This window comes from Serratia sp. NA_13 (assembly GCF_052691735.1).
Genome location: NZ_JBQZFV010000021.1, coordinates 1 through 57,671 on the forward strand (window position 1 = coordinate 1; position 57,671 = coordinate 57,671).

Sequence of the window (57,671 nt, forward strand, 5' to 3'; positions counted from 1 at the left end):
AAAATCAATAAATTGATTTTCCTGATTTTTATTTATCGGCCTCTACTCGCTCTGGGCAGGAATGAGATTTGTCATCAGTCTGAGGCGGCCCAAGTGGCCGCCTTTTCTTTATCTGTTGCAGGGCAAACAGGCCGGCATTAATACCAGATCATCAACGCCAGCAGGCTGATAACCACCAGCCCGCATAGGGCGGAAGTCAGCATAAACTGCCCGCGCACCCGTTCGCAGCGGCGGATAAACTCCGGATCGTGATGCTCGATATAGCGCTGCGAGAAGATATAGCGCACCAGTCGTATCTGCTTGCTCGGCTGGCCGTGGGCGGTAAAGAAGCCCCCACCGTCAACATACTGGTACAGCAGCGGGTCACAGCCGCGCAAAACCACTAACAGCGCGCGCAGAGAAGAGTAATACCGCACCATGTTTAACACACACACCACACAAAGAGCCCAAAACAGCGCGACGGTACTGATCATGATTGCCTCCTCAAGGCATTGTAATCCACGGCGCTCCGCCGGGTCCAACTGCCCTACCTCTATACCCATTACTGCGGGAGCCTACCGCTCCGATCCCCTTGGCACCGCACAGGCCGCGCATAACCCACCGCCACTGAAAGCCAACCCTCGCCACGCAGAAACTCAACGCAGGGTTTCACTCAGTGGAGTAATGATAAGGCCCATATTCATTATTGTAGGTTAATGAAACGCAAACTGGCCTGAGCAGTAGATAAAATTTACCGCACCCCACCGATTTGTCAGCTACTCATTAGTTATAACTGATTACCGAGCTCAATGGCCCACCGAGCCTTTTCTCCAGCCCTATGGGGCATTTGGGACTATACTCTGTTTAAGAATGCTTATATTTCAAGCGGTCAACACGCCAATAGCACCACGAGCGATAGGGTTTTCCAGCTGGCTGGTGTAAAACTGACCGGGTTGAAATAAAGAGATTTTTTGATGCGATGCAGTGTGATCGCCTCAACATATCATTGCGTTAACTGAATGATAAAATGAAACCTAAAGCCCCAGGCTGGTACGCTGAATGCCTGCTAAGCTTTTAATCGGCATTATATGGAAGGAGTATTCTCATGGCTTATAAACACATTCTGATCGCGGTAGACCTGTCCCCGGAAAGTAAAATCCTGGTGGAGAAAGCCGTATCTATGGCGCGTCCGTATAACGCCAAAGTTTCCCTGATCCACGTAGATGTTAACTATTCCGACCTGTATACCGGCCTGATCGACGTTAATCTCGGCGATATGCAAAAACGTATCTCGGAAGAAACCCACCATGCCCTGACCGAGCTGTCACAAAATGCCGGCTATCCGATTACCGAAACCCTGAGTGGCAGTGGCGATTTGGCGCAGGTACTGGTCGACGCTATCAAGAAATACGATATGGACCTGGTTCTGTGTGGCCACCATCAAGATTTCTGGAGCAAGTTGATGTCCTCCGCGCGTCAGTTGATCAACACCGTGCACATCGACATGCTGATTGTGCCACTGCGCGACGAAGATGAAAAAGCCGAAAAATAAGTAAGCACCCACCAACTAAATTCCCCAACGCCCGCTGCTGCGGGCGTTTTTCATTCTGCCGCCATCATTAATCGCTTGATAATCAACCGCCCTCCGGTGATATAGTCGCTAAAGACACAACATCATTCCCCACGCTTTACCTAAACCTATAGCTATAAAAATGGTGGGGGAAATTCAATGCTACAAGGAGTTAACCATGGAATCGGTAGAATCATTTTTGTCCTCATTACAACAGCAAAATCCTCATCAACCTGAGTTCTTGCAGGCGGTAAGAGAAGTTTTCTCCTCGCTGTGGCCGTTTATTGAACGTAATCCGCGCTACCGCGAATATGCCCTGCTGGAACGTCTGGTGGAACCGGAGCGAACCATCCAATTCCGCGTCAGTTGGGTAGACGATCGCGGCCAGGTGCAGGTCAACCGCGCCTGGCGTGTGCAATTCAACTCCGCGATTGGGCCTTATAAAGGCGGCATGCGTTTTCATCCGTCGGTCAATTTGTCGATTCTTAAATTCCTCGGCTTCGAGCAGACCTTCAAGAATGCACTGACTACGCTGCCAATGGGCGGCGGCAAAGGCGGTTCAGACTTTGATCCGAAGGGCAAAAGCCAGGCGGAGATCATGCGTTTCTGCCAGTCGCTGATGACCGAGCTGTACCGCCATCTGGGGCCAGACACCGACGTACCCGCCGGGGATATCGGCGTCGGCGGCCGTGAGGTCGGCTTTATGAGCGGCATGATGAAGAAGCTGTCCAACAACACAGCCTGTGTATTTACCGGCAAGGGCCTGTCATTCGGCGGCAGTCTGATCCGCCCTGAAGCCACCGGCTATGGCCTGGTGTACTTCACCGATGCCATGCTGCAACGTCACGGGTTGGGTTTTGAAGGCATGCGGGTGGCGGTTTCCGGATCCGGCAACGTAGCGCAGTACACCATTGAAAAGGCGCTGGAACTCGATGCACGGGTGATCACCGTCTCTGACTCAGGCGGTACGCTGGTCGATGAGGCCGGTTTCACTACCGAGAAACTGGCCCATTTGGCAGAGATCAAGAACCAGCATTATGGCCGGGTAGAGGACTATGCCCGTGAACGCGGCCTGACCTATCTGGCCGGCCAGCAGCCCTGGAGCGTCCCGGTAGATATCGCCCTGCCGTGCGCTACTCAAAACGAGCTGGATCTGGAAGCGGCACAAACGCTGATCCGCAACGGGGTCAAAGCCGTAGCCGAGGGCGCCAATATGCCGACCACCATTCAGGCGACTGATGCGTTCCTGGATGCCGGCGTTCTGTTCGCGCCGGGCAAAGCCGCCAACGCCGGTGGAGTGGCCACCTCCGGGCTGGAGATGGCGCAGAATGCTGCGCGCATCGGCTGGCGAGCGGAAAAAGTGGATGTACGTTTACAACATATCATGGCGGATATTCATCAAGCCTGCGTGGAATATGGCGGTGAGGGCAAGCAAACTCACTACGTGCAGGGTGCCAATATCGCTGGATTCGTCAAGGTTGCCGACGCCATGCTGGCACAGGGCGTGTTGTAAGCGCCGTATAGGGTGATCTTGTTCACACATCATTAAAATGCTTCCATGCCGGCGCTCAAGTCGGCATTTTTACCCCCAGAGATCTGCGTACCCCCAATTGAGTTGTTTAACTTATGTAAACATATTTGATTTATATTGTTAATTTATTGGTGTTTTTAGGTGGTAAAATTACTACCAAAAAATTAAAAAACATTTAATTAACATTAAAACCGTCATAATTTTACCTCAATGTGCACAGATCACAGTTTTCCAATTCGGGTTACGCCCCCTCTTCCTTTCCTTTGTAATCTGCCCAGGTGGAAAATCAACCACCCCTACAGATAAAAAGGTACAGCGAAATGAAATTTAACCTCGCATTATTAAATGCATGTGTGGTTTCTGCGTGCATGTTATCGACAACACCTGCCTTGGCTGCTGAAAAGTTCGAGATTGCCGTGGTCGCTAAAGTGACCGGCATTCCCTGGTTCAACCGTATGGAAATCGGTGTTAACGACGCAGCGAAAAAGCTCGACGTGAATGCCTATCAGACCGGACCTGCGACCCCAGATCCCGCCGCACAGGTCAAAGTGATTGAAGACCTGATCGCCAAGAACGTTAACGCCATCATCGTGGTGCCGAACGACGCCAAGGTGCTGGAGCCGGTGCTGAAGAAGGCACGTGAGAAAGGCATCGTGGTGCTGACCCATGAATCGCCGGACCAGCAGATTGGCCAGTGGGATATCGAAACCATCGACAGCGAGAAGTACGCGCAGGCCAACGTCGATGAACTGGCAAAAGACATGGGCGGCAAAGGTGGCTACGCCATTTACGTTGGCTCGCTGACCGTACCGTTGCACAACGCCTGGGCGGATTCCGCCATCAAATACCAGAAAGCCAAATATCCGGACATGTTCGAAGTGACGTCACGTCTGCCGGTAGCGGAAAGCATCGATAAATCCTACGCCACCACGCTGGATTTGATGAAAACTTACCCGCAGATGAAAGGCATTATCGGTTTTGGCTCCCTCGGCCCGATTGGTGCCGGTCAGGCGGTCGCCAAGAAACGCGCCAAGGACAAGATTGCCGTGGTCGGCATCGCCATGCCGGCGCAGGCCGCCCCTTATCTGATGCGCGGCGACATCAAGAAAGCGCTGCTGTGGGATCCGAAAGACGCTGGCTACGCGCTGGTGACAGTCGCCGACCAACTGCTACAGGGCAAGGAAGTGACCAAAGACTTGTCGATTGAGGGTTTGGGTAAAGCCGACGTCGATATGGATAAGAAAGTGATTCGGTTTAATAAAATTCTTGAAGTCACCAAAGATAATGCCAAATCACTGGGCTTCTAACCTTACCCGTCGCCTTTCAAGCTACAGCGTTGTTACCTGCACTCAATCACCCCAGTGACTTACTAAAGTAAGCGCCTGGGGATGAGTGAGCTAGGCGCCAGCTGCAGCTTGAAATTCATAGGGTAGGATTGATTACGCCACACCGGGAAATTAATTAAATAACGTCGGCGCGCAGCCCACCGCGCCCGACGATAATAAAAACCTGCACAGGTTACCGCTATGACCACATCCACCGCATTTATCAGTCTGGAAAATATCAGTAAAAAATTTCCAGGCGTGCTGGCACTGGACCAGATCAACCTGACGCTGAATATTGGCGAAGTGCACTGCCTGGCCGGACAAAATGGCTGTGGCAAAAGCACCATAATTAAAATTATTTCCGGTGTTTATCAGCCGGAAAAAGGTGCCAATATTTCGCTGGAAGGCAAACTCTTTCATTCCCTGACGCCGCAGCTATCGGGTTATTACGGCATTCAGGTGATTTATCAGGATCTGTCGTTATTCCCTAATCTGACGGTGGCGGAAAATATTGCCATTCACCGCTACCTGCCCGGCGGCCATTTCTGGGTACGCAAACGGGTGATGCGCCAGACCGCGCTGGATGCCATGGCGCGCGTCGGCGTGCATATCGATCCCGACAAGAAAGTTGAAAAGCTGTCGATTGCCGACCGCCAACTGGTGGCGATTTGCCGCGCCATCGCTGCCGAAGCGCGGCTAGTGGTTATGGATGAACCTACCGCCTCATTGACGCGTCAGGAGGTCGACGGCCTGCTGCGGGTAGTCAACGAGCTGAAAGCGGCGGGTATCTGCGTGGTGTTTGTCAGCCACCGGCTGGACGAGGTGATGGAGGTCGCTGACCGTATCAGCGTAATGCGCGACGGCAAGCTGGTCGGCACTTTCCCGGCCAGTGAACTCGATAGCCATGAACTGGCGTTCCTGATGACCGGCCAACGCTTCCACTACAGCCAGTTACCCCCACGACCCGCTACCGAGAGTGCGCCGCTGCTCGAAGTGCGTAATCTCAACCGACGCGGAAAATATCAGAATATCAATCTGTCACTGCACGGCGGCGAGATCGTCTCGATCGTCGGCTTGCTGGGTTCAGGCCGCACCGAGCTGTGCCTCAGCCTGTTCGGCATGACCCGCCCTGACAGCGGTGAAATCAGGATCGACGGCCAGCCAGTGCGGCTGCATAACAACCGTGAAGCGGTACGCCAGGGCATCGGCTATGTGTCGGAAGATCGTCTGACGCAGGGGTTGATCATGGAGCAGTCGATCTACGACAACACCATTGTCACCGTGTTTGATCAGCTGCATACCCCGCTCGGACTGTTGGATCATGCCAAAGCCAGCGAACTGGTTAACCGGCTAATCCGCGATCTGAACATTAAGGTTTCCGACAGCGCGCTACCGGTCAAAACCCTGTCCGGCGGCAACGCCCAGCGCATCGCTATCGCCAAGTGGGTCGCCACGCAGCCGAAGATCCTGATCCTCGACTCTCCGACCGTCGGGGTAGATATCGCCAACAAAGAGGGGATCTACCAGATCGCCAAAGATCTGGCGGCGCTCGGCATGGCGGTATTGATGATCTGCGACGAGATCCCGGAAGCCTATTACAACAGCCATCGGGTGTTGGTGATGCGCACGGGCGAGCTGATCGCCGAGTTTTCGCCGCACCAGAGTACCGAACAACAGATCGCCGAGGTGGTGAATGGATAAGTCTTTACTGGCCCGCCTGGCTGGGCGGCACGAGTTTTATCTTGGCCTGCTGGTGTTGCTGCTGGCCATCGGCCTGAGCGTTGGTACCAGCGAGTTTCTGACGTTGGGCAACCTGACCGACGTCGCCACCAGCTATGCCATTCTCGGCATTCTCGCCTGTGGTCTGTTCGTGGTACTGATTGCCGGTGGCATCGACATTTCGTTCCCGGCGATCACCGCTATCGCCCAGTACGTGATGGCCAGTTGGGTGATCCAGCACGGCGGCGGTTTCCCGCTGGCGTTCGTTCTGGCGATAGGCGTCGGCCTGCTGCTCGGGCTGGTGAACGGTTTTCTGGTCTACTGGCTGAAGGTGCCGGCAATCATCATCACCATCGCCACGCTGAACCTGTTCTACGGCCTGCTGGTATACGCCACCAACGGCACTTGGTTGTACGGTTTCCCCGACTGGTTTATGGATGGCATCAGTTGGTTCTCGTTCCAGGGTGCCGACGGCTATGACTATGGCCTGACGCTGCCGCTATTGTGCTTGCTGGCGGTGATTATCGTCACCGGCGTACTGATGAACTTCACCCGTCTTGGCCGCCAGATTTTCGCCATGGGCGGCAACCGCGATGCGGCATCGCGCCTGGGGTTGAATCTGCTGCGACTGCACTTCTACGTTTACGGCTACATGGGCATTCTGGCGGGCATTGCCGCCGTGGTGCAGGCGCAGATCACTCAATCGGTAGCGCCCAACTCCCTGCTCGGCTTCGAACTGACGGTGCTGGCGGCGGTGGTACTCGGTGGCACCAGCATGACCGGCGGCCGCGGCTCACTGACCGGTACGCTGCTGGGCGTGGTGCTGCTGGCCTTCCTGCAGAACGGTCTGACGCTGCTTAGCGTATCGGCCTATTGGCACCAGGTGTTCAGCGGCGCGATCATTTTAATCAGCATCAGCAGCACCGCCTGGAATGAAAAACGCAAGCTGGCCAAGGAGCTATGACATGACCCAGTTAACCCGTCTGATCCCAAGCGATCGGATCATCCGTCTGCAAAGCGCGATCATTATCGTCGTGGCACTGCTGTTCGCCGGACTGCTTGGATCGCGCTTCTTTAGCCTCGGTAATTTCCAGTCGATCGCCTCGCAGTTACCGATCCTCGGTATGCTGGCACTCGGCATGGGCATTACCATGCTCACCGGCGGCATCAACCTGTCGATTATCGCCGGGGCCAACGCCTGCTCGCTGGTGATGGCGGCAATTATCGTCAGCCATCCGGCTCAACCGCTGTTTCTGGTGCTGGCGCTACTAGCCGGGTTGCTGGTCGCCGTCGCCATTGGCGCACTTAATGGGGCGCTGGTCGCCTGGGTCGGGGTTTCGCCGATCCTCGCCTCACTCGGTACCATGACGCTGATCACCGGCCTGAACATTCTGTTGTCCAACGGCGCGGTGATCTCCGGCTTCCCGGCAGCGATTCAGTATCTCGGCAACGGCAGCCTACTCGGCATTCCGGTGGCGCTGCTGCTGTTCCTGTTGGTCGCGGTGGGGCTGTGGCTATTGCTGGAACACACCACGCTGGGGCGCAGCCTGTATTTAATCGGCTCCAACGAGCAGGCTACCCGTTTCAGCGGGGTAAACACCGCCCGGGTGCAAATCGCGGTGTATGTACTATCCGCCCTGCTCGGCTGGGGTGCGGCATTGCTGATGATGGCCAAATTCAACTCGGCCAAAGCCGGCTATGGCGAATCCTATTTGCTGGTGACCATTCTGGCCTCGGTGCTGGGTGGGATTAACCCGGACGGCGGATTTGGGCGGGTACTGGGTCTGGTGTTGGCACTGATTGTGCTGCAAATGCTGGAGAGCGGCCTCAACCTGCTGGGCGTCAGCAGCTATCTGACCATGGCCCTGTGGGGCGCGGTGTTGATCTTGTTTATCGCGTTACAGAATCGAAAAGTGTAGGTTGCGCCCCGGAATTGAACGTGGTGCCGACGCAGACCCAAAATCCCGCAATCAAGGCGGAAGGTGCAGGGCATAGCGGGCCTATGTCCAAGCCTGACAACGTAGGGGGCGGTTTTTTGGGGCGCGTCCCTTCGGGCTGGGGCCGTTTAAGCGCGCTGCATCGTTATTCACCGTTTATTTGGGTCCACCAAACTTCACGGTTCACGCCTTGCTTCGCGCTTAAATGACCGCCAGCAGCGCTCACGAACAATTGCGGGACACAACCTTTAGGAGAAAATAATGGCGAGCTATTTTATTGGCGTAGATGTCGGCACCGGAAGTGCGCGCGCTGGGGTATTCGATCTCAACGGCCATATGGTTGGGCAGGCCAGCCGGTCTATCGACCTATATCGGCCGAAGGCCGACTTTGTTGAACAGTCCTCGGACAATATTTGGCAGGCAGTGTGCAACGCGGTACGCGATGCGGTTAATCAGGCCGACATCAACCCTATTCAGGTCAAAGGGCTGGGCTTCGACGCTACCTGTTCGCTGGTGGTGCTGGACAAAGAGGGGAAGCCGCTGACCATCAGCCCTTCCGGCCGTACCGAACAGAACATTATCGTGTGGATGGATCACCGGGCCATCACCCAGGCCGAGCGCATTAACGCCACCAAACATCGGGTGCTGGATTTCGTCGGCGGCATCATCTCACCTGAAATGCAGACCCCCAAAATGCTGTGGCTGAAGCAGCATATGCCGACCACCTGGGCCAACGCCGGTTACCTGTTTGACCTGCCGGACTTCCTCACCTGGCGCGCCACTCAGGACGCCACCCGTTCGTTGTGTTCAACGGTGTGCAAATGGACTTATCTCGGCCATGAACAGCGCTGGGACAAAAGCTATTTCAAACAGATTGGGCTGGAAGACGTACTGGAACACGATGCCGCCAAAATTGGCAGCGACGTCAAAATGATGGGTGAGCCGCTGGGTCACGGCCTGACCCAGCGCGCCGCCAGTGAGATGGGGTTGATTGCCGGCACCGCGGTTAGCGTGTCGATCATTGATGCCCACGCCGGTACTCTCGGCACGCTGGGGGCTACCGGGGCTTCCGGTGAAGTGGCAGACTTTAATCGCCGCGTTGCCCTGATCGGCGGCACCTCGACCGGTCATATGGCGATGTCGCGCACCGCACGCTTTATCCCCGGCGTGTGGGGGCCGTATTACTCGGCCATTCTGCCGGAATACTGGCTGAACGAAGGCGGCCAGTCCGCCACCGGCGCGCTGATTGACCACATCATCCAGTCACATCCTTGTTATCAAGAGCTGCTGGCGCAGGCAAAAACCCAGGGGCTGACCATCTATGAGGTGCTGAACGCTCTGCTGCGCCGTATGGCCGGCGAGCCGGAGGATATTGCCTACCTGACCAAAGACATTCATATGCTGCCGTATTTCCACGGCAACCGCTCGCCGCGTGCCAATCCGACGCTGACCGGCACCCTGACCGGGCTGAAGCTGTCACGCACCCCGGAAGACATGGCGCTGCACTATCTGGCCACCATCCAGGCCATCGCGCTCGGTACCCGCCATATTATCGAAACCATGAATCAAAGCGGTTACAGCATCGATACCATCATGGCCAGCGGCGGTGGCACCAAGAACCCGATTTTCGTGCAGGAACATGCCAATGCCACCGGCTGTGCCATGCTGCTGCCGGAAGAGAGTGAGGCGATGCTGTTGGGCGGCGCGATGATGGGCACCGTGGCGGCCGGGGTGTTCGACAGCCTGCCGGAAGCGATGAGTGCCATGAGTCGTATCGGTAAAACCGTGACGCCGCAGACCAACAAGATTAAACGCTATTACGATCGTAAATACCGCGTGTTCCATGAGCTGTATAACGACCATATGAAATACCGCCAACTGATGCAGGAGGACGCCTGATGCAGCAGGACTGGCAACGGGCAACGCAGGCCTGGGAAATCTACAGCCGGGAGCTGGCACAATTGGGGCAACGCATCGACCCACAGACCTGGCAACGGCTGCTGACCCTGCTGGCGGAGTGTCGGGGTAAAATTGTGGTCACCGGCGTTGGCACTTCCGGCATCGCGGCACGCAAGGTTGCCCATATGCTGGCCTGCGTGGAACGACCGGCTATTTACCTGAATGCCACCGACGCGGCGCACGGCGATCTGGGCTTTTTGCGCGCTGATGATCTGATGATTTTGATTTCGCGCGGCGGCAATTCCGACGAATTGACCCGACTACTGCCGACGTTGCAGGCCAAGGGCGTGCCACTGATTGGCGTGACGGAGAATCCGGGCTCGGCGATCGCTCAAGCATCGCAATTGGTGATAAGAACAGGTGTAGAAAATGAGATAGACCCGCTGAACATGCTGGCAACTACGTCTATCGTGCTGGTTCTGGCAATTTTCGACGCGGCCTGTGCCTGCCTGATGGAGCGCAGTGGCTACAACAAGGAAACGCTGCTGGCGGTTCACCCGGGCGGTGATGTCGGCAAGCGTTTACTGCAGGGGCATTAACGTTAATCGGTGTAGTAAGGGCTCAGCATTCACATGCCGAGCCCGTAATCATTATCAAGCCTTGTTAATCGCCTCAATAATCACCAACTGATCACTCAAACGCTTTTTCACCAGCGGATCGCTGGCGGCACTCAACTGCGCCTGCAGCGCGGCCTGTTGCTTCTGACGTGCCTTCGGCTCGCTGAGCAGCAACCCTTTCACGTTGAATGACGCCACGTTGCCGTAACGCCCATCTTCGCTGGTGGGCACGCTGATTTTGCCGTCGTTCAGCAGTTTTTCGACGATTTTGCGCTCACGATCATAACCCTCCAAACCGACCAACTGCCAGCGCTGCACCGCCTGCCCCTGATACTGGCCTTTTTTCACTTCGGTCAGATAACGAATGGTCAGATTGCGGATGGTACCGGCCTCTTCACCATATTCCACCTTGCTGTCAGACAGCACCGGGAACTGCATGCCTTCCAGCGCGCCGCCTTTTTGCGTCAGGTGCCCCATACGATAGCTGTTCATCCCCAGGCGGATTGGCGTGCTGTCGGTCACCGGCGTGCCGTCGGCCATCTGCAGGTCACGGATGCGCTGCCCGGCCGGTTGGCGCAGGTCGATTTTGTAGGTCACGCCATCGAAGAAATCATTGGTCGAGTATTTCGATGCGCGGCGCTGCGGGTTAAAGCTGTAGGTCACGTCGCCGTCATGCAGCTGATTGAAGTAGCCCGCCGACCATTCCATGTACTTCTTCAGTTCTTTGCCGCTGAGCTGATAAACGGTGATTTCACCACCGGCATATTGGTAGTTGAAGGCAATGTCCTTGGCGGTGATGGTACCGACGTTCAGTTTCGGCCGGTCGTTATCAATCTGCAACGCGATCACCTGCGCCTGCGGCGCATAGTAATGCCCGGCTTCCTGATACAGCTTGCTGATGCCGGTATCCTGAACATGCACCTGCGGAATACCCTTCACCGCATCCGGCGGCACCAGATCCTGGCCGCTGAGCTGGGCAATCGGCCGATTGGCATTGGCCCGTAGGATCTTGTGGTACGGCTGGTAAATCTCTTCGAGTTTTTTATCCGAGGCGATGCCTTTGATCGGGTAGGTGTAACTGTCTTTGTTGATCAGCACGTACTTACCGTTGTGCTGCTCAAACTGAAGATCGATGCGTGACAGCGCGCGACCATATTTGTCCGGTTCGGTGACGATTACGCCGTTGATCACTTCTTTATCGACTTTTACGTGCATATGCCCGGCGACGATCGCCGCCAGTTCCGGGTTGGCCCTGGCAATATCGCCCACGCCGGTCCCCGGCCGCTGGTTCTCGTTGTCGATCCCCATGTGTGCCACCAGCACGATAGCGTCCACCTGCCCCTGGATCTGCTGGACAGCCTGCTTCACCGCCTGAACCGGATCGGTAAAGTTCAGCCCTTTCACCCGATCAGTGCCTTTGGCGAATTCAGCGGTCATCGGCGTATCCATGCCGATAATGCCGATTTTCACCCCCTGGCGTTCAATAATTTTATACGCCGGCAGGTAGGGCTTGCCGCTGTCCCACAGAATATTACCGGCCAGTGCCGTGCCCTTGAACTGGTTAAGTGAAGTGGAAAGGGGTTTGAGGCCGAAGTCGAATTCGTGATTGCCCATCACCCAGACGTCATAGTCCAGCGCGTTAAAACCGAGGATCATCGGGCTGGTTTTGTCATTTTTAAAGGTCTCGACAAAGTTGCCCTGAATGGTGTCACCGGCATCGACCAGGATCACGTTCGGCTGCTGGGCGCGCACCTGATGCACCTGAGTGGCAATTTGGCTAAGGCTACCGGCCAGATTGGCGGTGTCGGTAGAATAATCCCAGGGCACAAAGGTGCCGTGCAGATCAGAGGTGCCAAGAATGGTGATATTGACAGGTTCAGAGGCCATCGCAGAGGTACCCAGGCAAAGCAAAACAGCAAGGAGTGTTTTTTTCATTATTTATTTAATTATAGGAAGGGAAACGAACAGGAATCATGCGATCTGGAACACAAGCTTGCCAGTACCTTTGCAAGGTAAAAAATAAAATTGGGAGGTAGATCAATGAATACCTCCCTATTTAGCCCTCTATGCCCTAAATAATTGGCGTTGTATCAAGGCGGCAAGTTTGTAAGTCCCCAGGAGCTTACTCAAGTAAGTGAATGGGGCGCGCAACAAATCTGTCAGGAACAGATTTGAACAACGCTTGCGTTGGCCCCGTTAAGGGGAGAGGCCCATGGACGGGCCGAGTAATGCAGCCAACACAGATATAGCGTCAAGTATGAAGGGGATAGGGCATGTATATATCGAAACGGTGACTCTTGGTCGTCGATGCCGCATGCGCCTGTACGTTAGCCAACGGCGGGGCATAATCCGGGCGTTTCACCACCACGCGCTTGGTCGCCAGGCGGCGTGCTGGCTCCAGCAGGCCATCGGCGTCATCGTCGCTGCCCACCAGCGACTGGAACACCCGCATCTCCTTTTTCACCAACGCACTTTTCTGCTTATGTGGGTACATCGGATCGAGGTACACCACCTCCGGCCGGGGCTCAATATCACCCAACGCCGTCAGGCTGGAGGCATGCAACATCGTCATACGTTCGCGCAACCATGGGCCGATTTCCGCGTCCAGATAGCCGCGCTGCAGGCCGTCATCCAGCAATGCCGCCACCACCGGATTCCGCTCCAGCATCCGCACCCGGCAGCCCAGAGACGCCAGAACAAAAGCATCGCGCCCCAGACCGGCAGTAGCATCCACCACGTCAGGGCGGTAACTGCCCTTGATGCCGACCGCCTTCGCCACCGCTTCACCGCGCCCACCGCCAAATTTGCGCCGATGGGCCATAGTGCCGGAAACGAAATCGACGTAGATCGCCCCGAGTTTGGGTTCGTCACGCTTGCGCAGCTCCAGCCGTTCGGGCGTCAACACCAGCGCCATCAGCGCCTCGTCGTCCGAAGTTAACTGCCAGCGCTGCGCCAGAATAGACAAGGCGCCGGGGTCGGCGCCTTCTTCACACAATAAACACACGCTCACCGGTGGGGTTATCCTTTAATACCGTAATGGCGCAGCATAGCATCCAGTTGCGGCTCACGGCCACGGAAGCGTTTGAACAGTTCCATCGGCTCTTCCGAACCGCCGCGCGACAGGATGTTGTCGAGGAAGGATTTACCGGTTTCAGCGTTGAAAATCCCCTCTTCCTCAAAGCGTGAATAGGCATCGGCCGACAGCACTTCCGCCCACAGATAGCTGTAATAACCAGCCGCGTAGCCCCCGGCAAAGATATGGCTGAAAGCATGCGGGAAACGACCCCAGCTTGGTGAAGGCACTACCGCCACCATTTTTTTCACTTCCGCCAGCGTTGGCAGGACCTGTGCACCTTTTTCCGGGCTGTATTCGGCATGCATGCGGAAGTCGAACAGGCCGAATTCCAACTGACGCAGAATGAACAGCGCCGCCTGGTAGTTTTTGGCTGCCAGCAGCTTGTCGAGCATCTCTTTCGGCAATGGCTCGCCACTTTGATAGTGGCCGGAAATAAACGCCAGTGCTTCCGGCTCCCAGCACCAGTTTTCCATAAACTGGCTTGGCAGTTCGACCGCATCCCATGGCACACCGCTGATGCCGGAAACGCCGGCGGTGTCGATCTGGGTCAGCATATGGTGCAGACCATGGCCAAATTCGTGAAACAGCGTGGTCACTTCGTTATGGGTGAACAGTGCCGGTTTGTCGCCCAGCGGACGGTTAAAGTTACAGGTCAGGTAAGCGACCGGCTTTTGCAACTCGCCGTTGGCCTTGCGCAGGCTGCCGACGCAGTCGTCCATCCACGCCCCGCCGCGCTTGTTTTCACGTGCATACAGATCGAGGTAGAAACTGCCGCGCAGTTCGCCGTTGGCGTCGAACAGGTCAAAGAAGCGCACCTCTGGATGCCAGGTATCAACATCCTTGCGCTCTTTGGCGGTGATGCCGTAAATGCGTTTGACCACTTCGAACAAGCCTTCCACCACCCGCTGTTCCGGGAAGTACGGGCGCAGTTGCTCATCGCTGATCGAAAACAGGTGTTGTTTCTGTTTTTCGCCGTAATAGGTAATGTCCCAGGCTTCCAGCTCATCCACACCGTAATGCTGTTTGGCGAAGGCGCGCAGCTGTGCCAGCTCCTGCTCGGCCTGCGGACGGGCACGCTTGGCCAGATCGCTGAGGAAACCGAGCACCTGCTCCGGGTTTTCCGCCATTTTGGTCGCCAGCGATTTGTCGGCATAGCTGTCAAAGCCCAGCAGTTGGGCCAATTCGTGGCGCAGTGCCAGCGTTTCTGCCATCACTTCGCTGTTATCCCACTCGCCGGCATTCGGCCCCTGATCGGAGGCGCGGGTAGCGAAGGCGCGATACATCTCTTCACGCAGGGCACGGTTGTCGCCGTAGGTCAGTACCGGCAAATAGCTCGGCATATCCAGCGTCAGCAGCCAACCGTCCTGCTCTTTGGCCTGCGCCATCGCCTGCGCCTGGGCCAGCGCGCTTTCCGGCAGGCCGTTCAGCTCGGCTTGATCGGTAATCAGCTTGCTCCAGCCCATGGTGGCATCGAGCACGTTGTTGCTGTAAGTAGAACCCAGTTCGGACAGACGCGCGACGATTTCGCCGTAGCGACGCTGTTTTTCCGGCGACAGGCCGATACCTGACAGCTCAAAATCACGCAGCGCATTTTCTACCGATTTGCGCTGTGGTGCAGTCAGCTTTTCGAACCCGGCCCCTTCTTTCAGGCTGCGATAAGCCTGGTACAAGCCTTCATGTTGCCCTACCCAGGTGCCGTATTCAGACAGCAACGGCAGCGCCTGCTCATAGGCGGCGCGCAGTTCCGGGCTGTTTTTTACCGAGTTCAAATGCCCCACCGGCGACCAGATGCGCGACAGGCGATCGTCAGACTCCGCCAGCGGCTGACACAGGTTATCCCAGGTGAACGGTCCCGGCTGCGCGATAACGCGCTCTACCGCAGCGCGGCAATCGGCCAACGCGGATTGCACCGCAGGCACGATATCTTCTGGGCGAATGGCGGAAAACGGTGGCAGGGAAAACGGGGTCAGCAACGGATTTGTCATAGGGCAGTCCTGATTAGCGTTGGGGCCCGCCGCAGCGGGCAGGCCTTAAAATACGTATGAATATCTAACATGGAGCCAAGCAGCAGGAAAATCAATGGGTGAGAACCCACATTTAACCGCTTGATGACAGCTGACTGTGGACATTACCCCTTATTTGTTACCACTTTCCCCGAAGAATAACCTGCTCAAGCTCTCTCAAAAAAAGTAAAAATGTGACGTAACACAATAAACCTGGTGATGTACTGTGCTAAAAAAAATGAAACTGATTTATTCAATAAGTTAAATTAAATTTAATGATATAAATTTGAAAAACAAAAAGGAATTAACATGGCATGGATTTATGAGGTTAGGACAAGAAAATTTTCTTTAAATGGAGAATTAAAATTTTATGCACAATATGCTGGTGCTGTGGGTTATCAAAACAACCCTGAATTTGAATGTTTGAAAAACAAAGGCCCGTTGCCGAGAGGGCGGTATAAAATTGGAGCACCTTACACTTCAATAAACACTGGGAAATATACGCTTCCCTTAACCCCAACCAGCACCAGCAATATGTGCAATCGCGATGCCTTTAAAATCCACGGTGATAGCCTGAAAAACCCAGGCAAAGCCTCACAAGGATGTATCGTCGCCAATCCAAAATACAGAAGTGAAATATGGAATAGTGGCGACAGAGAGTTGATTGTAAAATGAAAAATTTATTAACCTCTTCACTCCTTTTACTTTCTCTCTCATCAGCGGCCATGGAGAAACACCCATGCGTCGTTGTTGGCTCAGCAGTAGAACGCCCTGTTTACGATGCAATGATTGATGAAATGGGGGTTAAACAGGAATCAATAGTTGCCAAAAAAACCAAGTTAGAACTTCTCGACAACAAACCAGTCAATATATTACTGGCTATGCAGCTAGCTAAAAAAGACGCACAAGAAACCACCTTCGTTAAATATAAAGAGCTTATTTCCATTTACCAAAACGATAACCCACGGAATCTCATCATTAAGTACACTTACGAAAACACAGCAGGGAAACATAATACTTTTATTGGTTCCGCTATAGTTAACAACAATGAATGTTCCGTTGGCTTTAACGGATATATTGTCGTTATGCGTGAATTTTAAGAGAGGATTTAAAGCTCCATCCGGGTTCGTTGGTGGAGTGTCAACCTGAGTTAGTCTGGCCACAGACGAAGGTATTAAAACGGTTCTCTCACCGATTTAGCGCCGGTAATGTCAGAGTAAAACGTGACTGAAAGGGGAACCGGCTCACCTTCTTACATCAATGGCCGGGCGTTGATAGATAGTGCCTTAAGCTGTGCGCTGGCGGATTTACGCCGCCAGCGCGGCCAGATGCCCATAGTCGGCGCGCGCGGCATCGTGAGAAGAAAGATCCCCCTCGTAACGATCGAAAAATTTGCTCGATTTGGACTCTATCGGCTGCCAGTGCTCCAGCCCGGCGGTGCCGTACATCGGGATCAGCTTGGCATGCACGGGATCGACGCCATATCGCGAAATAGGCAGCTCATTTTCTCTCCTTGTGATTCAAAGCGTTTCAACCAGCTCAAACTCTTCAAACACCAGCCACATGTCCGGCGCAAAGCTGCCTTCACGGACGAAAAACGCCTGATGCTCCTGCCGCCAGAATGCCAGGCTTTTATCTCCTTCCCCCTCGTTGGCAGCCATCTCGGCGGTAACATCACAGAAACGAACCAGCTTCAGTGACAGCGTTCTGATGACACAGGCGGGCTCACCTCAGCCATTAAGGATCACGTTATAATCCCCAACCAGCGGTGATTTCTCTTGTTGATAGGCGACATAGGAACCACAGGTTGCGGTTTTGTCGCCGTCGAGCACCCGTTGCAGCAGCTCATCCGCCAGCGCCGGGCTGTCGCCGAATTGCCAGCGCGACGCGCCGGGATAGTTAGCCAGAATAGCCGACTCGGTCATTGTCCTGCTCCTTGATAGAGGACCTGTGGTAACGCATTCCGGTTTTTCCCGCCCAGACAGTTTATACTGTGCAGAATATAAGCCTTTATTCTGTTCAGCCCGCTCCGTCGGGAGCACAAGGAATTACCACAAGCCATGTTAAGTTACCGCCACAGTTTCCACGCCGGCAACCACGCCGACGTGCTCAAGCACACCGTTCAAAGCCTGATCATTGAGTCGCTGAAAGAAAAAGACAAGCCGTTCCTGTACCTGGATACCCACTCCGGCGCAGGGCGCTATCAGCTGAGCGGTGAACACGCCGAACGCACCGGGGAGTACCTGGAAGGCATAGGCCTGCTGTGGCAACGTGACGATCTGCCAGAAGAACTGGCGGCCTACATGAATGTAGTGCACCACTTTAACCGCACCGAAAAGCTGCGCTACTACCCCGGCTCACCGCTGATTGCCCGCCAGCTGCTGCGTCCGCAGGATAAAATCCACCTGACCGAACTGCACCCGAGCGACTTCCCACTGCTGCGCAGCGAGTTCCAGAAGGACGATCGCGCCAAAGTGCAACGCGCCGATGGCTACCAGCAGTTGAAATCCCAGTTGCCACCACTGTCACGCCGTGGGCTGATCCTGATGGACCCGCCGTACGAGATGAAAACCGATTACCAGGACGTGATCAAAGGCCTGCAAGAAGGCTACAAGCGCTTTGCCACCGGCACTTACGCGCTGTGGTATCCGGTGGTCATGCGCCAGCAGATCAAACGTATGCTGAAAGAGCTGGAAGCCACCGGCATCCGCAATATTCTGCAGATCGAACTGGCGGTAAAACCCGACAGCGACCAACGCGGCATGACGGCCTCCGGCATGATCGTGATTAATCCGCCGTGGAAGCTGGAACAACAGATGAAAAACGTGCTGCCATGGCTGCACAAAATATTGGTGCCGTCGGGCCATGGTCACCATTTGGTGAACTGGGTGGTGCCGGAATAAGCTTCCGGGGCGCGGCCTGCCGCGCCTTTATACCCGTTATCTATCACAACTATCGGCGCAATCTTTGCGACAAACCTGCATCAGGCGTTAAACTCTTACGTTCTTCGATTCACACAATTCATGGAAATCCCAGATGACCAAACATTACGATTATCTAGCAATTGGCGGCGGCAGCGGCGGCATCGCATCAGTCAACCGGGCAGCCATGTACGGCCAGAAATGCGCGCTGATTGAAGCCAAGGAACTGGGCGGCACCTGCGTTAACGTGGGTTGTGTACCGAAAAAAGTGATGTGGCATGCGGCGCAAATCGCCGAGGCTATTCACATGTATGGCCCGGATTACGGTTTCGATACCACCGTTAACGCCTTTGACTGGAAAAAGCTGGTGGCTAACCGCACCGCTTATATCGACCGCATCCATAATTCCTACGACAACGTGCTGGGCAAAAACAAAGTTGACGTGATCAAAGGCTTTGCGCGCTTTATCGACGCCCACACGGTTGAAGTAAACGGTGAGAAAATCACCGCCGACCATATTCTGATCGCCACCGGCGGGCGCCCAAGCCATCCGGACATTCCGGGCGCAGAATATGGCATCGACTCAGACGGCTTTTTCGATTTGGACGCGATGCCAAAACGCGTTGCCATTGTGGGCGCGGGTTATATCGCGGTGGAAATCGCCGGTGTGCTGAACGCGCTGGGTGCCGAAACGCACCTGTTCGTGCGTAAACACGCGCCGCTGCGCAGCTTCGATCCGATGATTGTCGAAACCCTGGTCGAAGTGATGAACACCGAAGGGCCAAGCCTGCACACCGAGTCGGTGCCAAAGGCCATCGTTAAAAACGCCGACGGCAGCCTGACACTGCAGTTGGAAAACGGCAAGGAATTCACCGTCGACAGCCTAGTGTGGGCGATCGGCCGTGAACCGGCGACCGATAACCTGAACCTGGCCGTTACCGGGGTGAAAACCAACGAAAATGGCTATATCGACGTCGATAAATACCAGAACACCAACGTAGCGGGCATTTATGCCGTAGGTGACAACACCGGTGCCGTTGAACTGACCCCGGTTGCCGTGGCTGCCGGTCGCCGCCTGTCCGAACGCCTGTTCAACAACAAGCCGGAAGAACACCTGGATTACAGCAACATCGCTACCGTGGTATTCAGCCACCCGCCAATCGGCACTATCGGCCTGACCGAGCCGGAAGCTATCGAGAAATTCGGTGCGGACAGCGTGAAAGTGTATAAATCTTCCTTCACCGCCATGTACAGCGCCGTGACGCAGCACCGTCAGCCGTGCCGCATGAAGCTAGTGTGCGTGGGTCAGGAAGAGAAGATTGTTGGCCTGCACGGTATCGGCTTCGGCATGGACGAAATCCTACAGGGCTTCGCTGTGGCAATTAAGATGGGCGCCACCAAGAAAGACTTCGACAACACCGTCGCGATCCACCCGACCGCCGCGGAAGAATTTGTCACCATGCGCTAAGCGCAAAAATCAGAACAAACCAAGGCCAGGGTAACCCTGGCCTTAAGTTGCTGACAAAGCAGGAAAAAGTGTGGTTTTCCTGCTTTGTGGTGAGCAGCCGAAAATCAATAAATTGATTTTCCTGATTTTTATTTATCGGCCTCTACTCGCTCTGGGCAGGAATGAAGTTTGTCATCAGTCTAAGGCCAGGGTACCCCTGGCCTTTTCTTTTCGTGCTCTTTACCATTCCCTTCAACACAAACTGTTATTTTCTGCCATTATTTTGCCTGATCAATAGGCGGAGCTCATGTAAGCATCCGCGACACTGGAGAACCCCGATGCTGTTCAAGCTATTTAAAAACATCACGTTGGCATTTTTTGCTTTGATGGTCGTCCAATCCAGCGCGCTGAGTTTTACTCTGGAAGTTTCGGGCAACATCCAAAACACCACCGACCCAGTAAAGAAAAGCTATCTGTTTACCGATAAACAACTGCTGGCGATGCCGGTGAGCAGCATCACCACCTCGACCTCCTGGACGCCGCAAAGAAAGTTCGAAGGGGTTGCCGTGGCGGACATTCTGGCGCGTGTCGGAGCCAAAGGCAGCACGCTTACATTTTATGCACTGAATGATTACTACATCGACGTGCCGCTGTCCGACGTCAAGAAATACAATATGATTTTGGCCTACAAGATGGATGGCGAAATGCTGAAGATCCGAAACTTCGGCCCGCTGTTTTTGGTTTATCCCAGGGATGCCGCAGGGCCTGAGTTGAATTCCCCGCTCTACAACTCACGCTTTATCTGGCAAGTGGACAGGATAGTGATCAAATGAAGCTCACAGGGTTTAAAAGCAACAGCAGGCTGGCGATCCCGGCTATTTTTGCCGCACTGTTTTTGGTTGCCTCTGCGGTGACGCTGTATTACTACAGCGCAACCCTGTCAAAGAAGGGGCTGTATGCTATCGCCGGTACCCAAGAGAATTACTCCTGGTCGATCGCCAAGTTCTCCATCAAGCTGGCTGAGTTTGAGACGCTGGTCGAACAGCAGAAAAACGCACCGAAGGTGGATAGCGAAGATCTGCGGCTTAAATTTGAAATCCTTTATTCTCGCTTTTATGTGCTGGAAACGGTGTCCGAATCCACCCAGCCACTGTACGCCGAACCGGGTTATCCCGAGGTGGTGACGCACATGCGCGAGAAAATGGATCAGATAGATCATTTGCTCAGCAGCCCAAAGATTGATTTCTCGCTTATTTCGCAGGCCATGAGGCAAATCAAGCCCTATGCGATTGAGATGGCCAACCTGACCGATCACGCAGAAGTGAAGCAGCGCACCGCTGCCTACGAAGACTATATCGAAAAACGACACATCATTTTTTATGGTCTGGTGATCGTGATGTTCTCGGTGATCGCGCTGATCGCCATCACCCTGATTGTGCTGCGCCAGCAGCGCCTGACCATCCGGCAGCAAGCCAAAGCGATTGAGGCAGAGAAAGCCACTCGCACCAAAAATGCCTTCCTGGGGGCCATTGGTCACGAACTGCGCACCTCGCTGCAGAGCATTATGTCTGCCATTGATGTGCTGGTGAATACCAAGGTGTCGGCCGAACATGCGGACACCTTCCAACGACTGGAAATCGCCGCGCAGCAAATTGAAAGCCAGATGAAAGATCTGACCGATTATGCCCATCTGGACAGCGGAATGATGGAGCTGCGCATCGCTCCCTTCGAGGTTCAGCGACTGATCGAGGAAACGGCGAATGAAATCAATACGCTGAGTCAGAAAGAACAGGTGACGCTGTTGTGCGAAGTGGAGTGCGGCCATCTGCAGATACATTCCGACCCACTGCGCATCAGACAGATTATCGTCAACCTGCTGACCAACGCATTCAAATATACCGAAAGCGGTACCATCACGCTGTATAGCAGCCTACGGCACCAGACTAGCGGCAATTCACTGATTATTGAGGTCACTGATACCGGCATTGGCATCGAAAAGGAAATGATCGACCAGATATTCCAGCCCTTCACCCAGCTTGATCAGTCGCATACCCGGCAGTATGGCGGCGTCGGTATGGGACTGGCGATTGTCCACGGGCTGGTCACGCTGCTCGACGGCAGCATTACCGTCTACAGTGAGCCCAAAAAAGGCAGCACCTTTATCGTCAGTATTCCGGTTGAAGTCAGCAATCAAGAACAGCGGGACGAAAGACCTCACCACCACCAGAGCCTGCTGCAAAAACAGCAACATATTTTGGTAGTTGATGACAACAAATCGGTAAGTGATGCCTTTGCGGCGCTGCTGGACAAGCTCGGCTATCAACATGAACTGTGCAATTCGTCAGAACGGGCGCTGCAAAAGCTGCTCAGGCGGCCTTATGACGCGTTACTGCTGGATCTGCAAATGCCCGGCATTGATGGTGCCGCGCTGGCTAAACAATTACGCAGCCAACGTGGTCCCAATCGCGGTATTCCTATCGTGGGCATCAGCGCTTATACCCCGGAACAACTGTCTGCCGAACAGCGGGCGCTGTTCGACAATTACTTGATGAAGCCGGTCAGGCTGGACGCGTTGTCTTCCGCTCTGGCTTCACTGCTGGCCGCTAGAGATTAAAACAGCGCAACAGTGCGGCTTCAATCACATGGAGCCGCACTGGCTTTTCATAAGGGCCCAGTACGTCATAGTCACGCATCGCTCTGGCGATTTCAGATTCGCGCTGATCGGTCCCTAACTGGCCGGTGAGAACCAAAACCGGCGCATCCGGGTTATCCGAGGCACGGATGGCTGCAATACATTGGTCTGCCGTTTCCTGACCAATCAACCAGTCGACCACATAACCATCGAACAGGCTCTGCTGCAACGCCAGGTTAAAACTGCTGACATCATAAAATGCCACCGCATGAAAACCGCGGCTGTTCAGGTATTTGGTCAGCTCATCGGCCGCCTGGTGTGAATCATCGAGTACCGCAATGCTCAGGCGCTCATCCTCGACGGCAGCTGAGCGAAGCTCTATCAACTCCACGCAAAAACGCTGCCCCTGCGGCGCATCATCCGCGCGATAAACACACCATTGCCCCGCCTGCTGCAACGCGACATATTCCGACGAACGTCCGCCAACCAGCTCATGACCGATATAAGCCACACAGGCCAGCTCCACGCCACCCACGTAAAAGATGGCATCTCGCACCATAGTTTGCGCAGATATGTCATTTTCAGTGCCGGTGTCCACGATCGCGGCAGGCGTTTCCCCCAATGCCGCAGCAACGTTGTTAATTTGCTCCAGAGTCCAGGGACTTTGCCCCTTTAGCTTACGATGCGCATGCGAAAAACTCAGATCCAGAATGCGGCTGAGCTCTTTGGCATGCTGACGCTTACCAATCCCATATTGTACAAACAGTTCCCTGACCCGGTTTGCTATCGACTGTGAATCGAATTTCTGGTGATTGTTATCCATTTTTTCCTTCGATTTTTTTTGCTGTTTTTTCAGTCGTTTTCATACTTGCCGTGCAAAAAAGCGCTCCAAAACTGGTATATGGTACAATGTATAACCTAAACATTGCTTGACATACCACATCATATAGTCAAACATGGTATCAGAAGAGACACACAGCAACACCACAATAAAAATATAACAATAGTAAGATCGCATCACCAATAATCATAATGACACCAGGGAAAGCTCGTTTCAGTTACGACGTAAGAGAATGTATGCACTAGATCCTCGTCGTAATTTGGGCCGTAGCGCTAATATGTTTTACCCCACTTTGAACCGGGAGCCGCAAGGGTCCCGGTTTTTTTATTGCCGCTTTAACCCCCACCGCGTGCTGCATCATAGGTGATCCCTGCCGTTAAAAACGCAAAAAATAGGGCCAGCAAGCTGGCCCCAGTGTTTCGGTAACAGGATTAAGATGGGTAGATCAGAACTTCCAGGTGAAGCCAGCGTTGACGCTGTTGTCCTGGTAGTTTTGCGACAGCAGCCCGCCGTAGCCCAACGACAGCGTGGCGTTGTTGTTCACCGCCACTTCCGCACTGGCTTTCAGCACCGCACCATCACGTGAGGCCGACACGCTGTTCACCACGAACGGCGAGTTGCCGCCGTTGAAGCGCAGCCCGGTAGCGCGATCCAAATCGCCGTACTGATGCTGCCAACCCAGTTCGCTGCGCAGCGCCACGCTGGTGGTTTTGCTCGCCTGCCACTCGGTATCCGCACGCAGACCCAGCGTCGATACCGTAGCATCGGTGTGCTGTTTGTCGCCGTGCAACGCCGCCGCCCCGCCGTCCTCCGAGATACCATTGTTTTGGAAGTTGATGTACGCCAGGTTGGCGAACGGCTCCAGGTTCACCCAGTCGGCCTTCACGCTGTAACCCGCCTCGGCAAACACCTGCTCGGTACGGGCGCTGTACTTCGCGGTTTCGCGATCTGACTGCATGCCGTAATTAACCGAGCGCGAGGTATCGAAGCGGTGCCAGGTGTAGCCACCGCCGGCACGCAGCGCCAGTTCACCGAACTGTTTGCCGCCGTACACCGCCAGGTGGTAGTTGTCGCTGTCAGCATTCGAGCCGTAGCCACCGTCCAGCGAGGTCCGGGTGTAACCGGTCGCCACGCCCAAGCGCCAGTCATCCGCCAACGCCGAGTCCATCCCCACCAGCACGCCGTAGGTCGAGGCCTGATAGCCGGTGGCATTAGCATCGCCCGACGCATGGTCCCAGGCCCCCAGTAACTGCGCCCAGGCACCGCCCTCGTCGTCAGCCTTGATATCCGGCGAGGTCGCCAACCCTTCCGCCTGCCGCAGGCGACCGTTCAACGCATCACGCAGGTAACGGCTGTCGTTAACCTGTGCCGAGGCGATATCCGCGTGGATCTGCCCGGACAGCTGACGGAACGCCTGACGCGCTTCTCCTGCCGAACCGGCGTTGAGGATGCTCTCGTACACCGGGTTTCCCGCCGCCAGGGCATCCGCCGCTGCCGCCACCGCACGTTCGTTTTGGGTGACTGCCACGCTGGCAAAGGAGGTGTCGTTACGGCCCACGTTCAGCGTCACCTGATTGGGTTGATAGGTCAGCCCGGTATCGAGGAACAGGTAGTTCAGTGCTACCGAATCAAACCGCCCGCTGATGCCCTGCTGGGCGGTCAGAATGTTGTACTGCTGGCCCAGCAGGCTGCGAACTTCGCTTTGCGACAGCAGATTGGTGCTGTTCTCCAGCGAGACGGCCACTTCACCGCCGCCGATCGTTGCCGATCCACTGCTTTGGATCCGATCGCTCTGGCCATTGGGCGCCACTTCCACCGCATAGCGGGAACCCGGCTCGAAGCTGACGTTGCGCGCCACGTTCAGCGTACCGATCGAGTTGCCCGGCGCCACGGTACCGCCGCTGCGGGCGGTCAGTGACCCCACAGTGCCGGAGCCGCCCAGCACGCCAGCGTTTTGCACTGTGACGTCCGACGTCACCGAACCGTTAACCGCCAGCAGGCCCTGATTGATCAGCGTCGGCCCCGCGTAGCTGTTGTTGCCGGTCAGCACCAGGGTGCCGATACCCTGTTTGGTCAGGCCACCGTGACCGAAAATGTTGTTGCTCCAGACATCCAACCCGCAATGAGTATCGTCACACACACGTTCGGTCGGTTTGCCCTTGTCCAGCACCCCACCAACGCCCGGCAAATTCACCACGAACTGTTCCGGGCCGTAAGCGCCGCTAACCCGAAACTCTTCAGGAATATCCTGCTCGGTAACAAACATGCCTGGGCCGTTAATCGCCTTGCCCAGATCGATCATCCCCCAACCGTACAGTGCATCAATACCCGGCGCCCCCATATCGGTGGTGGTGGTCTTCAGCACCGAGGCAACCTGCGCGCCGGTCATGTACGGGAAACGCTCCATCAGCACCGCAATACTGCCGGCCACGTGTGGCGCCGCCATTGAGGTCCCGCTGTATTTGGCGTAACCGGTGGTCAGGTTATCGACGCTGTTGCCTTCGATGATTGAGCTGTATACCTTGCTACCCGGCGCGGCAACGCAGAAGCTGGCGGTATAGCCACAGCGGGAGGAGAAGGTGCTGATGCTGTAATCGCCGGTGTTGTTCGGATCCTGCAGACTGGCGACCGACAGCCAGTTGGGGGCTATCTCCGGCACAAAATAGGCCAGACCCGCCATGGCGTCCGGATTGTTGAGGTTGGAGTCGTTACCGGCGGCAAAAATGGTAACGATGCCGCTGCGTGCCGCATCGATCGCGCCCTGATAAGCGCCACCGGCTTTTGTGCCGAGGATCTGTTTGATTTGATCGAATTGCTTTTGCGCGTCGGCGAGCGTGAAGTGAGGATAGGCCGGATCCTTGCCACCCTGATCAAACTTCTCAGTGATGCCAATGCCCCAACTGTTGTTGATAATGCGCGCGCCGCTGGCAATCAATACATCCCAGCCGGCCTGGTACACCACCCCATCGTTACCGAGAATAATGCCGTCTTCCGGGCCGGGATCGCCGTTTTCCGCGCTAATGATTTGCGCGTTGAACGCCACGCCGTGCATCTCACCACCATCGCGATTGCCGGCAGCGATGCCGCCCACATGAGTGCCGTGTGAACCCAGTGTGCCGTCGGAATCCACGCTCGGCGTGCCGTCATAGCGGAATACGTCGCCTTTTTTCACCGGAATGTAGGGGTCGGTGTATTCGCGGATGCCGGTCGTCACCAGATTGATCACTTTGCCCTGGCTGGCAAACTCCGGATGTTTGGCATACACCGGCTGATCGAAAATACCGAGTTTTACGCCTTTCCCGCTATAACCGGCGGCGTAAGCCTGATCGGCGTGGATCGCCCCCAGGCCCCATTCGGCGTTGAATTCATTACTGCGCCAACTGGCAGGATCGCCCGGCTTACCGCTCTCTACATAAGGTGCAGCCTGCGCTCCACCGATCGCCGCCAGACAAAAAAGCACAGCACTCCGCCGTGCGCGATTAACACCAATTTCAGGCCAGCCGAAGGCCGCCTGAACAGGCTTGACTCCTCTACGTCTATTTTCCATCCCAGATACCGTCCGCTATTGTTTGCAAATGTCTTATTGATTTTTTGTGTAACAGTTTCGTAACACCAAATAAATAAAGCACAACAATCTCAAGCGCGCCTAATGGGTCAAGGCGCTGGATGATCTAAACGGCAAACCTGAGGATCGAGTAAAAAGGGGGAAAGACATAAGGATCTTCGATGAATATCATCAGCGAGAAACGTGAATTTATCGCGCTGTGGATGAAATTTAATTCAATGAAAAATATGGATAATATAAAAAAAAAGCCACATAGACATCTCCAGGCGACCGGTTAAAAAATGCTTAAGACGCTCTTTTTATCAGTTTTAATTATAACTATTGCCAAGACTCACTCAGTGAAATGTGCTGGTTTTCGCCGAGAATAACCATAAAAATTGAACTATCATGCTAGCGGTTTTCTGCTGTTCATCGCATCTTCTTCGGCCTGGCGAATAATGGCTTTCGCCATCCATTGCGTCACATCCTGAATGCCACCGAGATCCAGACCCCAAATATCTTTCAGTACCAGGAAAACTTCTGAGCCATAGATCAGCGAAAAAGAATGAATCACCCGCTGTAATGCCTCCGGCGGCAGTTTATCCTGCAGTGGCTCTACCGCCAGGTTCAGCAGGCGTTTGCGGTTGCCACGGACGAACTTTTCCACAGGTTTAACGGTGCTGGATTGTGCCTCGGCCCATTGCTGGAGGGACAATAGCAATGCCGCGCGCAAAGCGCCCTCATGTTGCTCCATTTGTGGATAAGCAAAACTCAGTAATTGTTGGATCCGCGCCCCAGCATCATTGTCTATCGGCTGCCATTCAAGAATAGGTCCCAAACTCTCTGCAACCACCGCCGTGATCAATGCACTCTGAGTAGGAAAGTAACGATAGGCCGTCGCGCGGGAAACCTGCGCGTGCTGGGCCAATTCAGTAATGGAGGGAAAGGCCCCACCATCGAACAATACCATCGCGCTGGCGAGCAACAGCTTGCGGGTTCTGGCTCGTGTATGAGTCAAATTTTCGGGTAGATTTAATGGCACGACGACCCCTTTCTCACCAATCTAACGCAGGCCAGAACAAGAGCTCAGGCAAATATGGGCCACTGTAACAAACTTGCCTGACTCTGCGCTATCCAAGAGAAGAGGCTATTCCGCCCTTTCACTCATCTAATGAGACATTAATCTCATTTTCCCATCAAACCCACTTGCTTAAATGATACTACAGTCTCATTATGATGATGAATTCACCGACTACGCTCAGCAACCTTAGTCAGCACCAGGGATTCAATTTAGTTAACCAATTAAATTATAATAAAATTATAAAACAGCGTGGCGGCCATCCGAACCTACAATTCAGGAACAGGCTAATGAACAATAATCAGGCAATCATCTATATTGCGACAACGGCGGATACTAAAGGACGAGAACTGGCTTATGTTCGCAGCCTGATCGCCGAAACCGGATTACCCACGCTCACCGTCGATTTATCTACTCATCATATCCCGGCCAGCTACCCTGCCGATGTTTCCGCCGCCACCGTCGCCAGCTATCATCCTGAAGGCGAGAAGGCCGTATTTTGTGACGACCGTGGTAAAGCCATTGCCGCCATGGCTATTGCTTTCGAGCGATTCATGCTCTCACGCCAGGATGTTGCAGCCCTGCTTGGCCTGGGCGGTTCCGGCGGCACCGCATTGATTACACCTGCTATGCAACAATTACCCATTGGCCTGCCAAAGCTGATGGTGTCGACCATGGCTTCCGGTGACACTTCCGGTTATGTCGGTGCCAGCGATATTGGCATGTTGTACTCGGTTACCGACGTCGCCGGGCTGAATCGTATTTCCCGCCTCGTTTTGGGCAATGCCGCACACCAAATTGCCGGCGCCGTTCGCTTTGCCACACCGATTGATACAGACAGTAAACCTGCCGTTGGGCTTACCATGTTCGGCGTCACGACTCCCTGCATTCAGGCAGTAACTGCAGCAATTGAGAATGGGTGGGATTGCCTGGTATTTCATGCGACAGGCAGCGGTGGTCAGGCAATGGAAAAACTGGTCGACAACCATCTGCTGAACGGGGTATTCGATTTAACCACCACCGAAGTCTGTGACCATCTGTTTGGTGGCGTGTTGGCCTGTACTGAAGATCGCTTCGACGCGATAGCCCGTACCGGCATTCCCTGCATCATGTCCTGCGGTGCGCTGGATATGATCAACTTTGGTCATCCCGGTACCATCCCTGCTCGCTACGCCGAACGCCAGTTTTATAACCATAATGCCCAAGTGACGCTGATGCGGACTACACCAGAAGAAAATACCCAAATGGGTCACTGGATCGGTAAAAAGTTGAACGCATGCGCAGGGGAAATTCGCTTCCTGATCCCTGAAGGAGGTGTTTCAGCACTTGATTCACCCGGGCAGGCATTTTGGGATCCTGAGGCGTTGGCCGCTTTCGTCAATGCGCTGGAAGCGACGTGGCAACCCAAAGGAAAACAGCGCCTGATCAAGATCCCTTACAACATCAATGATCCCCGCTTTGCCGACGCTGCCGTGCAACAGTTCCGGGAGATCTCTCATTCTTATTGATTGGAGTTACACATGGCCAAACACACTCGACAGGCATTACTGACCAAATTTAGGGAAATGATTGCTCGCCGCGAACCTATCATCGGTGGCGGTGCCGGCACCGGGCTCTCGGCCAAGTGTGAAGAGGCCGGCGGTATCGATCTGATCGTCATTTACAACTCGGGTCGCTACCGCATGGCGGGCCGAGGTTCCCTGGCCGGCCTGCTGGCGTATGGCAACGCCAACGAAATCGTGATGAACATGGCCAAAGAAGTCCTGCCGGTGGTCAAGCAGACCCCGGTTCTGGCTGGGGTCAACGGTACGGATCCTTTTTGCCACTTTGATAAATTTCTCGATGAGATTAAGAACACGGGTTTCGCTGGCGTACAAAACTTCCCAACGGTCGGCCTGATTGATGGCAATTTCCGCGCCAACCTAGAAGAAACCGGGATGGGTTATGCGTTAGAGGTGGATATGATTCGGCTGGCTCATGAGAAAGATCTGCTGACCACCCCTTACGTTTTTAATGCGCAAGACGCAATCGCGATGACCGAAGCAGGGGCAGATATCATCGTCCCACACATGGGGCTGACAACCGGCGGCAGCATTGGCGCAGAAACTTCGCTGACACTGGCAGATTGCATCCCTCTGATTAACGAATGGGCCCAGGCCGCCAAACAGGTTCGCGAAGACGTGATCGTCTTGTGTCACGGTGGCCCCATAGCCACGCCTGAGGATGCTGCGTATATCATGCAGCACTGTCCGTTAGTCGATGGTTTCTACGGCGCCAGTTCGATGGAACGCTTACCTACGGAACTGGCGTTAACTGAAACCACGCGCCAATTTAAAAAAATTAACAGAGATTGATTGGAAAATAGCTTACTCGCGCACAACACCAGGGGAAACCCGTTGTTTAACGGGAAGTGAAGTAGCAGTGAGATAAGCAAAAGGGCCAGAAATTATTCTGGCCCTTTTTATTTACCGCATGGAATTATTACTGTGCAGTCGTCATTTTCGACTTCATATTATTCATGTGTTCCATCATTTTCTGTTCGCGTTTCTGATAATTCTCATTGTATTGTTTTTTCTGCTCAGGGGTCAGCAGGTTATACATTTTATTTTCAGCTTTGGCGCGCTCCAGCATATGTTCGGACTGTGCTTTGCTGATGGCATCAATTTGGGTTTTCGCTTTGGCCTCATCGAAGCTGTCGGAAGCGACTATGCTATGCAATGCTTGGCGTTCCTCTTTGGTCCCTTCGCCGCGTTTCTGGTGCGATTCTTTCATAATATCGCGCATTTGCTGGCGCTGCTGCTCGGTCAGGTTCAGGCCGGCAAACGGCCCACCTTTGCCTTCACCTTTGTGATGCATCATTTTCATGTTCATCGGGGTGGCTTCAGTCGTGGTCGGTGCTGCCGTGGTATCTGCAGCAAACGCTATGGAAGCAGAACCCAGTGCCAGAGTAGAGGCGACAAATAAAGCGGTCAGTTTACGCATAATCATTTCCTTAAAAATTATTCTTCATCAGGAGAGCTGTACGTGAACAGGCTCATCTTTCGTCGGAGATAATAATAGGCCGATAAATATATAGTAATGCGATGGAATGTAAATTTATTAAAGCCCGAAACACTTTTATTCATCAATAGTGAATGAATTATGAAGATAATGCGTATTATTTGGAAATTTTGGTTTCTCAGCGAGAAAAATCACCACAACATGGCGTCTGTTTCTATAGGATTATTCCTGCCGGCGGCCCACTTTATTATAATTAAGCCCCTTCTGCTACAACCGCCCTGCAACAAAATGATCGCGGTGCCGACACGCTAAAATCGCCCCAACCTCTCGAAATCTCAGGTTCTCACTTACACTTTAAAGCGTGCGGCAATCTGACGATTACAGGGCAAAACTAATTATTGCTTATATAATAGTTTCATCCCCCGCCGGTGAAAAACGTGTTATATGATGGAGATACGCGCACTACGGCCACTCCCCGGGCCAGAAACCTGCGGCTGCGCTCATCGCACAGGCCTGGCTGTCGTGCCCTTTTGAGGAATCATCATGTTCGCAGACCAAGGCCCTATGCTTCTTAACGCCCACTTCGGCACCAACAGCCCTTATTGGCGGTTGACGTTTGACAGCAATGCGTTGGCGTTGTCGGCAGTCAAAGGCAAAACTCATGTGGCCGTGGCGCTCAGCGCCATGCAGGCAGCTAAAATTCGTCGCCTGAGCGGCATTACCGCCAGCCTTGATATCACCATCACGCTCGGCGGCGAACCAATACATCTGCATCTGGTTGGGCGGCGAGTCAACAATCTGGAATGGGCAGGCACCGCCTCCGCCTTTAGCGATACCCAATCGGTCGCCCGTGATTTGGTACACGGCCTTTCCTTTGCCGAGCAGGTAGTGTCCGAAGCCAACTCCGTGATTGTGATTGTCGATCAACACGGCCGCATTCAGCGCTTCAACCGCCTGAGCGAAGAGTACACCGGCCTGCACGAACATGATGTTATTGGTAAAAACGTCTTTCAATTATTTATGAGCCCGGAGGAAGCCTCGGCATCACGGCGCAACATCGCCGGTTTTTTCCGTAATGGTTCCTCCTATGAGGTGGAACGCTGGATTAAAACGGTTAAAGGCGAGCGGCTGTTTTTGTTCCGCAACAAGTTCGTCCACAGCGGCAGCGGCAAGAATGAAGTTTTCTTGATTTGCTCCGGTACCGATATCACCGAAGAACGCCGTGCCCAGGAACGTCTGCGGGTGCTGGCCAATACCGACATCATTACCGGCCTGCCCAATCGCAACGCCATTCAGGACAAAATCACCCAGTCGATCGCCACTCGCGATGGCCACAGTGTTGGGCTGGTGTATCTCGATCTCGACAACTTTAAAAAGGTTAACGACGCCTACGGCCATATGTTCGGCGACCGTTTATTGGTAGAGGTGTCGCTGGCGGTGCTCGGCTGTCTGGATAACGACCAAACTCTGGCCCGGTTGGGCGGCGATGAATTCTTGGTGCTGGCCCAGCAGGCCGACCGCGAAATGCTGCAACGCCTGGCCCAGCACATTATCGACCGGCTGAAAACGCCGTTCCGCATAGGGCTTATCGAAGTTTATACCGGCTGTTCAATTGGCATCGCCCTGTGTCCCGAACACGGCAACGACCTCGACAGCCTGATCCGCAGTGCCGATACCGCCATGTATGTCGCCAAAGAGCACGGCAAACGGACCTATACCGTGTTCTCGCCGGAAATGAATAAACGCGTCGCGGAATACATGTGGCTGGACACCAACCTGCGTAAGGGATTGGAACAAAATCAATTGGTGGTGTATTACCAGCCCAAAATAGAGACCCTCAGCGGCAGGGTATGTAGCGTGGAAGCGCTGGTGCGCTGGGATTCCCCCGAGCGCGGCCTGATCCCACCGCTGCAGTTTATCTCCTACGCGGAAGAGTCAGGTCTGATCGGTCCGCTTGGCCGTTGGGTGCTACAAACCGCCGCCAAACAGGCCGCTCAGTGGCAACGGCAAGGATTACCACTGCGGGTTGCGGTCAATCTTTCCGCCCGCCAGTTGGTGGATGACTCTATCGTTGAAGATCTGGCGCAGGTGTTGCAGCACAATCAGTTGACCCCCTGCCTGCTGGATTTCGAACTTACGGAAAGCAGCCTGATTGAGGATGAAAAACGCGCGCGCGAAGTGATCACCCGGTTATGCCAAATGGGTGCACAGGTCCATCTTGATGATTTTGGCACCGGTTACTCTTCGCTGGCACAGCTGGCACGTATTCCGCTGGATGCGATAAAACTGGATAAAAGCTTTGTGCGTGGGGTGAATGATAATCCGGTTTCACAATCGCTGGTGCGTGCCATCGTCGCGGCGGCCGAAGCGCTTAAATTCCGGGTGATCGCCGAAGGCGTGGAAACAGAAAGCGAAAACCGGTTCCTCGATGAAATCGGCGTGGATGAAAAACAGGGGTTCCTGTTTGCGCGGCCAATGCTCCCGGAACAGCTGGAGCATTGGCTGCAGTCTTATCGCCCGCCATCCTCCTCAGCGTGAGGCGGGCAGGGCATCATTAGCCGGCACGACGCAGGTTCAGGGTGTGACGATCCTGCAGCATCACCAGACGTTCGATATAGGCGCGATCTTTCCCCTCAATGGTGAAGGCCGAATGCACCCAGTCTTCGGTAATGTCCATCAGTTCCGAACGCGTCAGCTGCAGCACCCGCTGACGAGCGCGTAGCATGGCACGCATGCCGTTCAGTTTGGGCCGAATGGTATCGATAAAGGTACGGGTAGCTATATAAGCGTCGCCGGGCTGAAATAACTGATCGACCAGGCCGCGGCTTTCAAACCATTCTGCGGTATGCGACTCGCCTCCCCAAATCAGCTCTTCCGCCAGGCGCATGTTTGCTTTACGCGCCACCAGCGAATAGCCGCCCATGCCGGGGAACAGATTAAACGCAATTTCCGGGAAGCCCATGCGCGCATTGTTCTGCGCCAGAACGAAATGGTGCGCCAGCGCCGCCTCAAAGCCGCCCCCCAGCGCACTGCCCTCCACCATCGCGATGCTAACCGCTCCGGTATCAAATCCGCGAGCTGCCGCATGCACGCAATCAATGCAGGCCCGTGCGTAAGCCATCATCGCCTCACGCTTGCGATTTTTAATCGCTTCGGCGAAGAACTGCAAATCGCCTCCCACGTTGAACATATTGGGCACCAGCGAGCCAGTGACCCAAAAATCAAACTGCAATGATGACTCTTTTGCGGCCTGTGCCAGCGTCATGATGTCTTCTATTAACGCCTGATTAAAACAAGGGCGAGGCTCAGCGCGCAACAGCATCCACATGATGTGCCGCTCTTCTTCATAGTAGGCGGAAATCTGTGTCAAATTGCCCGCTTCGGTAAACGGACGACAGGTGGGGTGATTAAGTAATTTCATATGGCCTTCCATTTTATCCAGTGATAACAGGTGAAACCGTTCCAGCCCCTACGGCTGCAGTCACGCGGCGGCTGGTAAACCGCAGCGCCACATCATGAGTAAACGCTTTCTTGGTGATGAAACAGATAAAAATTGGAGGTCGGTGAACGAAAAAAACCGCACTGGCACGGGGCCGGAATAAGAATTTTACCTATCGGCAGGCAGTAGCATTTCACCCGGTGAACGAACGCGTTAAGCTCACAAATTAGTCGGTTGCCCCACCCGGCGGCCAAATCGGCACGCCTTTTGGCTATAATCAAGGCTGAGAGAGCCTATTTATCGTTAAGGAAATCGTGACGTAATGCCTACAGGATCAGATAAAGACCCCCGACAGCCCAACAGTGAAGCGCCGCAAAAGCCGCTGCTCGCCATCAAAACCGGCCACCAGACTATTGACCGGCGCATCTCCGGTTTTTCACGCCTGATCGAACGCATCAAGGCCTGGCCAAGCATCGCTCACCTGCTGCGCGCCGCCGAGCGCTTTAACGATCGTCTGGGCAGCCAGTTCGGTGCCGCTATCACCTATTTCTCGTTTCTTTCGCTGATCCCGATTTTGATGGTGTCATTTGCCGCCGTCGGCTTTGTGCTGGCATCCAACCCTGACCTGTTAACCGGGATAATTAATAAGATTGTTGGTAGCATCAGTGACCCTACACTGGCCAGCACGCTGAAAAATACCGTCAATACGGCGATTCAACAGCGCACCACCGTGGGGCTGACCGGTCTGGCACTGGCGCTGTATTCGGGGATTAGCTGGATGGGCAACCTGCGTGAGGCGATCCGTGCGCAGTCGCGTGACGTATGGGAACGTAACCCGCAGGATCAGGAAAAAATCTACTTCAAATACACCCGCGACTTTATTTCGCTGAGTGGCTTGGTGGTAGCGCTGATTATCACCCTGACGCTGACCTCCATCGCCGGTTCGGCACAGGCGGCAATTGTCCGTGCGCTGGGCCTGGAGGGTATCGAGTGGCTGCGGCCGGCGATGACGCTGATTGCGCTGTCGATCTCCATCTTCGCCAACTATCTGCTGTTCCTGTGGATCTTCTGGATGCTGCCGCGACATAAGCCGAAGAAAAAAGCGCTGCTGCGCGGCACGCTGCTTGCCGCCATCGGTTTCGAAGTGATTAAGTTTGTGATGACCATGACGCTGCCACAGGTGGCTAAATCCCCTTCCGGTGCCGCCTTTGGTTCGGTCATCGGGCTGATGGCGTTTTTCTATTTCTTTGCCCGATTGACGCTTTTCTGCGCCGCCTGGATCGCCACTGCGCAGTATAAAGAAGACAAAACCCTGCCAGCCTCCGAGCAATCCGCCCCCTAAAGCAATGCAATCATACCGGCCACCATCTGGTGGCTGGTGTTTTATTCCAACCTTAAGCCCATAACCCAGTATATTAAACCAAAAAATAACTACCTCACCGGCCAAATCCAGCATAACAAACTACCCGATAACTTTTCTTTGCGGCTTTTACAGATGTTCAGTCTGCAAATCATTCATTTGGCGACGTTAAAAACCACGCAGAAACACAGCAATGAAATATTAAGCTTTTTAACCGGTTAATCGCGGCATTGTACAAAGTTTCACCATTGAAAAGGCATTTTGCTATGACTAAGATGGATTTTTACCAATCCAAAATATAAGAAAAATTATGCAAGCCTCCATCGCACCAACTCTGGACGCCGACGACGCGCCAACACCAGTCAACTCACGCGGAAAAGTGATTGTCGCCTCGCTGGTCGGGACCGCCATCGAGTTTTTCGATTTCTATATTTATGCCACCGCGGCGGTGATCGTATTCCCGCATATCTTCTTCCCGCAGGGCGATCCCACTACCGCGACGCTACAGTCGCTGGCCACCTTTGCCGTCGCCTTTGTGGCACGTCCGATTGGCTCAGCCCTGTTCGGCCACTTTGGCGATCGCGTGGGGCGCAAGGTGACGCTGGTCGCCTCACTGCTCACCATGGGGATTTCCACCGTGCTGATCGGCTTGCTGCCAAGCTACGAAACCATCGGTATCTTCGCCCCTATCCTGCTGGCGCTGGCGCGATTCGGTCAGGGCCTGGGGCTGGGTGGTGAATGGGGCGGAGCCGCCTTGCTGGCGACCGAGAACGCCCCAGCCAAAAAGCGGGCGCTGTACGGCTCGTTCCCACAGCTGGGCGCGCCTATCGGTTTCTTCTTCGCTAACGGGACCTTCCTGCTGCTCTCCTGGCTGCTGACTGACCAACAGTTTATGGAATGGGGCTGGCGCGTGCCGTTTATCCTGTCCGCCGCTCTGGTGCTGATCGGCCTTTACGTGCGCGTATCGCTGCATGAAACCCCGGTGTTCGCCAAGGTGGCCAAAGCCGGCAAACAGGTGAAAATCCCGCTCGGCACGCTGCTGAGCAAGCATCTGAAGGCGACCATCCTCGGCACCTTTATCATGCTGGCGACCTATACCCTGTTCTACCTGATGACGGTTTACTCAATGACCTACGGCACCACGGCGCAGCCGCTGGGGCTGGGCTACTCACGCAACAGCTTCCTGTGGATGCTGATGGTGGCGGTGATTGGTTTTGGCGTGATGGTGCCGATTGCCGGCCTGCTGGCCGATGCTTTTGGTCGCCGCAAGACCATGATCGTCATCACTCTGCTGATGATAGCTTTCGCCTTCCTGTTCCCAAGCATGCTGGGCTCCGGTAACCAGGCGCTGGTGATGGGCTTCCTGCTGTGTGGTCTGAGCATCATGGGCCTGACCTTCGGCCCGATGGGCGCGCTGCTGCCAGAGCTGTTCCCAACCGAGGTGCGTTATACCGGGGCTTCGTTTTCGTACAACGTGGCGTCGATCCTCGGGGCGGCAGTGGCACCTTATATCGCTACCTGGCTGGCAACTCACTACGGCCTGTTCTACGTCGGGCTGTACCTGGCATCCATGGCCTGTCTCACGCTGATCGCCCTGCTGCTGATGAAAGAAACTCGCGACCAGTCGCTGTAACCCTGTTTATGCGGCCCCTGCCTGCGGGCCGCACTTCCCGCGCTGTCTCCTGTCATAAAATCAGACTATGCTCAACGCTTCTCCTTTTACGGAAATGGAAATCAATCATGTCTTTGCGCCGCAGACTGTTTTTGTACGTTGCGCCGTTGCTAATGGCCGCCATTGTCATTGCTGGTGCGCTCTGGATATGGGTGAAGCCACCCCAATCAAGCGCGCTGTGGCGTATAGTCAGCCAACAGTGTCTGCCCAACCAGCAGACGCATGACAATCCGGCTCCCTGCGCGCAGGTGGACCCACAGGCCGGTTTTGTGGTGTTCAAAGACCGTAACGGCCCGTTGCAATATCTGTTGATGCCAAGCGTTAAAATCACCGGCATTGAAAGCCCTGCGGTGCTGGCAGCCTCCACCCCGAACTTCTTTGAGCAGGCCTGGCAGGCACGGCACTTTATGGCCGATAAGTATGGCAAGGCGATCGACGACGCCGATGTTTCGCTGGCGATTAATTCAGCCTATGGCCGCACTCAGAACCAGCTGCACATTCATATCTCCTGCCTGCTGCCTTCGGTAAAAACGCAGCTGGCGCAGTATGCAGCAGATTACAGCGAGCGGTGGGAGCCGATGCCTGGCGGCCTGCTGGGCCATGATTATCTGGTGCGCCGGGTGACGCCTGAAGAGTTGCACAAACAGGGCGCTTTCCGCCTGCTGGCAGATGAGGTAGCACGCTCAAAGGGCCGCATGGGGAGCTTTGGCCTGGCGATGACGGCATTGCCGGGCGGCGATTTTCTGTTGCTGGCCACCGAGCGTAGCCTGCTGCCGTTTACTCTGGCTTCGTCAGAAGAGATCCAGGATCATGACTGCCGGGTATTGAAGTAAAACAGCCCGCAGGAGAATCCGCGGGCCCTTACGATTATTTCTTCTGCTTCATCTGCTGAAGGATGGCACCGCACTGGTTTTCTTCACCGCCTTCGCTGGGGGAAACCAGTGCCAACAGGGCCGCTGCCGGCGTCAGCACCACGCCCAGTGCCACCGCCGCCGCACCGCGTGCAATCAGCGGACCGGCCTTCACACCGGCATCGGGGTGCGCGAAAGTGCCTTTCACGTACAGTGGCGAACGCAATGTCAGCACCCGCATGCCTTTGCTTTCCGGAGCGATGGACAGATCCAGCCGCTCGGTGGCAAAGTTGGTATTGCCGCTGATGTTGATAATCGCATTCTCGGTGTCGAACACAAACAGCCGTGGTGTCGCCAGGCCGTCACGGATACCGACGTCTGCCGCCGCGCAGTTTATCCCCACGACGTCATCACCAAATAGCTGTGCCACCAGATAGTTGCCGACGTTCAACCCGAGAATTTCCATCAGGCCACGGCTAATCACCCCGTTGTTAATCACCATGCGCAAATCGCCGCTGCTGGTCGCCAGCAAATCGGCCACCGAATTGCCGCTGCCGGTCAGTTTAGCATCGCCGTTCAATTGCCCCAGGCTGCGTTTCATCGCTCCTACGTCCGGCAGCAACTGCTTGAGCTGGAATTTACGCGCATGCAAATCAGCCCGCCCCTGCATCGGATTTTTGCTGCCATCGAGACGAACGATCGAATTGAGGTTACCGCCCGCCACGCCGAACCGCAGCGGCTCCATCACAATGACGCCGTTATCCAATTTCAGATGGGTATAGAGATCGCTCAACGGCAACGAACTGCCGTGTTCAATGCGTTTGGCGGTGAATTTGACGTCCGCATTCATCACCTTCCAGCTTTTGGTATCAAATTTCTCTACCGGCAGCACTTTGCCCGCAGGCTGGCGACTCTTCTCACCGCGACCGGCTTTTTCCGTGTTGGAGTCGGCACCAATCAGCGGCGCCAGATCGGCAAAACGCAGCTGTTTCGACAACACTTCGCCGCTCAGTGTTGGCCGGGGTTTACCGGCGACATATTTCAAATCGCCGTGGATATCACTGTCACCAATTTTGCCGTCAAATTTCTGGTACTGGAACACCGCGCCGCCTTTCTCGTGCAGCCGGGCAGTCAGGTGACCATCGGTGGAGTATGGCGGGGTATTGGGCAACAACACGCCGGTGAGGGCATATAGGTTACCCAGGCTGTCGCCGGAAAATTTAAGCCGCAGATCCAACCCGCCAAGGTTCATCGGGTCGGACAACGTCCCCGCCACCACCACCCGTGTGGAACCGGAGCGTACGTCGGCCTGCAGCGGGAATGGCACCTCGGCATTCTGCAACGACAGCATGCCGCCAATCTTGCCACTGCCCGATAACGGCTCGCCGTTGTATTTGCCTTTCACCTTCCAGCCGAAGATATAGTCTTGCGCAATCGCCGTACCGGCGTCTTTTTTGCCGGTTACTTCACTAAATGGCAAAGTCTTGCCGAGTGGATCAATCTCTGCGCGAAAATCGGCCTTCAGCGTGGCATCCTTAAAAGCAATCTGGCCGCGATCGAAGACGATGTCATGAATGTTCACAGACCAGGCAGACGGCGGCTGGTTAGGGTCACCGGCCAGGTTGAACGTCCAGTTATTCTCACCGTTGGCCAGCCGCTGCAAGCTGGCGTTTGGCTGTTTCAGCCAGATACGCGGGATCAACAGTTGCTTGCCCAACAGTGCCAGCGGCGAAATGCTGGCTTCGACGCGCTGCAACTGCACCATGCTGTCGCCAGGGATATTTTTCGGGTTGCCCAGTACCACATCTTCAGCATGAATTCGCGGCCACGGCACCCAGGCGCGCCAGCCACCTATATCTTTATCATCGCGTGACCAGTCCACTCCCAAATCGCCACGGATGGCGAACGGACGATGCAACTCGGCCGACACCTTGTCATTGATGGTCGGTTTGAGGCGGTTCCAGTCGAAGGTCAGCACAAAGACCACCAGCGCGGCGATGATCAGCAGCACAATGCCGCCAACCCAAGTGAACGCTTTTCCTGTTCTTGTCATAACAGCTCCCTGAACGCGATAACTTACCCATATGGCTCTACCAAGCCTAGCCGAGGATAGGCAAGAGTTCACGCTTTAGAGGGCGATGGGGTTCAGGCGGCAGGCAGGGAAAATCGCGTAGGCAGGGTTTGCAGAGTGTCGAAATGAGCCGGGCGAGAAAGAAAATAACCCTGGGCAGCCAGGGCGCCAGAGCGCTGTACCAGCAACCATTCCTGCTCGGTTTCCACCCCTTCGACGATCACCCCTTCGCTGTGCTGGTTCATCATTTTGATCAGAGTGACAAGTAACTGGACGCCATCTTCCGTTTGCTTGAGCAAGGTGAATAACTCTCGCGCAACCTTGATATATTGATATCGCCAGATACTGACGGCAGAGAAATTTGCCAGACCGCTACCGAAGTCATCCAGCCACAGCCGTTCTGCACCGGCAATCTGCTGCAACGGGCTGTTTAATGCCATCCCGGCGTGCTCCACCAGCTCAAAACGCAGATAGGGCATGGCGGCAATCTGACGTTGCAACGCGCCATGCTGCTGTAACGCCTGCAGGGCAATACCGTCGATATTGACCGATACCATCAACCCTTGGCGGATCAGCAGCGGTTGCCAGTACTGCAGCAGTTCAAGCTGTTCCTGAATGATCTGTAGACGTTTGCGGACGTCGAGAGCAGCGAAATAATGCTCCGGCGACAGGGGTTTTTCCGGTGCGGCCGGGTGATAGACCGCCGTCAGCAGTTCGAGCGCCATTAAAGTGCCACAGGTGCGATAGATCGGCTGGAAGGTGTATTGCCGTCGGCATTGCCGCCAATAATGCTGTGCCTTGATCTGCGTGCATACGGCGAGGAGTGGCGCCAGCAGGCCCGTGCTCATCTTGGTTATCATTGGTACTGTCGCCATTGAAGGGAAATGAAAACGCTCTGGCTGCGCTATTGGCTCCCAGGGTTTATCGGCAGCAGACAATAAAACTTTAAGCGGCGGCGAAAGCCTTCTACATTGAATAGCGGTATCAAAATCCAAGGAAAAAACATGCCCTACGTGAATATTAAAATTACCCGCGAAGGCGCGACGCCGGAGCAAAAGAAACAGTTGATCGCCGGGGTGACCCAGCTGCTGGTGGATACGCTGGGCAAGAACCCAGCCACTACCGTGGTGGTCATTGACGAAGTAGAAACCGACAACTGGGGGATCAGTGGCCAAAGCGTCACCGATCTACGCACCGCCGCCAAATAACGGCCGGATGTTGGCTACGCATCGGGAAACTTTTTAGTTTCCCGATCGCGGTCATAAATAAATTAAAACGTTGTTTTATTTTGATTGACTCCCCCACCCCTTGCATTGAGACTGGTTGTATTTCGCATCAATTCATCTTCTTCTTTCAGCCAGGGCTCGTTGACTATGACCACCCAAAATCTTGCCGTGATCGGCGAGTGCATGATTGAACTGTCGCAGAAAGACGCGGATCTGAGCCGCGGTTTTGGCGGCGATACGTTAAACACCGCCGTCTACATTGCCCGCCAGGTGGCAGAAAGCGCGCTGCAGGTGCATTACGTGACCGCACTCGGCACCGACAGTTTCAGCCAGGAAATGCTGCAGGCGTGGCAGCAGGAAAAGGTCAACACCAGTCTGATACAACGGCTGGAGAACAAGCTACCTGGGCTATACGTGATTGAAACCGATGCCACCGGCGAACGCACCTTCTATTACTGGCGCAACGACGCTGCCGCTCGCTACTGGCTGGCTGGCCCGCAGGCGGAGAGCCTGTGCGAGCAACTGGCCCAATTCGATTATCTGTACCTCAGCGGCATCAGCGTGGCGATCCTCGATACGGCCAGCCGCAGCAAGCTGCTGGCATTGCTAAGGCAGTGTCGCGCCAACGGCGGCAAGGTGATTTTCGATAACAACTATCGGCCACGCCTGTGGCAAAGCAAGGAAGAAACGCAGCAGGTTTACCGCGAAGTGCTGGCCTGCACCGACATTGCCTTCCTGACCCTGGATGATGAAGACCTGCTGTGGGGCAAACTGCCGCTGGAACAGGTGGTACAGCGCACCCAACTGCTGGGCGTGACGGAGATAGTGATTAAACGCGGCGCAGATAGCTGCCTGGTGTTCAGCGCCGAAGGCAGCGAATTTGAGATCCCGGCAGTGCGCCTGCCAAAAGAAAAGGTGGTGGATACCACCGCCGCGGGCGACTCCTTCAGCGCCGGTTACTTGGCAGTGCGCTTAACCGGCGGTGATGCCGTGCAGGCGGCGCAGCGCGGTCATCTGACCGCCAGCACGGTAATCCAGCATCGTGGCGCCATTATCCCACTCGCGGCTATGCCGCAATGATTCCGGCTTCGTAGAAATGCGAAAGGCCAGCAACAACGCTGGCCTTTTTATTTGGGCTTAATGTTAAAAGCTACAATTTTATACCCTAAATAATTGGAGTTGCATCAAGGCGGCAAGCCCGTAAATCCCCAGGAGTTTAGTCAACTAAGTGACTGGGGTGCGCGGGTGCAGCCAACACAGATGCAGCTTCAAGTATGACGGGTATTTAACCTGCCACCGCGATACGTTTCATATCGGTCATATACCCGCGCAGCTTACGGCCAACGGATTCGATCGGGTGATTACGTACCGCTTCGTTCACGTCACGCAGTTGCGCGTTGTCTACCGAGGTACCGGCTACAGATTTGCCCAGGTCACCCGCCTGCAGTGTGGTCATGAACTCTTTCAGCAGCGGCACTGCCGCGTTGGCAAACAGGTAGTTGCCGTATTCTGCGGTATCAGAGATAACCACGTTCATTTCGTACAGACGCTTACGCGCAATGGTATTGGCGATCAGCGGCAACTCGTGCAGTGATTCGTAGTAAGCGGATTCTTCGATGATGCCCGCATCAACCATGGTTTCGAATGCCAGCTCAACACCGGCTTTCACCATGGCAACCATCAACACGCCATGGTCAAAGTATTCCTGCTCGCTGATTTTACCTTCGAACTGTGGCGCATTCTCGAACGCCGATTTGCCGGTCTCTTCACGCCAGTTCAGCAATTTCACGTCGTCTTCTGCCCAGTCAGCCATCATGCCGCCGGAGAAAGCGCCGGAGATGATGTCATCCATATGTTTCTGGAACAGCGGTGCCATGATCTCTTTCAACTGCTCAGACAGTGCATAAGCACGCAGTTTGGCCGGATTGGACAGGCGATCCATCATCAGGGTGATCCCGCCCTGCTTCAGCGCTTCGGTGATGGTTTCCCAGCCGAACTGGATCAGTTTTTCTGCATAAGCCGGGTCAGTGCCTTCAGCAACCAGCTTGTCAAAGCACAGCAGCGAACCCGCCTGCAACATGCCACACAGAATGGTTTGCTCGCCCATCAGGTCAGATTTCACTTCGGCAACGAAGGAAGATTCCAGTACGCCCGCACGGTGGCCGCCGGTCGCTGCTGCCCAGGCCTTGGCAATCGCCATGCCTTCGCCTTTCGGATCGTTTTCCGGGTGAACCGCAATCAGAGTCGGTACGCCGAAACCACGTTTGTATTCTTCACGCACTTCGGTGCCCGGACATTTTGGCGCAACCATCACTACGGTGATGTCTTTACGTACTTGCTCGCCCACTTCTACGATGTTGAAACCGTGGGAGTAGCCCAGCGCCGCACCGTCTTTCATCAGCGGCTGTACGGCACGCACTACCGAGGTGTGCTGCTTGTCCGGCGTCAGGTTAACCACCAGGTCTGCCTGTGGGATCAAATCTTCGTAAGTCCCTACCTTGAAGCCGTTCTCGGTCGCTTTACGCCATGAAGGGCGTTTTTCGTCGATGGCTTCCTTACGCAGGGCATAGGCTACGTCCAGACCGGAGTCACGCATGTTCAGACCCTGGTTCAGCCCCTGCGCGCCACAGCCGACAATCACCACTTTTTTGCCTTTCAGGTAGCCGGCTTCATCAGCAAATTCTTCACGTGCCATAAAGCGACACTTGCCCAATTGCGCCAACTGCTGACGCAGGTTCAAGGTGTTGAAATAGTTAGCCATGGTGATACTCCAGTTAGATGTTGTGTCTTGCTGTTATTTTCATTCCCCGCCCTGTCTGCGCGGAGATTCGTTAAACTCAATGTATAACAGGAAACGCGTTGCTTAAATTGATATATTACGAATGTGACATTGCAATTTATGCAACACTCTTGCTGCGAGCGTACTGATATGGATTTGCGTGATTTAAAGCTGTTTCTCCATCTGGCTGAAAGCCATCACTTTGGCCGCACCGCCAAGGCGATGCACGTCAGCCCGTCGACGCTGTCCCGCCAGATCCAACGGCTGGAAGAGGTCCTCGGGCAGCCGCTGTTTTTGCGCGATAACCGCACCGTGCAGCTCACCGATGCCGGTGAACAGTTAAAAGATTTTGCCCAGCAGACACTGCTGCAATACCAGCAACTCAAACATTCGCTGGGTCAACATGGCCCTTCGCTGAGCGGCGAATTACGGCTATTTTGCTCAGTTACCGCCGCCTACAGCCATCTGCCGCCGATCCTCGATCGCTTCCGCGCGCAGCATCCGCTGGTAGAAATAAAACTGACCACCGGTGACGCCGCCGATGCAGTGGACAAAGTGCAATCCAACGAAGCCGATCTCGGCATTGCCGGTCGGCCCGAAACCCTGCCCACCAGCGTGGCGTTCACTAAAATCGGTGAGATCCCGCTGGTGCTGATTGCTCCGGCGCTGCCTTGCGCGGTCCGCAGCCAGGCGTTTGCCGAACAGCCCGACTGGGCCAATATTCCGTTTATCCTGCCGGAGCACGGCCCGTCGCGAAAACGCATCGAACTGTGGTTCCGTCGCCAGCGCATCGCCAATCCGCTGATTTACGCCACCGTTGGCGGCCACGAAGCCATTGTTTCGATGGTGGCGCTGGGCTGCGGCATCGCGCTGATCCCCGGCGTGGTGGTAGAAAACAGCCCGGAACCAGTGCGTAATCGCATTTCGCAACTGGAGAATATCTCCATGGTCGAGCCGTTCGAGCTGGGGGTCTGCGTGCAGAAAAAACGCCTCAGCGATCCGCTGATCGACGCTTTCTGGCGCTTGTTATTAACGGTCAAAAATCCTTAAAACGACTCCATTGCTTTTAAACACGATCATTTGAAATGCCGAGATAGACATACCCTAGGGATTTCATGTTGCAGCTAGTGAAGCCAACAACGCTGCAGCTTGAAAGGCGACGGGTATTTAGAGATCTGCCGGATCGACTTGTTTCATCGCCTCTACCTGCATCAGCCAGTGATACAGCGGCTCAAGCTGTTGGAAACCTTGCGCCAGGCTCTGCACCAACCCGGCATGGAACAGCTTTTCCACCTGACTGTCGGTCGCCATCACTGCAAAGGATTTGCGGTTGTACCAGGTGGCGATTTCTGGTGCCTGTTCTTTCACTAACGGCCGCTTGTAGCTTTCGCCCACCAGCTCAAACGGTGGCCGGCAGCAGGCCGCGACCTCTAAAAACGGCTGCGGTCGGCGCTGCAACGTATGGCGAAACAGATCCATGGTCGGTTTGTTAGCGCTGTAATAACCCAGTCCGTAACGCAACATGTCCGGCCCCAGTTCGAAGAAGTAGACCGGCGCGTCCTTCCAGTCTTTGCTTGGCCGTTTGAATGTCAGCCACATGCGGCTGCGGTAGCGTGATTTGTCGTGGGAAAAACGCGTGTCGCGATGAATACGCGACAGCGTTTTACCGATCGCCGGCCGGATCTCGAACAGGGGATCGATCGCCAACATCACCGGGCTCAGTTCGGCCACCAACGTACGGAACGGCGTTAACAGTTCACGATCGTAAACCTCGCGGTTGGCCTCAAACCATTCCTTGTCGTTCTCAATGCGCACCTGCTGAAGAAAATTCAGGCCCTGCTGGCTGAAACCGGTAAAACTGTCTGTCATACGCCGTCCTTGTCGATTCCCTTAACCCTGCAAGAAAAAACGGAACGCCGGGTTGTCGGTTTCATCGTGGCAGTCATAGCCCAGCGCCTGCAGATGCTGCTCAAACTCGGGTTCGGTCTGCGACAGCTCAAAACCTGCCAGCACGCGGCCAAAATCGGTGCCGTGGCTACGGTAGTGGAACAGTGAAATATTCCAATGGGTGCCCAACGTCTGCAAGAACTTCAGCAGTGCGCCAGGTGACTCAGGGAATTCAAAGCTGTACAGACGCTCACGCAACGGCTTCGAAGGACGCCCCCCGACCATATAACGCACGTGCAGCTTGGCCATTTCATCGTCGGACAGATCCACCACCTGATAACCATCGGCCTGCAGTTCATCGATGATTTCCAGGCGTTCGGCATGGCCGCGCGTCAGGCGAACACCGACGAAAATACAGGCGTTATCGGCATCGGCGTAACGGTAGTTGAACTCGGTGACCGAGCGCCCGCCCAGCAGTTGGCAAAACTTCAGGAAGCTGCCTTTCTGCTCTGGAATGGTGACTGCCAATAGGGCTTCGCGTTGTTCACCCAGTTCGCAGCGTTCGGACACATAACGCAAACCGTGGAAGTTCAGGTTGGCGCCGGACAACACGTGCGCCAGGCGCTCACCCTGGATGTTGTGCTGCTGCACATACTTTTTCAGCCCGGCCAGCGCCAGCGCGCCGGACGGCTCGGCAATGGCGCGCACGTCTTCGAACAAGTCTTTGACCGCCGCGCAGATAGCATCGCTATCGACGGTGATCACATCGTCCAGGTATTCCCGACACAGACGGAAGGTTTCGTCACCGATGCGCTTTACCGCCACGCCTTCGGCAAACAGCCCAACACGCGCCAGATCCACCGGTTGTCCGGCATCCAGCGCCGCACGCAGGCAGGCGGAGTCTTCCGCCTCCACGCCGATCACTTTAATCTGCGGCATCAGTTGCTTGATCAATACCGCCACGCCCGCCGCCAGACCGCCTCCACCAACCGGTACAAACACCCGGTCGAGATGCGCGTCCTGCTGCAGCAGTTCCATCGCCAACGTGCCCTGCCCGGCGATCACCGTTGGATGATCGAACGGGGGAACGAAGGTCATGCCCTGCTTGAGTGAAAGCTCTATCGCTCTGGCCTTGGCTTCATCAAAGTTGGCGCCGTGCAACAGCACTTCGCCGCCGAAGCCGCGCACCGCATCCACTTTGATGTCTGCGGTGGTCACCGGCATCACGATCAGCGTTTTGATCCCCAGCCGTTTGCCGGAATAGGCCACGCCCTGCGCATGGTTGCCCGCCGAAGCCGTCACCACACCGCGCGCCTTCTGCTCTTCGCTCAGGCTGGCGATCATCGCGTAAGCCCCACGCAGCTTGAAGCTGTGTACTGGCTGACGATCTTCGCGCTTCACCAAAATAGTATTGCCGAGACGCGAAGAGATTTTGCTCATTGTCTGCAATGGGGTGACCTGAGCCACCTCATAAACCGGCGAGCGGAGTACCGCTCGCAAATACTCCGCACCACAGGGAGCGTCGGGTAGGGGTTGCGATACCGCCATGGTGTTTAGCCTCCCAGCTTGCTCTTGTCGCGTACTGCGCCTTTGTCGGCGCTGGTCGCCAGCATGGCGTAGGCACGCAGGGCGAAGGAAACCTGACGCTCGCGATTTTTTGGCGTCCAGGCCAGGTCGCCACGTGCCAGCTCAACTTCACGACGCGCCGCCAGCTCGCTGTCCGAAACGTCCAGCACCATGCTGCGTTTTGGAATATCGATGTCGATCATGTCGCCATCTTCGATCAACGCAATCAGACCACCGCTGCCTGCTTCCGGAGAAACGTGGCCAATAGACAGACCCGAGGTACCGCCGGAGAAACGCCCGTCGGTGATCAAAGCGCAGGCTTTGCCCAGCCCCATGGATTTCAGATAGGTGGTTGGGTACAGCATTTCCTGCATGCCCGGCCCGCCCTTCGGCCCTTCATAGCGGATCACCACTACGTCACCGGCAACCACTTTACCACCGAGGATCGCTTCCACCGCCGAGTCCTGGCTTTCATACACTTTGGCCGGACCGCGGAAGGTCAGGTTGTCCCTGTCGACACCGGCGGTTTTCACAATGCTGCCGTCCAGTGCCATGTTGCCGTACAGCACGGCCAGGCCACCGTCCAGGCTGAAGGCATTTTCCAGCGAACGGATACAGCCCTCGGCACGGTCATCATCGAGCGTATCCCAGCGACAATCCTGCGAGAACGCCTTGGTGGTGCGGATACCGGCTGGGCCGGCACGGAACATTTTCTTCACCGCTTCGTCCTGGGTCAGCATGATGTCGTACTTTTCCAGCGTTTCCGGCAGTTTCATGCCCAGGATATTGTCGACGTCGCGATTCAACAGGCCTGCGCGATCCAGCTCACCCAAAATCGCCAGTACACCACCAGCGCGGTGCACGTCTTCCATATGGTACTTCGGGGTGCTTGGCGCCACCTTGCACAGGTGCGGCACCTTGCGCGAGAGGCGGTCGATGTCTTCCATGGTGAAGTCGATTTCACCTTCCTGCGCAGAAGCCAGCAGGTGCAATACGGTATTGGTCGAGCCGCCCATGGCGATATCCAGCGTCATGGCGTTTTCGAATGCTGCCTTGTTGGCAATATTGCGCGGCAGTGCGCTTTCATCACCCTGCTCGTAGTAACGTTTGGTCAAGGCTACGATGCGTTTACCGGCGTTAATAAACAGCTCTTTACGGTCGGCATGGGTCGCCAGCAGCGAGCCGTTGCCCGGTTGCGACAGGCCCAGCGCTTCGGTCAGGCAGTTCATCGAGTTGGCGGTGAACATGCCGGAACAAGAGCCGCAGGTTGGACAGGCGGAACGTTCGATCTGCCCGCTGTCGGCGTCGCTGACGTTCGGGTTGGCACCCTGAATCATCGCGTCTACCAGATCCAGTTTGATGATCTTGTCGGACAGCTTGGTTTTGCCGGCCTCCATCGGGCCGCCGGAAACGAAAATCACCGGAATATTCAGGCGCAGTGACGCCATCAGCATCCCTGGGGTGATCTTGTCGCAGTTGGAGATACACACCATCGCATCCGCGCAGTGGGCATTCACCATGTATTCAACCGAGTCGGCGATCAATTCACGCGACGGCAGGGAATAGAGCATGCCGCCGTGGCCCATGGCGATGCCGTCATCCACCGCAATGGTGTTGAACTCTTTGGCAACGCCGCCTGAGGCTTCGATCTGTTCTGCAACCAGTTTGCCCAAATCACGCAGATGCACATGGCCCGGAACAAACTGGGTAAATGAGTTGACCACCGCAATAATGGGTTTGCCAAAATCGTCGTCGGTCATTCCGGTCGCGCGCCATAATGCGCGGGCACCCGCCATGTTGCGGCCGTGGGTGGTGGTGGCGGAACGGTACTTAGGCATGCTCTTCACTCCAAATGTATTCATTGCAGGCGGCGAACGAACCGCCTGGATATTCTTATCTGTCTGTTGATTTACCCTATGAATTTCAAGCCACAACTTGAAAGACGACGGGTAAATTATGGGTTTACCGGATCCAACCACCCGTACTTGTCTTCGGTCTTGCCGGTAAACAGGCCAAAGAACGCCTGTTGGATCTGTTTGGTCACCGGGCCGCATTTGCCAATGCCGACCTGGATGCCGTCGACGCTGCGCACCGGGGTGATTTCCGCCGCGGTGCCGGACATGAACACTTCGTCGGCCAGGTACAGCGATTCGCGCGACAGCACTTGCTCACGCACTTCGAAGCCCATGTCTTTTGCCAGCTTGATGATGGCATCGCGGGTGATACCCGGCAGCGCGGAAGAGGTAAACGGTGGGGTGAACAGCACACCGTCTTTCACTTCAAACAGGTTTTCACCTGCGCCTTCGGAAATATAGCCGTGAACATCCAGTGCGATCCCTTCCTGATAACCGTGGCGGCGCGCTTCGCTGCCCACCAGAAGGGAAGAAAGATAGTTACCGCCGGCCTTGGCCGCGGTGGGGATGGTATTTGGCGCTACACGGTGCCAGGACGAAACCATCGCATCGATGCCTTGATCCAGCGCCTCTTCACCCAGGTACGCGCCCCAAGGAAACGCCGCGATAATCACGTCTGTTTTGTAACCGGCCGGCGGGTTAACCCCCATGCCGACGTCGCCCACAAACACCAGCGGACGAATATAAGCGCTGACCAGATTGTTTTTACGCAGCGTGGCGCGGCAGGCCTCCGTCAGCTCATCAACGCTTTGCGATACCGGCATGCGATAGATTTTTGCCGAGTCGTGCAGACGCTGCATATGTTCGCGGTGGCGGAATACCACCGGGCCTTTATGGGAGTCGTAGCAACGGACTCCTTCAAACACCGAAGTGCCGTAGTGCAACGCATGCGACATCACGTGCACTTTGGCGTCAGCCCAGGGAACCATCTCACCATTGAACCAAATGTAATCGGCTTTCTTCGTCATTGTTATTTATCCTTCTCGCGCGTCAGGCGCGTATTTGTTGTGATGTTTGTTGCCGAATCTCAACGCAGGAGACATCCATCAGTTTGCTCAACTGAGATGACAGTAGATCCACTGGGCGCTGGCTGGCAACGGTCAATTCAATATTAATCTTGTCGGTATTTGCCGCCGAAGCCATATTCATAGCACAAACCTGAAAGCCACGATGACGCACGACACGCAATACGCGCTCTAACATTTCAGGGCGAAAACGGGCCTGGATCGAGAGTTGATGCTGCATCATGATATTTTCTCCAACATGGTTTCGTTACCGGCACCCGGCGGCACCAGCGGCCAGACGTTTTCAAGTTCATCAATCGACACGTGCAACATATAAGGCCCTTCGCTGTTGAATAAGGCGTCGAGCGCGTCTGCTACCTGGTCTTTACGGGTGATACGCTGGCCGGGGATGCCAAAGGCATTGGCCAACATCAGGAAATCGGGGTTATCGGAGAGATTGGTTTCGCTGTAACGCCCGTCAAAAAACAGTTGCTGCCACTGACGAACCATTCCCAAACGCTGGTTATCCAGCAAAACGATTTTCAGCGGTAACTGTTTGCGTTTGATGGTGCCCAGTTCCTGCACGTTCATCATAAACGAACCGTCACCCGATACGCAGATCACCGTATCCTCCGGGCGGGCCATCTGGGCGCCAACCGCAGCCGGAACGCCAAAACCCATGGTGCCCAAACCGCTGGAGGTGATGAAATTCTCCGGACGTTCAAAGGTCATGTGCTGTGCGGTCCACATCTGGTGCTGGCCCACGTCGGTGGTGATCACGCTGTTGGCCGGCTTGCGCTCGGACAGCTGCTTTAACAGCAGCGGTGCGTAGATCGGCTGGCCCGGGTGGTCATAACGCCAGCTATGGCTTTCTTTCAGTTCAACCACTCGCTGCTGCCAGGCAGCGATACTCAGCGGCTGCTGCAACGCCGGTAACAAAGCTTTCAAATCGCCCTGCAGCGCTACGTGTGCCTGGCGCAACTTGCTCATTTCCGCCGGATCGATATCCATGTGGATCACCTTGGCATGCGGGGCGAAAGCGTTCAGTTTACCGGTTACGCGATCGTCAAAACGCGCGCCAACGGCAATCAGCAAATCGCACTCCTGCACCGCCAGGTTGGCGGCCTTGGTACCGTGCATCCCCAGCATACCGAGGTAGTACGGTTGCTCAGCGTCCGGTGCGCCCAGCCCTTTCAACGTGGCTACGTTGGGCATTTGGGTCACCGCAATGAACTCACGCAGCGCCGGTACCGCCTGCGCCATACCAACACCACCGCCGACATACAGCATCGGCTTGTGCGCCTGCGACAGCAATTCGACGGCCTGCGCCAGCTCCGCTGCCGGGTAGTGCAGTTCTTCCTCTACCGGCATCAGGTGCGGGTGTAATTCGCCGTGCGCCAGTTGGATGTCTTTCGGGATATCGATCAGCACCGGGCCAGGACGACCGCTGCTGGCGATGGCGAAGGCTTCCGCCATGATGCCCGGCAGCGCGTCCAGTGATTCCACCAGGAAGCTGTGTTTGGTGCAGGCCAGAGACAGGCCGAGGACATCGATCTCCTGAAAGGCATCGGTGCCAATCAGTGCTGAACCAACCTGACCGGTGATCGCCACCAGCGGAACGGAATCCAGCAGCGCATCGGCCAGGCCGGTGATCAGGTTGGTGGCGCCGGGGCCGGAAGTGGCGATACAAACGCCCACCTTGCCGGTGGAACGGGCATAGCCAATGGCCGCCATCGCGGCACCTTGCTCGTGGCGGCACAGCAAGTGTTCTACCCCACCGTCATACAATGCATCGTAGACCGGCATGATTGCGCCACCCGGGTAGCCGAATACCGTATCAACTCCCTGTGCACGCAATGCTTGTACTACCCACTGAGCCCCGTTCATAGTTATTTCCCCGCCTTACTTCGACAACTGCAGGATTTTGTTTTGTTATTCATATTGTTATCCTCGTTTCACTTTTCTCTTGCCAATAAAAAAACCCCCGGACCTTTCGGTGCGGGGGTTCTCTTGCGATTCCGGCTTGTTTTCTAAGCCATTCTTCGTCCAAGTGCAGCCCCGCACGGTGGGATAATAATCACCACCACGCTAATCACGACTAGGCTAATCACTTGGGCAAAGGCTTTCATAATAGGTTTGTTCACTGTGCTCGTTTCGAACTAATGCCTACAGAGGTACCATAGTCCCGCGCGGCATGACAACACTTTTTTTGCGTTATTATTCGGCGCAATCTGGTCATACCTCGTGCAAAATGCCCTGATTTCAAACGTTAGCCTGCACGCCCGAAGATTTAACGTCCCCCGAAATCGCCTTGCCGCGCGTGTCCTTGCCCAGGAACACCAGTAGCGCAATGACAATAGCCACCGTGCCGGCGATAATCGCCATCGCCAGGCCATAATTTTGGCCATGATGTTCGGCGATGGTCGCCTGCAGCGTGGCGTTGACCGAAGCAATCAGGTTACCCAACTGGTAAACAAACCCTGGCAGCACCGCACGGGTATTGGCCGGCACCAGTTCGGTGAGATAAGTCGGTATCACGCCCCAGGCCCCCTGCACCATGAACTGCATCAGGAAGGCGCCAATCCCCAACATCAGCGAACCGCTGGAAAATGCCCACAGTGGGATCACCGGCAAGGTCAATAACGCGGCAATGATAATGGCCTTACGGCGGCCGATTTTTTCCGACAGCGAACCAAAGAAAACGCCGCCAATGATTGAAGCGATGTTGTAGCTAATGGCGATAATACTGACGGTTTTAGGATCGAAACCGTGCTGAACTTTCAAAAACACCGGATACATATCCTGGGTGCCGTGCGAGAAGAAATTGAATGCCGCCATCAGTAACACCAGATAGCCGCACAGCTTCCAGTGACTTTTCAAGACCGGCAGCAGGGCACTGCTTTCCTTGCGTTCACGCGCCGCCAGCCACACCGGCGATTCCTGTACGCAGTAGTAAATAAACGGCAGCAGCAAAATCGGCGCCGCACCGATCACGAACATACCGCGCCAGCCAACCACCTCAAACAGCAGGCCGTACACCACCGCCGCCAACAGATAACCAAAGGGATAACCGGCCTGGAAAATCCCCGACATCAAGCCACGCGAGCGATCCGGAATGGTCTCCAGCGCCAGCGACGAAGCTACGCCCCAGATCCCCCCCATAGCCACGCCGTACAACACCCGCAGTAACAGGAATACCGTCAACGAAGGCGCCGCTGCGGACAACAGTTCAAAAATTGAGAAGAACACGATATTCAACATCAAAATCGGTTTGCGCCCGTACTTTTCCGCCGCCCGGCCGAAGATCAGTGCACCAATCGGTCGCACCGCCAGCGTCAGCAAGATCGCCAGCGTTACCTCCTCCATGCCGACATGGAAAGATTGCGCAATATCGCTGAGCAGAAAGACCAGCACGAAAAAATCGAAAGCATCAAGCGTCCAGCTTGAAAAGCTGGCGATGGCTGCATTGCGTTGCAGCGGAGTCCAACCAAACATAGTGTTATCCCTACTCTGGAATACGAGGTCATGAGGTTTAGCGGCTACCGCAGCGGAAGGCAACGGCGGTCGGATTTTGTTAACAAAGTTATTTTTATTTTGCTCAATTGTTAAATACACCCATTAACCCTCTCACTGCAACTTGGTTAGCTTGCTAATTTGTTGCAGCATTCACGTAATTGTTAAGGGGTATTGCCGTCACTTGCGCAGTGCTGCACAAAAATTCGTTATCCTTATGAAATTCATTATTTTAATTACGACCTCCCACGCAAATACTCCAAGGTTACCGCGCCCCGGCAGGGCCTTTGCCGCATCATGTTGCCTACAGCAAGGAGAGCAATATGTCACTGGCGGTTATCTATACCCGAGCCACGCTGGGCGTTCAGGCCCCTTCGGTTACGGTGGAAGTGCATATCAGCAACGGGCTACCCGGTCTGACCATGGTCGGCCTGCCGGAAACCACGGTGAAAGAATCCCGCGATCGGGTACGCAGCGCATTGATCAATAATGGTTTCACCTTTCCCGCGCGGCGTATCACCGTCAATCTGGCACCGGCCGATTTACCCAAGGAAGGCGGTCGTTACGACCTGCCGATCGCTTTGGCGATCCTCGCTGCCTCCGAGCAGCTACCGCTCGACAAACTGGCCCGTTATGAATTCCTTGGGGAGTTGGCGTTATCCGGCGCACTACGGGGAGTCAGTGGCGCGATACCCGCCGCGCTGGCCGCAATGGACGCGGGCAGGCAGTTGATTCTGGCTGCCACCAATGGCCGAGAGGCGGGATTGATTACCCAAAGCGAAACCCTGGTGGCAGAACACCTGCTGGAGGTATGCGCCTTTCTGCTGGGCAAAGGAGACTTACCGATAGCCAGCGCGCCGCAGGCAACGGAGACCACGCAGGAACCTGCCGACCTGCAAGATATTCTGGGCCAGGAACAGGCGAAGCGGGCACTGGAGATCGCCGCCGCCGGGGGACACAACCTGTTGCTGGTCGGCCCACCAGGCACCGGGAAAACCATGCTGGCCAGCCGTTTGACTGGCCTGCTGCCCCCGCTGACCGACAGGGAGGCACTGGAAACCATCAGCGTCGCCAGCCTGCTGCATCACTCTACGCAAGCGCTGCCATGGCGACAGCGGCCCTTTCGCGCACCGCATCACAGTGCCTCGATGGCCGCGCTGGTCGGCGGCGGCTCTCTGCCGCGGCCGGGTGAAATATCTATGGCGCACAACGGCGTGCTGTTTCTTGATGAATTACCCGAATTCGAAAGGCGAGTATTGGATGCCCTGCGTGAACCCCTGGAGTCCGGCGAAATAGTCATTTCACGCGCTACGGCCAAGGTCTGCTTTCCGGCCAGAGTGCAGCTGATCGCCGCCATGAATCCCAGCCCCACCGGGCACTATCAGGGCATACATAACCGCGCGTCCCCACAACAGATCCTGCGCTATCTCGGACGGCTTTCAGGGCCGTTTCTCGATCGCTTCGATTTATCGATTGAGGTCCCCCTGCTGCCACCCGGCGTGCTGAGCAAACGACGCATCACCGGTGAAAGTAGCACCCAGGTACGGGAGCGGGTGCTGCTGGCACGCGAAAGGCAGCTCAACCGTTCAGGGAAGATCAACGCCCTGCTGAATAATCACGAGGTAGAGCGAGATTGCGCATTGAGCGAAGCCGACGCAGATTTTCTTGAGACGACGTTAAATCGATTGGGGTTATCGGTTCGCGCCTGGCAGCGGATTTTAAAAGTGGCTCGCACCCTGGCTGATTTGGCGGGAGATAGGGATATTGATAAGCGCCATTTGAGCGAAGCACTTGGCTATCGCAGTATGGATCGCCTGTTGCTACAGCTGCACCGCAGCCTGGAGTAAAAATGGGGCCCAAAGGCCCCATCGTTATCAATCGTCGCTGTCGGTGTAATCTTCCACCGCGTCAGCCTGCGGCTTGCCGCCGGACAGGGTATGGAATTTTTTCGGGCGGCGTGTGCGCAACAGATATTTAGCCCATACTTTTTCCTGCTCGGTAACCGGCTCACGCTCACCGTGGCACACTGCGACGAACAACTGTTCTTCTTCAGTGACCGGCTGACGTTTGCCCGCGTCCAGCTCATTGAACGCATACCCGAAACGCTCTAGCAATTGCGCTTCTTTAATGGTGAAATCGCCGTGACGGGAGAACCCGCGAGGATAATGTTTATTATCAAAAAAACGACTGGTCGTGGTGAAGCTATCCGCCATCTGACACGCTCCTAATTCTCTCATGGCCGTGCTGTTTATGGCGCGGAGTATTAGATAGGCTTGACATTGTGTAAAACAAAACATTTAAATCTTAACGATAAAAATTTCTGGAGATGGGTGTGGATACCGAATTACTGAAAACCTTTTTGGAGGTCAGTAGAACGCGTCACTTTGGCCGAGCCGCAGAATCCTTGTACTTAACGCAGTCTGCCGTTAGTTTTCGTATCCGCCAGTTAGAAACCCAATTGGGCGCGAATTTATTCACCCGGCATCGTAACAATATCCGTCTGACACCAGCAGGGGAGCGGCTTCTGCCCTATGCTGAGAGCCTGATGACGACCTGGCAATTGGCGAAAAAAGAGGTGGTGCGTTCGCTGCAACATACTGAACTGTCCATCGGTGCCACCGCGTCATTGTGGGAAGCTTATCTGACCCCGTGGCTGCAATCGTTGTATCAACAACGAGAGGCATTACAGCTGGAAGCCAGGGTGGCGTTACGGCACTCTTTGGTAAAACAGCTGCATGAAAGACAGCTCGATTTGCTCATCACCACCGAGCCGCCAAAAATGGATGAACTGGCCAGCCAGCTGTTGGGCAATTTCTCGCTGCGGCTGTTCTCTTCCACCCTGCGTGATAAACATGCGCCGATGCCTTATATCAAGCTGGAATGGGGGGCGGATTTTCATCAGCAGGAGAGCCGTATGCTGGAGGGTGATAACCTGCCGGTACTCACCACAACCTCCGCACACCTGACCCGACAACTGCTGGAAACCACCGGCGGTTGCGCCTTCCTGCCCAGCCAATGGGAGAAGGACTACCCGCAGTTGGCCGCCATTGCCGACATTCCGCCGATAATCCGCCCGCTGTACGCCGTTTGGCTGCAAAATAGCGATCAACAGCCGCTGATCCGCCAACTGTTGAAAATACCTTTAAATACTACGGCATAAGGCGTTATGACGGCGTTAAGCGAGGATGCCGGGGTTTGGTTCGTCTACCGAGCCAAAACGCGCTCATCGCCTTCTGAAGGCCGATAAAGCCGAACAACAGAATGCCGATGA

At 55.2% G+C, this 57,671-nt stretch carries 47 protein-coding genes and 2 pseudogenes (1 of these 49 running past the window's edge); 25 read left to right on the forward strand and 24 right to left on the reverse strand.

Going from position 1 to position 57,671, the window contains the following annotated elements; genetic code table 11:
- Positions 1–137 precede the first annotated feature (137 nt).
- On the reverse strand, positions 138–473 hold the full coding sequence (uspB, locus tag ACUTSU_RS21100) for a universal stress protein UspB (RefSeq protein ID WP_026142575.1): 336 nt from the start codon (positions 471–473) through the stop codon (positions 138–140).
- A 611-nt stretch (positions 474–1,084) separates the two neighbouring features.
- Here uspB and uspA point away from each other — a divergent pair.
- The 8 genes from uspA to ACUTSU_RS21140 all read left to right on the forward strand — a co-directional run bounded on the left by uspA (position 1,085) and on the right by ACUTSU_RS21140 (position 10,559).
- Positions 1,085–1,531 (forward strand): universal stress protein UspA, encoded by a 447-nt coding sequence (gene uspA / locus ACUTSU_RS21105; protein WP_445652728.1) that lies wholly within the window; start codon positions 1,085–1,087, stop codon positions 1,529–1,531.
- Between the two features lie 196 nt (positions 1,532–1,727).
- Positions 1,728–3,062, forward strand: coding sequence for an NADP-specific glutamate dehydrogenase (gene gdhA / locus ACUTSU_RS21110; protein WP_445652729.1), 1,335 nt, complete (start codon positions 1,728–1,730; stop codon positions 3,060–3,062).
- 338 nt (positions 3,063–3,400) lie between these two features.
- A complete protein-coding gene (locus ACUTSU_RS21115) occupies positions 3,401–4,387 on the forward strand; it encodes an autoinducer 2 ABC transporter substrate-binding protein (protein WP_445652730.1) in 987 nt (328 codons plus the stop codon).
- Between the two features lie 219 nt (positions 4,388–4,606).
- Positions 4,607–6,106 carry a sugar ABC transporter ATP-binding protein gene (locus ACUTSU_RS21120; protein ID WP_445652731.1) on the forward strand — a complete coding sequence of 500 codons (1,500 nt, stop codon included), beginning with the start codon at positions 4,607–4,609 and terminating at the stop codon, positions 6,104–6,106.
- Positions 6,099–7,088, forward strand: coding sequence for an ABC transporter permease (locus ACUTSU_RS21125; protein WP_261432505.1), 990 nt, complete (start codon positions 6,099–6,101; stop codon positions 7,086–7,088). The genes ACUTSU_RS21120 and ACUTSU_RS21125 overlap by 8 nt, the downstream gene beginning before the upstream one ends.
- A gap of 1 nt (position 7,089) precedes the next feature.
- A complete protein-coding gene (locus ACUTSU_RS21130; protein ID WP_445652732.1) occupies positions 7,090–8,043 on the forward strand; it encodes an ABC transporter permease in 954 nt (317 codons plus the stop codon).
- 279 nt (positions 8,044–8,322) lie between these two features.
- Positions 8,323–9,960, forward strand: coding sequence for an FGGY-family carbohydrate kinase (locus ACUTSU_RS21135; protein WP_445654685.1), 1,638 nt, complete (start codon positions 8,323–8,325; stop codon positions 9,958–9,960).
- Entirely contained in the window at positions 9,960–10,559 is a 600-nt protein-coding gene (locus tag ACUTSU_RS21140) for a KpsF/GutQ family sugar-phosphate isomerase (protein ID WP_445652734.1), read from the forward strand. Before ACUTSU_RS21135 ends, ACUTSU_RS21140 begins: the two co-directional genes overlap by 1 nt.
- A 54-nt stretch (positions 10,560–10,613) precedes the next feature.
- Here ACUTSU_RS21140 and ACUTSU_RS21145 read toward each other — a convergent pair whose 3' ends face one another.
- The 3 genes from ACUTSU_RS21145 to prlC all read right to left on the reverse strand — a co-directional run bounded on the left by ACUTSU_RS21145 (position 10,614) and on the right by prlC (position 15,638).
- Complete coding sequence (locus ACUTSU_RS21145; protein WP_445652735.1) at positions 10,614–12,512, reverse strand: bifunctional metallophosphatase/5'-nucleotidase; 1,899 nt, start codon at positions 12,510–12,512, stop codon at positions 10,614–10,616.
- 316 nt (positions 12,513–12,828) lie between these two features.
- Positions 12,829–13,587, reverse strand: a complete 759-nt coding sequence (rsmJ, locus tag ACUTSU_RS21150; protein ID WP_445652736.1) for a 16S rRNA (guanine(1516)-N(2))-methyltransferase RsmJ — start codon at positions 13,585–13,587, stop codon at positions 12,829–12,831.
- A gap of 8 nt (positions 13,588–13,595) precedes the next feature.
- Entirely contained in the window at positions 13,596–15,638 is a 2,043-nt protein-coding gene (gene prlC, locus ACUTSU_RS21155) for an oligopeptidase A (RefSeq protein WP_445652737.1), read from the reverse strand.
- Between the two features lie 327 nt (positions 15,639–15,965).
- On the opposite strand from prlC, the gene ACUTSU_RS21160 reads away from it, so the two are divergent.
- Positions 15,966–16,331, forward strand: coding sequence for a tlde1 domain-containing protein (locus tag ACUTSU_RS21160; protein WP_445652738.1), 366 nt, complete (start codon positions 15,966–15,968; stop codon positions 16,329–16,331).
- Positions 16,328–16,756, forward strand: coding sequence for a hypothetical protein (locus ACUTSU_RS21165; protein ID WP_445652739.1), 429 nt, complete (start codon positions 16,328–16,330; stop codon positions 16,754–16,756). Before ACUTSU_RS21160 ends, ACUTSU_RS21165 begins: the two co-directional genes overlap by 4 nt.
- A 207-nt stretch (positions 16,757–16,963) precedes the next feature.
- On the opposite strand, the pseudogene ACUTSU_RS21170 reads toward ACUTSU_RS21165, so the two are convergent.
- Positions 16,964–17,140, reverse strand: a pseudogene (locus ACUTSU_RS21170) (diadenosine tetraphosphate hydrolase); the annotation flags it as partial.
- A gap of 36 nt (positions 17,141–17,176) precedes the next feature.
- A pseudogene (locus tag ACUTSU_RS21175) lies at positions 17,177–17,581 on the reverse strand (ASCH domain-containing protein).
- 135 nt (positions 17,582–17,716) lie between these two features.
- On the opposite strand from ACUTSU_RS21175, the gene ACUTSU_RS21180 reads away from it, so the two are divergent.
- The 4 genes from ACUTSU_RS21180 (at position 17,717) to ACUTSU_RS21195 (ending at position 22,638) form a co-directional block, all read left to right on the forward strand.
- Positions 17,717–18,559 carry a 23S rRNA (adenine(2030)-N(6))-methyltransferase RlmJ gene (locus ACUTSU_RS21180; protein WP_445652741.1) on the forward strand — a complete coding sequence of 281 codons (843 nt, stop codon included), beginning with the start codon at positions 17,717–17,719 and terminating at the stop codon, positions 18,557–18,559.
- A 133-nt stretch (positions 18,560–18,692) separates the two neighbouring features.
- Positions 18,693–20,045 (forward strand): glutathione-disulfide reductase, encoded by a 1,353-nt coding sequence (gene gorA / locus ACUTSU_RS21185; protein ID WP_445652742.1) that lies wholly within the window; start codon positions 18,693–18,695, stop codon positions 20,043–20,045.
- A gap of 317 nt (positions 20,046–20,362) precedes the next feature.
- Positions 20,363–20,857 carry a molybdopterin-dependent oxidoreductase gene (locus tag ACUTSU_RS21190; protein WP_445654686.1) on the forward strand — a complete coding sequence of 165 codons (495 nt, stop codon included), beginning with the start codon at positions 20,363–20,365 and terminating at the stop codon, positions 20,855–20,857.
- On the forward strand, positions 20,854–22,638 hold the full coding sequence (locus ACUTSU_RS21195) for an ATP-binding response regulator (protein ID WP_445654687.1): 1,785 nt from the start codon (positions 20,854–20,856) through the stop codon (positions 22,636–22,638). Before ACUTSU_RS21190 ends, ACUTSU_RS21195 begins: the two co-directional genes overlap by 4 nt.
- On the opposite strand, the gene ACUTSU_RS21200 is transcribed toward ACUTSU_RS21195, so the two are convergent.
- The 3 genes from ACUTSU_RS21200 to ACUTSU_RS21210 form a co-directional block, all read right to left on the reverse strand.
- The gene (locus tag ACUTSU_RS21200) at positions 22,628–23,479 is read right to left on the reverse strand and encodes a helix-turn-helix domain-containing protein (protein ID WP_445652745.1); all 852 of its coding nucleotides are present in this window, start codon (positions 23,477–23,479) and stop codon (positions 22,628–22,630) included. The two genes, ACUTSU_RS21195 and ACUTSU_RS21200, sit on opposite strands and share 11 nt — an antisense overlap.
- 463 nt (positions 23,480–23,942) lie before the next feature.
- Complete coding sequence (locus ACUTSU_RS21205) at positions 23,943–27,044, reverse strand: autotransporter outer membrane beta-barrel domain-containing protein (RefSeq protein ID WP_445652746.1); 3,102 nt, start codon at positions 27,042–27,044, stop codon at positions 23,943–23,945.
- Between the two features lie 403 nt (positions 27,045–27,447).
- Positions 27,448–28,083 (reverse strand): TetR/AcrR family transcriptional regulator, encoded by a 636-nt coding sequence (locus ACUTSU_RS21210; protein ID WP_445652747.1) that lies wholly within the window; start codon positions 28,081–28,083, stop codon positions 27,448–27,450.
- Positions 28,084–28,409: 326 nt separating this feature from the next.
- Between ACUTSU_RS21210 and ACUTSU_RS21215 the strand changes: the two genes are divergently transcribed.
- Both ACUTSU_RS21215 and ACUTSU_RS21220 read left to right on the forward strand, forming a co-directional pair.
- Positions 28,410–29,627, forward strand: coding sequence for a Tm-1-like ATP-binding domain-containing protein (locus tag ACUTSU_RS21215; protein WP_445652748.1), 1,218 nt, complete (start codon positions 28,410–28,412; stop codon positions 29,625–29,627).
- A 12-nt stretch (positions 29,628–29,639) separates the two neighbouring features.
- Complete coding sequence (locus tag ACUTSU_RS21220; RefSeq protein WP_445654688.1) at positions 29,640–30,473, forward strand: phosphoenolpyruvate hydrolase family protein; 834 nt, start codon at positions 29,640–29,642, stop codon at positions 30,471–30,473.
- A 127-nt stretch (positions 30,474–30,600) separates the two neighbouring features.
- On the opposite strand, the gene spy is transcribed toward ACUTSU_RS21220, so the two are convergent.
- Entirely contained in the window at positions 30,601–31,101 is a 501-nt protein-coding gene (gene spy / locus ACUTSU_RS21225; protein WP_445652750.1) for an ATP-independent periplasmic protein-refolding chaperone Spy, read from the reverse strand.
- A 561-nt stretch (positions 31,102–31,662) separates the two neighbouring features.
- On the opposite strand from spy, the gene pdeR reads away from it, so the two are divergent.
- A complete protein-coding gene (gene pdeR / locus ACUTSU_RS21230) occupies positions 31,663–33,657 on the forward strand; it encodes a cyclic di-GMP phosphodiesterase (protein ID WP_445652751.1) in 1,995 nt (664 codons plus the stop codon).
- 16 nt (positions 33,658–33,673) lie between these two features.
- On the opposite strand, the gene ACUTSU_RS21235 is transcribed toward pdeR, so the two are convergent.
- Entirely contained in the window at positions 33,674–34,540 is an 867-nt protein-coding gene (locus tag ACUTSU_RS21235) for a crotonase/enoyl-CoA hydratase family protein (RefSeq protein WP_445652752.1), read from the reverse strand.
- A gap of 340 nt (positions 34,541–34,880) precedes the next feature.
- On the opposite strand from ACUTSU_RS21235, the gene yhjD reads away from it, so the two are divergent.
- From yhjD to ACUTSU_RS21250, 3 genes are all read left to right on the forward strand, one after another.
- Positions 34,881–35,900 (forward strand): inner membrane protein YhjD, encoded by a 1,020-nt coding sequence (yhjD, locus tag ACUTSU_RS21240; RefSeq protein WP_445652753.1) that lies wholly within the window; start codon positions 34,881–34,883, stop codon positions 35,898–35,900.
- 328 nt (positions 35,901–36,228) lie between these two features.
- Entirely contained in the window at positions 36,229–37,551 is a 1,323-nt protein-coding gene (locus ACUTSU_RS21245; protein WP_135318459.1) for an MFS transporter, read from the forward strand.
- A gap of 59 nt (positions 37,552–37,610) precedes the next feature.
- The gene (locus tag ACUTSU_RS21250) at positions 37,611–38,423 is read left to right on the forward strand and encodes a CDP-diacylglycerol diphosphatase (RefSeq protein WP_445654697.1); all 813 of its coding nucleotides are present in this window, start codon (positions 37,611–37,613) and stop codon (positions 38,421–38,423) included.
- Between the two features lie 34 nt (positions 38,424–38,457).
- Here the strand turns inward: ACUTSU_RS21250 and ACUTSU_RS21255 are convergent, their stop codons facing one another.
- On the reverse strand, positions 38,458–40,494 hold the full coding sequence (locus ACUTSU_RS21255) for an AsmA family protein (RefSeq protein WP_445654689.1): 2,037 nt from the start codon (positions 40,492–40,494) through the stop codon (positions 38,458–38,460).
- 92 nt (positions 40,495–40,586) lie between these two features.
- Positions 40,587–41,372, reverse strand: a complete 786-nt coding sequence (gene pdeH, locus ACUTSU_RS21260) for a cyclic-guanylate-specific phosphodiesterase (protein WP_445652755.1) — start codon at positions 41,370–41,372, stop codon at positions 40,587–40,589.
- A gap of 144 nt (positions 41,373–41,516) precedes the next feature.
- Between pdeH and ACUTSU_RS21265 the strand changes: the two genes are divergently transcribed.
- Both ACUTSU_RS21265 and ACUTSU_RS21270 read left to right on the forward strand, forming a co-directional pair.
- Positions 41,517–41,720, forward strand: coding sequence for a 2-hydroxymuconate tautomerase family protein (locus tag ACUTSU_RS21265; protein WP_445652756.1), 204 nt, complete (start codon positions 41,517–41,519; stop codon positions 41,718–41,720).
- A 165-nt stretch (positions 41,721–41,885) separates the two neighbouring features.
- Positions 41,886–42,818, forward strand: a complete 933-nt coding sequence (locus ACUTSU_RS21270) for a sugar kinase (RefSeq protein WP_445652757.1) — start codon at positions 41,886–41,888, stop codon at positions 42,816–42,818.
- A 205-nt stretch (positions 42,819–43,023) separates the two neighbouring features.
- Here ACUTSU_RS21270 and ilvC read toward each other — a convergent pair whose 3' ends face one another.
- Positions 43,024–44,499, reverse strand: coding sequence for a ketol-acid reductoisomerase (gene ilvC, locus ACUTSU_RS21275; RefSeq protein WP_017894390.1), 1,476 nt, complete (start codon positions 44,497–44,499; stop codon positions 43,024–43,026).
- 168 nt (positions 44,500–44,667) lie between these two features.
- Here ilvC and ilvY point away from each other — a divergent pair, with 168 nt between their 5' ends.
- Entirely contained in the window at positions 44,668–45,567 is a 900-nt protein-coding gene (gene ilvY, locus ACUTSU_RS21280) for an HTH-type transcriptional activator IlvY (RefSeq protein ID WP_445652758.1), read from the forward strand.
- A 117-nt stretch (positions 45,568–45,684) separates the two neighbouring features.
- Here the strand turns inward: ilvY and ACUTSU_RS21285 are convergent, their stop codons facing one another.
- From ACUTSU_RS21285 to ACUTSU_RS21320, 8 genes are all read right to left on the reverse strand, one after another.
- Positions 45,685–46,386: a DUF2461 domain-containing protein gene (locus ACUTSU_RS21285; protein WP_445652759.1), complete on the reverse strand. Its 702-nt coding sequence runs from the start codon at positions 46,384–46,386 to the stop codon at positions 45,685–45,687.
- Between the two features lie 21 nt (positions 46,387–46,407).
- Entirely contained in the window at positions 46,408–47,952 is a 1,545-nt protein-coding gene (gene ilvA, locus ACUTSU_RS21290; RefSeq protein ID WP_445652760.1) for a threonine ammonia-lyase, biosynthetic, read from the reverse strand.
- Positions 47,953–47,957: 5 nt separating this feature from the next.
- Positions 47,958–49,808, reverse strand: coding sequence for a dihydroxy-acid dehydratase (ilvD, locus tag ACUTSU_RS21295; RefSeq protein WP_445654690.1), 1,851 nt, complete (start codon positions 49,806–49,808; stop codon positions 47,958–47,960).
- Between the two features lie 116 nt (positions 49,809–49,924).
- Complete coding sequence (ilvE, locus tag ACUTSU_RS21300) at positions 49,925–50,851, reverse strand: branched-chain-amino-acid transaminase (RefSeq protein ID WP_445654691.1); 927 nt, start codon at positions 50,849–50,851, stop codon at positions 49,925–49,927.
- 22 nt (positions 50,852–50,873) lie between these two features.
- Complete coding sequence (gene ilvM, locus ACUTSU_RS21305) at positions 50,874–51,131, reverse strand: acetolactate synthase 2 small subunit (RefSeq protein ID WP_445652763.1); 258 nt, start codon at positions 51,129–51,131, stop codon at positions 50,874–50,876.
- Positions 51,128–52,774, reverse strand: a complete 1,647-nt coding sequence (gene ilvG / locus ACUTSU_RS21310; protein ID WP_445654692.1) for an acetolactate synthase 2 catalytic subunit — start codon at positions 52,772–52,774, stop codon at positions 51,128–51,130. The genes ilvM and ilvG overlap by 4 nt, the downstream gene beginning before the upstream one ends.
- Before the next feature lie 143 nt (positions 52,775–52,917).
- Positions 52,918–53,016, reverse strand: coding sequence for an ilv operon leader peptide (gene ilvL / locus ACUTSU_RS21315; RefSeq protein ID WP_015962288.1), 99 nt, complete (start codon positions 53,014–53,016; stop codon positions 52,918–52,920).
- A gap of 133 nt (positions 53,017–53,149) precedes the next feature.
- Positions 53,150–54,382: an MFS transporter gene (locus tag ACUTSU_RS21320; protein WP_445654693.1), complete on the reverse strand. Its 1,233-nt coding sequence runs from the start codon at positions 54,380–54,382 to the stop codon at positions 53,150–53,152.
- A gap of 341 nt (positions 54,383–54,723) precedes the next feature.
- On the opposite strand from ACUTSU_RS21320, the gene ACUTSU_RS21325 reads away from it, so the two are divergent.
- On the forward strand, positions 54,724–56,247 hold the full coding sequence (locus ACUTSU_RS21325) for a YifB family Mg chelatase-like AAA ATPase (protein WP_445654694.1): 1,524 nt from the start codon (positions 54,724–54,726) through the stop codon (positions 56,245–56,247).
- A gap of 27 nt (positions 56,248–56,274) precedes the next feature.
- Here the strand turns inward: ACUTSU_RS21325 and ACUTSU_RS21330 are convergent, their stop codons facing one another.
- Positions 56,275–56,613 carry a DUF413 domain-containing protein gene (locus ACUTSU_RS21330; protein WP_445652767.1) on the reverse strand — a complete coding sequence of 113 codons (339 nt, stop codon included), beginning with the start codon at positions 56,611–56,613 and terminating at the stop codon, positions 56,275–56,277.
- 119 nt (positions 56,614–56,732) lie between these two features.
- On the opposite strand from ACUTSU_RS21330, the gene hdfR reads away from it, so the two are divergent.
- Positions 56,733–57,560, forward strand: coding sequence for an HTH-type transcriptional regulator HdfR (gene hdfR / locus ACUTSU_RS21335; protein ID WP_026142584.1), 828 nt, complete (start codon positions 56,733–56,735; stop codon positions 57,558–57,560).
- A 4-nt stretch (positions 57,561–57,564) separates the two neighbouring features.
- Here the strand turns inward: hdfR and yjfF are convergent, their stop codons facing one another.
- Positions 57,565–57,671, reverse strand: the 3' portion of a protein-coding gene (yjfF, locus tag ACUTSU_RS21340) for a galactofuranose ABC transporter, permease protein YjfF (RefSeq protein ID WP_445652768.1). 886 nt of this gene lie beyond the right edge of the window; only the last 107 of its 993 coding nucleotides appear in the window; its start codon lies beyond the right edge, outside the window; the stop codon is at positions 57,565–57,567.

What these genes read in the sequence shown, in the direction of transcription:
- ACUTSU_RS21330 (WP_445652767.1), bottom strand. Translation starts at nt 56,613, where the DNA reads ATGGCGGATAGCTTCACCACGACCAGTCGTTTTTTTGATAATAAACAT.
- ACUTSU_RS21125 (WP_261432505.1), top strand. Translation starts at nt 6,099, where the DNA reads ATGGATAAGTCTTTACTGGCCCGCCTGGCTGGGCGGCACGAGTTTTAT.
- ACUTSU_RS21205 (WP_445652746.1), bottom strand. Translation starts at nt 27,044, where the DNA reads ATGGAAAATAGACGTAGAGGAGTCAAGCCTGTTCAGGCGGCCTTCGGC.
- ACUTSU_RS21320 (WP_445654693.1), bottom strand. Translation starts at nt 54,382, where the DNA reads ATGTTTGGTTGGACTCCGCTGCAACGCAATGCAGCCATCGCCAGCTTT.
- ilvC (WP_017894390.1), bottom strand. Translation starts at nt 44,499, where the DNA reads ATGGCTAACTATTTCAACACCTTGAACCTGCGTCAGCAGTTGGCGCAA.
- ACUTSU_RS21195 (WP_445654687.1), top strand. Translation starts at nt 20,854, where the DNA reads ATGAAGCTCACAGGGTTTAAAAGCAACAGCAGGCTGGCGATCCCGGCT.
- ilvG (WP_445654692.1), bottom strand. Translation starts at nt 52,774, where the DNA reads ATGAACGGGGCTCAGTGGGTAGTACAAGCATTGCGTGCACAGGGAGTT.
- ACUTSU_RS21115 (WP_445652730.1), top strand. Translation starts at nt 3,401, where the DNA reads ATGAAATTTAACCTCGCATTATTAAATGCATGTGTGGTTTCTGCGTGC.
- ilvY (WP_445652758.1), top strand. Translation starts at nt 44,668, where the DNA reads ATGGATTTGCGTGATTTAAAGCTGTTTCTCCATCTGGCTGAAAGCCAT.
- ACUTSU_RS21245 (WP_135318459.1), top strand. Translation starts at nt 36,229, where the DNA reads ATGCAAGCCTCCATCGCACCAACTCTGGACGCCGACGACGCGCCAACA.
- ACUTSU_RS21255 (WP_445654689.1), bottom strand. Translation starts at nt 40,494, where the DNA reads ATGACAAGAACAGGAAAAGCGTTCACTTGGGTTGGCGGCATTGTGCTG.
- ACUTSU_RS21120 (WP_445652731.1), top strand. Translation starts at nt 4,607, where the DNA reads ATGACCACATCCACCGCATTTATCAGTCTGGAAAATATCAGTAAAAAA.
- ACUTSU_RS21235 (WP_445652752.1), bottom strand. Translation starts at nt 34,540, where the DNA reads ATGAAATTACTTAATCACCCCACCTGTCGTCCGTTTACCGAAGCGGGC.
- ACUTSU_RS21270 (WP_445652757.1), top strand. Translation starts at nt 41,886, where the DNA reads ATGACCACCCAAAATCTTGCCGTGATCGGCGAGTGCATGATTGAACTG.
- ACUTSU_RS21130 (WP_445652732.1), top strand. Translation starts at nt 7,090, where the DNA reads ATGACCCAGTTAACCCGTCTGATCCCAAGCGATCGGATCATCCGTCTG.
- ACUTSU_RS21165 (WP_445652739.1), top strand. Translation starts at nt 16,328, where the DNA reads ATGAAAAATTTATTAACCTCTTCACTCCTTTTACTTTCTCTCTCATCA.
- ACUTSU_RS21200 (WP_445652745.1), bottom strand. Translation starts at nt 23,479, where the DNA reads ATGGATAACAATCACCAGAAATTCGATTCACAGTCGATAGCAAACCGG.
- ACUTSU_RS21140 (WP_445652734.1), top strand. Translation starts at nt 9,960, where the DNA reads ATGCAGCAGGACTGGCAACGGGCAACGCAGGCCTGGGAAATCTACAGC.
- ilvM (WP_445652763.1), bottom strand. Translation starts at nt 51,131, where the DNA reads ATGATGCAGCATCAACTCTCGATCCAGGCCCGTTTTCGCCCTGAAATG.
- ilvD (WP_445654690.1), bottom strand. Translation starts at nt 49,808, where the DNA reads ATGCCTAAGTACCGTTCCGCCACCACCACCCACGGCCGCAACATGGCG.
- pdeH (WP_445652755.1), bottom strand. Translation starts at nt 41,372, where the DNA reads ATGATAACCAAGATGAGCACGGGCCTGCTGGCGCCACTCCTCGCCGTA.
- ACUTSU_RS21160 (WP_445652738.1), top strand. Translation starts at nt 15,966, where the DNA reads ATGGCATGGATTTATGAGGTTAGGACAAGAAAATTTTCTTTAAATGGA.
- ilvA (WP_445652760.1), bottom strand. Translation starts at nt 47,952, where the DNA reads ATGGCGGTATCGCAACCCCTACCCGACGCTCCCTGTGGTGCGGAGTAT.
- ACUTSU_RS21180 (WP_445652741.1), top strand. Translation starts at nt 17,717, where the DNA reads ATGTTAAGTTACCGCCACAGTTTCCACGCCGGCAACCACGCCGACGTG.
- ACUTSU_RS21220 (WP_445654688.1), top strand. Translation starts at nt 29,640, where the DNA reads ATGGCCAAACACACTCGACAGGCATTACTGACCAAATTTAGGGAAATG.
- ACUTSU_RS21215 (WP_445652748.1), top strand. Translation starts at nt 28,410, where the DNA reads ATGAACAATAATCAGGCAATCATCTATATTGCGACAACGGCGGATACT.
- ilvE (WP_445654691.1), bottom strand. Translation starts at nt 50,851, where the DNA reads ATGACGAAGAAAGCCGATTACATTTGGTTCAATGGTGAGATGGTTCCC.
- ACUTSU_RS21135 (WP_445654685.1), top strand. Translation starts at nt 8,323, where the DNA reads ATGGCGAGCTATTTTATTGGCGTAGATGTCGGCACCGGAAGTGCGCGC.
- uspA (WP_445652728.1), top strand. Translation starts at nt 1,085, where the DNA reads ATGGCTTATAAACACATTCTGATCGCGGTAGACCTGTCCCCGGAAAGT.
- ACUTSU_RS21190 (WP_445654686.1), top strand. Translation starts at nt 20,363, where the DNA reads ATGCTGTTCAAGCTATTTAAAAACATCACGTTGGCATTTTTTGCTTTG.
- ACUTSU_RS21325 (WP_445654694.1), top strand. Translation starts at nt 54,724, where the DNA reads ATGTCACTGGCGGTTATCTATACCCGAGCCACGCTGGGCGTTCAGGCC.
- yhjD (WP_445652753.1), top strand. Translation starts at nt 34,881, where the DNA reads ATGCCTACAGGATCAGATAAAGACCCCCGACAGCCCAACAGTGAAGCG.
- ACUTSU_RS21265 (WP_445652756.1), top strand. Translation starts at nt 41,517, where the DNA reads ATGCCCTACGTGAATATTAAAATTACCCGCGAAGGCGCGACGCCGGAG.
- gorA (WP_445652742.1), top strand. Translation starts at nt 18,693, where the DNA reads ATGACCAAACATTACGATTATCTAGCAATTGGCGGCGGCAGCGGCGGC.
- ilvL (WP_015962288.1), bottom strand. Translation starts at nt 53,016, where the DNA reads ATGAAAGCCTTTGCCCAAGTGATTAGCCTAGTCGTGATTAGCGTGGTG.
- ACUTSU_RS21145 (WP_445652735.1), bottom strand. Translation starts at nt 12,512, where the DNA reads ATGAAAAAAACACTCCTTGCTGTTTTGCTTTGCCTGGGTACCTCTGCG.
- ACUTSU_RS21285 (WP_445652759.1), bottom strand. Translation starts at nt 46,386, where the DNA reads ATGACAGACAGTTTTACCGGTTTCAGCCAGCAGGGCCTGAATTTTCTT.
- spy (WP_445652750.1), bottom strand. Translation starts at nt 31,101, where the DNA reads ATGCGTAAACTGACCGCTTTATTTGTCGCCTCTACTCTGGCACTGGGT.
- gdhA (WP_445652729.1), top strand. Translation starts at nt 1,728, where the DNA reads ATGGAATCGGTAGAATCATTTTTGTCCTCATTACAACAGCAAAATCCT.
- prlC (WP_445652737.1), bottom strand. Translation starts at nt 15,638, where the DNA reads ATGACAAATCCGTTGCTGACCCCGTTTTCCCTGCCACCGTTTTCCGCC.
- pdeR (WP_445652751.1), top strand. Translation starts at nt 31,663, where the DNA reads ATGTTCGCAGACCAAGGCCCTATGCTTCTTAACGCCCACTTCGGCACC.
- uspB (WP_026142575.1), bottom strand. Translation starts at nt 473, where the DNA reads ATGATCAGTACCGTCGCGCTGTTTTGGGCTCTTTGTGTGGTGTGTGTG.